Raw genomic sequence first — 56,510 nt, forward strand, 5'->3', positions numbered from 1 at the left:
CCTCGACGTCGGCAAAGTCGACAATCCGCTGCGCTTCCAAGGCCAGTACTACGACCAGGAAAGCGGCCTGCACTACAACCGCCATCGCTACTACCACCCGAATATCGGTCGTTACCTGACGCCGGACCCGGTGAAGCTGGCGGGTGGGATGAATGGGTACCAGTACGTGCCCAATCCTACTGGGTGGGTGGATCCGCTAGGTTTAAGTACATGTCCAGGCGCGGTCGGATGTAAACCACAGCTTAATACAGAAAAATCTCACGGGCAGGTAAAGGTAGATGAGGGAGCTCCCCCGCTACCCAGCTCAGAAAAAAAACGAGAATATCTGTATCGCGGTGACTTAAGAGAACCAGACGAAATCTTTAATAATGGATTTGAAAGTCGAGGAGACAGCACAGACCTTTTCCTGCACGTGTTGAATAATGCCAGTCCTCCTAGCAATTTCGTCCCCACTTCATCCTCAAGGAAACAAGCGTTGGTATTTGCTTCAAGCTTTGGATTCGAAGAAGGTTTCCTTTACACACTGAGGAAAATTCCTGGAATAGACGTAAACAAAGAGCTCGGGAAGCTCTCAAAACATAAAAACGAATTAGAAATCGCAATTCCCGGTCGAATAGATACCAAGGATATTTTAGGTGCATCGCCAGTTAATGAAGACGGAACCTTTAAGGGATATACAATTTTGAACCCGCATAGGAAATACCCATGAAATCACGTGAAATCACCATTATCAAAGACGGGATACGTGACAGTGCAGTGATCGAATATGAAGGCGGTAAATCTACCCTTTATCTATTGCTAAGCAACGGGATCCAAAAAACCTATACAGCAATGGACTTATACGATTGCTTCGGCTTATTAAGAGCTGATATGAAAGACACGTTGTTTCTTTGCAAAGGCGCCAAAATCAACGTCCACACGTCAGGTATGTCTTCACATATGTCAAACGGTCTTATTGCTTACGAACTGACAATGGGGCAGCCAGAAGGGGAACTTGTGCATATATTTTCTTATGAAGAAAACGATCTCACCAATGATATACAAGAGCAGCATGATTTCTGCCAGCGCTGGGCTGAATCGGTGCAAACTTAGCAAATGCATCTGTGACGAGCACGCTCGCCACAGAATGAGCGTCTACCTAAATCCCCGCCAACGCCAAATCCATCGCAAAATACGTAAATATCAAATCCGCCCCCGCGCGCTTGATCGAGCCCAGGGTCTCGCGCACTACGCGATCCTCGTCAATCGCCCCGGCCTGTGCGCCGAATTTGATCATCGCGTACTCGCCGCTCACCTGATACGCCGCCACCGGCAGGCGTGAGGCTTCGCGGATGTCGCGGATGATGTCGAGGTAGGCGCCGGCCGGTTTGACCATCAGCGCATCGGCGCCTTCCTGCTCGTCGAGCAGCGATTCGCGTACGGCCTCGCGGCGGTTCATCGGGTTCATCTGGTAGCTTTTGCGGTCGCCCTTGAGGGCGCTGCCGCCGGCTTCGCGGAACGGGCCGTAGAGGGCCGAGGCGAATTTGGTGGAGTAGGCCATGATCGGGATGTGGGTGAAACCGGCATCGTCCAGGGCGCGGCGGATGGCCTGGACCTGGCCGTCCATCGCCGCCGAGGGCGCGATGACGTCGGCACCGGCGCGGGCGGCGGCCACGGCTTGTTTGCCGAGGTTGACCAGGGTCGCGTCATTATCGACGTGGGCGCCGTGCATCACGCCGCAGTGGCCATGGTCGGTGTATTCGCAGAAGCAGGTGTCGGACATCACGATCATTTCCGGCACGGCGTCCTTGATGATCGACGACATGCGCGAGACCAGGCCGCGCTCTTTCCACGTATCGCTGCCGCTGGCGTCCAGGTGGTGGGAAACGCCAAAGGTCATCACAGACTTGATGCCGGCACGGGCATAGCGCTCGATCTCGCCGGCCAGCTTTTTCTCAGGAATACGCAACACGCCCGGCATGCTGGTGATCGGCACGAAATCGTCGATTTCTTCTTCGACGAAAATCGGCAGCACCAGGTCGTTGAGCGTGAATTCGCTTTCCTGGAACAGGCCACGCAGCTCCGGAGAGCGGCGCAGGCGACGGGGGCGGGCTTGGGGGAACTGGCTGGTCATGGCTTTCCTGAAAAGTGGCTGAAATCTTTGGGGCCAAAGCTTATGCCCCAAGCCCCGGCGGCACAAATGCCGAGGGGCCAACAGTGTATTGCGCAGCACGTAACAATTGCATTGATCTAGAGCTGTAAATGCCCTTCGATGCAGACGGCAACGGCGCCGCCAACCCAGATTTCACTGCCCTGGCGCTCGATGCGAATACGCCCCGCTCGCCCGATGGCGGTGCCTTGGCTGACCACGTAGCGCTCCGGCGCCAGGCCCTCGCCGAGCAGCCATTGGGCAAGCCCGGCGTTCAAGCTGCCGGTGGCCGGGTCTTCCTGAGCACCGTCGCCGGCGATGAAGGCGCGCACCTCAAACTGTGCGTCGTCCCCTGTGCCGGGCGCGATGACGCCAACCGCCAGTCCGAGCAACTGCGAGTAGTCAGGCCGCAGCGCCAGCACAGCCTGTCGATCAGCCAGCATCACCGCCAGCCAACCCGCGCCGTTATCCACCCACTGGCTGCGCACAATAGCGCCGGGCGCCAGGCCCAGCCCCACGCGCACACGCTCAAGCAGTGATGCCTCGACAACGCCGGAACGCAACAGCGGTGGCGCGATGAACGCCAGCTCGTCGCCTTCGCGTCGAATGCGTACCAGGCCGATTTCGCACTCCTGAATGATCTCTTGCCCACGCGCAACACCGCCTGCCTGCAACCACGCATGGCAACTGCCCAAGGTCGGATGCCCGGCAAACGGCAGTTCCTGCAAAGTTGTGAAAATTCTTACCCGGTAGTCGGCTCGTGGGTCACGGGGCGTCAGCAAAAACGTGGTTTCGCTGAGGTTCGTCCACTTGGCGAAGTCGGCCATCTGCTGGTCCGTCAGGCTGTCGGCCCCGAGCACCACGGCAACTGGGTTGCCTTTGAGCGGCACACGGCTGAAGACATCCAGTTGTTTGAAATCGAAAATCGGCATGCTCAGCTCGGAATATTCAGGCCACGAATCACCGCTGGGCGTGCGACAAAACCGTCCAGCGCGCGCAGTACATTAGGGAAATCGGCGATGCCCACCAGGTCGCCCGATTCGTAGAAACCGATCAGGTTGCGAATCCAGGGGAAGGTGGCGATGTCGGCAATGCTGTAATCGTCACCCATGATCCAGGTGCGGCCCAGCAGGCGTTTTTCCAGTACCTGAAGCAAGCGTCGCGATTCGGCGGCATAACGGTCGCGCGGGCGCTTGTCTTCATAGGCCTTGCCGGCGAACTTGTTGAAGAACCCCAACTGGCCGAACATCGGGCCGATCCCGCCCATCTGGAACATCAGCCACTGGAGGGTTTCGTAGCGAGTGGCCGGGTCTTCGGCGAGCAACTGGCTGGTCTTTTCCGCCAGGTAAATCAGGATCGCGCCGGACTCGAACAACGCCAGCGGCTGCCCGCTGGGGCCATTGGGGTCGATGATTGCGGGGATCTTGTTATTGGGGTTCAGCGACAGGAACTCGGGGGATAATTGGTCCTGGGTGTCGAAGCTGACCTTGTGCGCCTCATAAGGCAGGCCCAGCTCTTCGAGCATGATCGAGACTTTTACACCGTTGGGCGTAGGCAGCGAGTACAGTTGCAGGCGCTCCGGGTGCTGCGCGGGCCATTTGCTGTTGATCGGGAAAGCGGCGAGTGCGTTCATCGAGGAAGTTCCTGAGCTCAAAATCCCCATGATAGTCATCTGCTCGGCGTCGTGCATGCGTCATCATTGAGCAACATTGCCTGACTAGAATCCCCGTGGGCGAACCAAAATGCCCGAATGCACTCATAAGTGCGCTTGTTCGGTGAATGGAGGCACCTGGCTATACCGACATGGAACACCCTCAGACGCGCACCGCGCCACTGGGCCGGGCCTGTCAGCCTTAACCCGACGCAAGAAGACTCGAACCTAATGAAGATCAAGCCTCTGCGCCTTGTGCAACACATCAAACGTTATTCATACATCATGTTACCGCTGCTGCTGGTCACGGCGGGTATTGTCACGGCACTGGATGCCCGTGAAAGCCGCGCGCAACCGGTAGACGGCGTGCAAACCCTGGTATTTCTGCGCCACGGCGAAAAACCTGCCGGGGGCCTGGGCCAACTCAATTGCCAGGGCCTGAACCGTGCGATGAACCTGGCCAGTGTCTTGCCGGAAAAATTCGGCAAGGCCGATTTCGTGTTCGCCGCCAACCCGACGCGCAATGTCGAGGAAGGTGAGCACGACAACTCCTACAGCTACATTCGCCCGCTGATGACCATCAGTCCCAGCGCAATCAAGCTGGGCCTGCCGGTCAACATCAAGTTCTCGGCAAACGACACCAGTGCCCTGGCCGATGAACTGGTCGAAGACAAGTACCACAACGCCACGATCTACACCGCCTGGTCCCACGGTTACCTGCCGGAGTTGATCAACAAAGTCGCCAGTGAAGCGGCAGGCGAAAAGCACACCATCACCGAAGACTGGTCCGGTAACGACTATGACTCGCTGTATGTGCTGACACTCACCTGGCACAACGGCAAGGCCTCGCTGCTCAGTCGCAACTACAAGCAGGGACTCGATAATGGTGTGCAAACCTGCCCGGATCCGACCCAAGTCAGCGCAGATATCTGAAGGTTGAGCGTCAGGCGCGTATGATGCTGCGCTATTGACTCATCGGCGGAACATCTTCATGTCCAACCTCCCTTCTGCCCAGCCCAACCGGGGCTGGTCGTTCTGGTGCAAACCTGCGCTGTTTCTCCTGGTGGCCTGCGTCGGCCTCTACTACGTGAAATGGTCGCCCTACTACCTCAAGGCCTTTGTCGCGGCCGACAACCACAGCATCGGTGCCTCGATTCTCAATGACCAGCAAAGCTCGCCCCTCGCGGCGGCGCTGGCCTATGCCCAGGTGTATTTCCTGGCGATCTGGAAAGCCGCCGTGCTGGCGGTGATCCTCGGTTCGCTGCTGCAAGTGCTGATCCCGCGCGACTGGCTGCTGCGCCTGTTTGGCCGGGCCGGACTGGGCTCGACCCTGCGTGGCGGGCTGTTCGCCTTGCCGGGGATGATGTGCAGTTGCTGCGCGGCGCCGGTGGCGGCAGGCATGCGCCGTCAGCAGGTGTCGGTGGGCGCGGCGCTGGCGTTCTGGATTGCCAACCCGGTATTGAACCCGGCCACGCTGGTGTTCATGGGCTTTGTGCTGGGTTGGGGCTTTACCGCGTTGCGGCTGGTGGCGGGGATTGTGCTGGTGGTGGGTGTGTCATTGATCGCGCAGCGTATTGCGCGCCCGGACCAAGTGCCGGAAGCGGCGCTGGAGGCCGTGGCCGAGGTCAGCACTGCTGAGTCCGAACCCTTCCTGACGCGCTGGTTACGGACGTTGTGGCAGCTGTTCTGGAGCACCATCCCGGTGTATATCCTCGCGGTGCTGATCCTCGGCGCGGCACGGGTCTGGCTGTTCCCCCATGTGGACGGGGCGATGGCCGACAGCCTTGTGTGGCTGGTTCCGCTGGCGATAGTCGGCACGTTATTCGTGATTCCTACGGCGGCCGAGATTCCCATCGTACAAACCATGATGACCCTGGGCATGGGCACCGGCCCGGCCGTCGCCTTGCTGATGACCCTGCCGAGCATAAGCTTGCCGTCGCTGCTGATGCTGCGCAAGGATTTCGATGCGCGGGTGCTGGTGACGGTGGCCGGGCTGACCATGCTGATGGGAGTGGTGTGCGGGTTGATCGGGGCGGTGATTCTTTAGATTTCAAGTGGGCTGACGACCCTTTCGCGGCCGTCGCCGTACCGCCATCTACTGTGGGAGGGGGCTTGCCCCCGATAGCGGTACATCAGTCGCAACATCAGTGGCTGACACTCCGCCATCGGGGGCAAGCCCCCTCCCACATTTTGATTTGCATGCATCCAGCGCAGTGCTTTACAACCAATGCCAGAACCGGCTCCAGAACCCTCGACCCAACTCATCCTTGCACCCGGCATATTGCCGCGCATACAGCTGCGAACGCGCCTGCACCTTGCTCGCCACCGGCAGTAGCCAGGCTTTGCTGGCGTAGGTGCGCTGTCGGTAGCCGCCCCTACAAAAAACCCTTAAGGCTTGCCCGCGAAGGCGTCTTTGAAACCTGCCAATCAACTGCGCCGAACACCACGCTCACGCAAGTATTCCACCACCGCCCCCTGCTCCCCGGCGAACTCGATCCGCGCGCCTTTCTTTTCACGCTGAAACGCGTACATCGGGTCGTAATACTCGCGCAACAAGCCTTCGATCCACACGCGGTGCAGGTCCACTGCCCCGCTGCGTGCCTGTTCCGCCAGGGCGTCCTGCAAAATCGCCTGCAGCCGCTGAAAGCGTTCGCCGCCCAGGCGCTTATGGATATTGGCAAGGCTTTGAGTCAGACGTTCGGCAAACAGTGCCTGGCCATTTTCACCCAATACCTCAATGAACTCGGCGCACAGGTCGACCACATAATCGCGCAGGATGCGCTCGACGCGACCTTCAACGCTGTCTTCGAGCCACACCATCGGGAATGCCTGCATACCTTTGTGTAACGGCAGCGGCAGCGCGCAGCTGCCGATCATGCGGCTCTCGTCCTCGACCACGAACTGTTCGATGCCCGCCGCGCGTTTTTTCAGCACGTCCACCGCGAGGCGGTTTTCGAAGTCGATAGTGGAAGGCTGCGCCGTGGCGCGCTTGCCGAAGCTGGAGCCGCGATGGTTGGCATGGCCTTCCAGGTCCAGGGCGTTGCGTAACTGACCGAGCACTTCGGTCTTGCCGGTGCCGGTCATGCCGCCGAGCAGCACAAAATCACATTGAGCAGTCGCCTGGTCCAGCGTATCCAGTAGGAAAGTACGCATCGCCTTGTAGCCACCACCGACACGCGGATACTCGATACCCGCTTCGGTTTTCAGCCATTGCTGCACAATCTGCGAGCGCAACCCGCCGCGAAAGCAGTACAGGTAGCCCTGTGGATTGGCCTGGGCGAACTGTGCCCATTGCTCGATACGCACGGCCTTGACCGCCCCCGACACCAGCTCATGGCCCAGCACGATTGCAGCTTGCTGGCCTTGCTGCTTGTAGCAGGTGCCGACCCGCTGGCGCTCTTCGTCGGTCATCAGCGGCAGGTTGACCACGCCGGGGAACGCGCCCTTGGTGAACTCGACCGGCGCGCGGGTATCCATCATCGGCCGGTCGTTGAGGAAAATGTCGCGGTAATCGGTGATATCAGTCGCCATCAAATCACCTCTACCGCGTTGGTCTGTCGCTCAAGCAGTTCGCCAATGGACTCCAGGACCAGGCCCAGTTCAGCGGCCACCGCGTGGAACTCGGCGTCGCCTTCGGGCGTGACGGCGATCAGCAAGCCACCGCTGGTTTGCGGATCGCACAGCACGCGCTTGTGCAGTTCCTGCACGCGCCCGACCTTGCTGGCGTAGCTGTCGAAGTTGCGCAAGGTGCCACCGGGTACGCAGCCCTGGTCCAGGTAGTATTCGACGCCTGGCAAGCGTGGGACTTTTGCATATTCGATGCGGGCCGTGAGGCCGCTGCCGTCGGCCATTTCCACCAGATGGCCCAACAGGCCGAAACCGGTGACATCGGTCATCGCAGTCACCCCGGCCAGCTTGCCGAAGCGGCTACCGGGTTTGTTGAGGGTGCACATCCAGTCGCGGGCCAGGCCGATGTCGGCCTCGCGCAATTTGCCCTTCTTTTCGGCGGTGGTGAGGATGCCGATGCCCAAGGGTTTGGTCAGGTACAGCTTGCACCCTGCGGTGGCGGTGTCGTTGCGCTTCATATGGCGTTTTTGCACGATGCCGGTCACGGCCAGGCCGAAGATCGGTTCCGGCGCGTCAATGGAATGCCCACCCGCCAGCGGAATGCCCGCAGCGTCGCACACCGCACGGCCACCGCGGATCACTTCGCGGGCGATCTCCGGCGCCAGCACATTCACCGGCCAGCCAAGAATGGCAATAGCCATCAACGGGTCGCCGCCCATGGCGTAGATGTCGCTGATGGCGTTGGTGGCGGCAATGCGCCCGAAGTCGAAGGGATCGTCGACAATCGGCATGAAAAAGTCCGTGGTGGATACCACGCCGCGTTCGTCGTCGATGGCGTACACCGCCGCATCATCGCGTGAAGCGTTGCCCACCCAGAGGTTGGGATCGAGGTTTTGTGCGCCACTGCCGGCCAGAATCACCTCCAGCACCTGAGGCGAGATCTTGCAACCGCAACCCGCACCATGGCTGTACTGCGTAAGTCGAATCTGCTCGCTCATGGGAAACCTCTAGCTATCGTGTAGGAAAATTCTACCAGATAGCCAAAAGCCAACCGCGCTCTAATGAACGCGGCCGGCTTTTCAGGTCAAGCGTTACTGCCGGGCTGCCAACAAACGCGCGTGCCGGTTACGTCGTGCAATGTTCAGGCATTCGATCGCCGCCGAGAACGCCATGGCCGCATACACGTAGCCTTTTGGCACATGGGCGCCGAAGCCTTCGGCGATCAGCGTCATGCCGATCATGATCAGGAAACCCAGGGCCAGCATCACCACGGTCGGGTTGTCGTTGATGAACTTGGCCAAGGGTTCGGCCGCCACCAGCATCACGATGACCGAGGTCACCACGGCAATGATCATGATCGGCAAGTGTTCGGTCATGCCCACTGCCGTGATGATGCTGTCGATGGAGAACACCAGGTCGAGCAGCAGGATCTGTCCGATGGCGGCAGCAAAGCCGATGGCCACCGTATTGCCAACGCTGGCTTTCTCTTCGGGCGCCGGGTCCATGCTGTGGTGGATCTCGGTGGTTGCCTTCCACACCAGGAACAGGCCACCGGCGATCAGGATCATGTCCTTCCACGAAAAGGCCTGGCCGAACACTTCGAACACCGGCGCCGTCAGCTGCACGATAAAGGCAATGGTGCTCAGCAAGCCCAGGCGCAATATCAGCGCCATGCTGATGCCAATGCGCCGCGCCTTGGCCCGATGCTGCTCGGGCAGTTTGTTGGTGAGGATCGAGATGAAGATCAGGTTATCGATGCCCAGCACGATTTCCATGACGATCAAGGTGGCCAGCGCGATCCACGCGGTGGGGCTGGCGGCCAGTTGTAAAAGATAATCCATAGGTCAGTCCTGACGTTGTGCTGGGAAATTAGGTTTCTTGGGTGTTCGATTCAGCGTCTTTTTCTGCCGGGTCGTCCTTTTTCTGCGGACTGATCAAGCCTTGGGTCGCTTCACTCAATGCCTGTTCGGCGGCCTTCTGGGTGTCATCGATGGCTTGCTTGGCCGACTCGGTGGCCTTGCCCAGCACCTGCTGCGCGCTTTTCTCGACCTGATCACAACCGCTGATCATCACCAATGAAAGCGCAAGCAGCGACGCCGCGCCCAGGGAATTGAGTTTCATGATGTATTCCTCGTTAGAACCCCTGGGGCCAAATAGTGGCCCCGCGATAGCGAGGCATTCTATGCAGATGAACAGTTCAGAAAAATTCGTATTTTTCTCATGTATACTTCGGTTTTTACGAAGTGTAGACGGTGATGCTCAATTATCGACAGTTGCATTACTTTTGGGTGGTGGCGAAGACGGGCAGCATTGTGCGCGCCTGCGAACAACTGAACCTTACGCCCCAAACCATCAGCGGGCAGATCAGCCTGTTGGAACAGACCTTTGGCATCGCCCTGTTTCAGCGCGTAGGGCGCCAGCTGGAGCTGACCGAAACCGGGCGCCAGGCCCTGCCCTACGCCGAGCAGATGTTCCAGACCGGCAATGAATTGGAGGCGATGCTGCGCGCGCAGCCCAATGAGCAGCAGATCGTGTTTCGCGTCGGGGTGGCGGACGTGGTGCCCAAGTCCATCGTGTACCGCCTGATCGCGCCCACCATGGAGCTGAGCGAACCGATCCGCATCACGTGCCGTGAAGACAAACTCGAACGGTTATTGGCCGACCTGGCGATCCAGCGCCTGGACCTGGTGATTTCCGACAGCCCGATGCCTACTCACCTGGACATCAAGGGCTACAGCCAGAAGCTGGGGGAATGCGGCATCAGCTTTTTTGCCACCCACGCGTTGGCCGAGCAACATGGCGGCGCGTTCCCGGCGTGTTTGCACGGCGCACCGTTGTTGATCCCCGGCGCGGAGACCGTGGTGCGCAGCCGTTTGCAGCGCTGGTTCGCCGATCAGCAGATTCAGCCCAGGATCATCGGCGAGTTCGACGACAGCGCCTTGATGCAGGCATTCGGGCAATCCGGCAGCGGCATTTTTATCGCCCCCAGCGTGATCGCCGATGAGGTGGTGCGCCAGTACGGCGTGGCACTGATCGGCCAGACCGACGCGGTGACCGAATCGTTTTACGCCATCTCGGTGGAGCGCAAGGTCAAGCACCCGGGCATCGTGGCGATTACCGAAGGCGCCCGACGCGAACTGTTTACCGCCCTGCCCTGAGCACACTGTGGGCGCGATTTGGCAAATCCGACGGTGGCGGTGACGCAATGACGCAGCAAACGGGACTCGTCCTACAGCATGCTAGACTTTGCGCCTGCTTCCTACAGTACTTTCTCCCTGCAATGCTGTGCCCACTAAAAAAACTAGAGACAACCGTTTATGACTGCTGCCCCTTCTCTGCTGCAACGTTTAATGCGCGTCAGCCTGGTCACCCAAATCATCATCGGCCTGATCGCCGGCATTCTGCTGGCCCTGTTGCTGCCAGAGGCCGCCAAGGCCACCGGCTTTATCGGCAAAGTGTTCGTCGCGGCCCTGAAGGCCGTCGCGCCGATCCTGGTGTTCGTGCTGGTGATGGCGTCCATCGCCAATCATAAACACGGCCAGCAAACCCATATCCGACCGATCCTGTTCCTGTATTTGCTGGGTACCTTTGCCGCTGCGGTGGTCGCGGTGGTTGCCAGCATGATGTTCCCGTCTTCCCTGGTCCTGGCTACCCATGACGCCACCGTCAGCGCCCCCGGCGGTATCGGCGAGGTGCTGCAAAGCCTGCTGCTCAGCGTGGTGGATAACCCGGTCAGCGCGCTGATGAATGCCAACTTCATTGGCATCCTGGCCTGGGCCATCGGCATGGGCATTGCCATTCGCCATGCAGGCGACACCACCCGCACCGTGCTCGACGACCTGTCCAATGGCGTAACGCTGATCGTACGGATGGTGATCCGCTTCGCCCCGCTGGGGATCTTCGGCCTGGTCGCCTCGACCCTGGCCACCTCCGGCTTCGGCGCCCTGCTCGGCTATGCCCATCTGCTGGTGGTATTGATCGGCTGCATGCTGTTTGTGGCGCTGGTGATCAACCCGGCCATCGTATTCTGGAAACTGCGTCGCAACCCTTACCCCCTGGTGCTGCTGTGCCTGCGCGAAAGCGGTATCACCGCGTTCTTTACCCGCAGCTCGGCGGCGAATATTCCGGTGAACCTGGCGTTGAGCAAACGCCTGGGCCTGCATGAAGACACGTATTCGGTGTCGATCCCCCTGGGTGCCACGATCAACATGGCCGGTGCGGCAATCACCATCACTGTACTGACGCTGGCAGCCGTGCATACGCTGGGCATCGCCGTGGACCTGCCCACCGCCGTACTGCTCAGCGTGGTCGCGGCCATCTGTGCCTGCGGGGCTTCGGGCGTGGCCGGCGGCTCGCTGCTGCTGATTCCGCTGGCGTGCAGTCTGTTCGGCATTCCGAGTGAGATTGCCATGCAGGTGGTGGCTGTCGGCTTCATCATCGGCGTATTGCAGGATTCGGCGGAAACCGCGCTCAACTCGTCCACCGATGTGTTGTTCACCGCAGCGGCGTGTTTGGACAAGGATGCACAGCCGGCTTGAACACCAGCCATTGCGCAACGAGCCGGACGCGGAGCGTCCAGGGCGGCATTCCCACGCAGAGCGTGGGAACGATCATGTCACAGGCTTAGAAAGCGCCCATGTAGTCACGCTTGCCCACTTCCACGCCGTTGTGACGCAACAAGGCGTAAGCGGTGGTGACGTGGAAGAAGAACTGCGGCAGGCCGTAGGTCAGCAGGTAGGACTGGCCGCTGAAGCGCTTCTCTTTCGGGGTGCCCGGGCGAGTGACGATCTCGATGCCTTCCTTGCCGTCGATTTGCTCAGGCTTGATGGTGTCGACAAAGGCCAGCACTTTGGCGATCAACGCTTGCAGGTCGGCGAAGGTGACTTCGCTGTCTTCGTACTTGGGCACTTCAATCTCGGCCAGGCGTGCACTGACACCTTTGGCGAAGTCGACAGCAATCTGTACCTGGCGCACCAGTTGGAACATGTCCGGGAACAGGCGCGCCTGCAGCAAGGCGTTCGGCTCGATGTTTTTGGCGCTGGCGTGGGCTTCGGCCTTGTTCAGCACATCGCTCAGGGCGTTGAGCATTTGCTTGAAGACTGGGATGGAAGCGGCATACAGGGAAATAGTCATGTCAGTCTCACGGTAATGGCAGGGTTGGAACCAGCGACGATTATAGCCATGCCTGCCGCTTGTCTTTTATTTTTTCCGGCTTAGGCTAGTGGATTCACTGCATAGGGAACGCGCGATGACCGCCGAGCACGACACCGACACTTCTGAGCCGCGCCTGAACAGCACGGAAATCCGCGTCCTGGGCTGCCTGATCGAGAAGCAGGCAACCAACCCGGAAACCTACCCCCTGACCCTTAACGCCCTGGTGCTGGCCTGTAACCAGAAGACCAGCCGCGAACCGGTGACCAACCTCAGCCAGGGCCAGGTTGGCCAAAGCTTGCGCGTACTGGAAGGCCAGGGTTTTACCCGGCTGGTCATGGGCAGCCGCGCCGACCGCTGGGAACACCGCGTCGACAAGGCGCTGGAACTGGTACCGGCGCAGGTCATCCTGATCGGGCTGTTGTTCCTGCGCGGGCCGCAGACCGTCAACGAGTTGCTGACGCGCAGCGGGCGCATGCATGACTTTGAAGACGCCGAGCAAGTGGTGCATCAGTTGGAACGCCTGATTGCCCGCGGCTTGGCTGTGTTGGTGCCGCGCCAGGCGGGGCAGCGCGAGGATCGGTATACCCATGCGCTGGGCGACCCGGCGGATATCGAAGCGATTATTGCCGCACGCGGGAACCCGGTGGAGCGTGGCGGCGGGGCCGTCGGCGCCGAGCGCATTGAAGAGCTGGAGGCGCGAATTGCCGCCCTGGAAGAACGCCTGACACAGTTGGAACAGGCCTGACGAGATTCAATCTTGCGCTAATGCCAGTCAGTTAAGCGCACACCACCGTCTGTAGGAGCGATGGGGACGCCTAGCTCTTGCTCGCGAAAAACTCACTGGCATCGCGTTCATTCAGAAAACACGCGTTATCGTTGACGTTTTTCGCGAGCAAGCTCGCTCCTACAAGGCGTCAGCTCCGGGCGAAGGCCACCGCCGCCTGGAACTGCTCCTGCGTAGGGCGCACGCCGGTATACAGCACAAACTGCTCCAGCGCCTGGATCGCAATCACTTCAAGCCCGGTAATCACCCGCTTGCCCTTGGCACGCGCACGCACGATCAACGGTGTTTCAGCAGGGATCGCGACGACATCGAACACCGTCTCGGCGTTGTCCACGGCCTCGGCCGCAAATGCCAGCTGATCCGCTTCCGCCCCGCCGCTCATGCCGATCGGTGTCACATTCACCAGCAGTTGCGGGCGTAACTCGCCCAACTCAGCCTGCCATGCGTACCCCAGGTTCTGCGACAGGGCCCTGCCCGCCGCTTCGTTGCGCGCCACGATCACACCCTTGGCGTAACCGCCATCGCGTAAGGCACTGGCTACGGCCTTGGCCATGCCGCCGCTGCCGCGCAGGGCGAAGCTCGAATCTTTCGGCACCTGGTGCTTTTTCAGCAGCTGCTCGACGGCCATGTAATCGGTGTTGTAGGCCTTGAGACGGCCATCGGTGTTGACGATGGTGTTCAGCGAATCGATGGCTTGAACCGAATCGTCAAGTTCGTCCACTAAAGCGATGGCAGCTTCCTTGAACGGCATGGACACGCCACAGCCACGAATGCCCAGGGCCCGTATGCCGCCGATCGCGCCAGGCAAGTCCTGGCTGCTGAAGGCTTTATAGTAGAAATTCAGGCCCAACTGCTCATACAGATGGTTATGGAAACGCAGGCCAAAATTTCCGGGACGTGCCGACAGTGACATGCACAGCCGGGTGTCCTTGTTGGGGTGCATCTGCATGGGTAACTCCTTGAGGTAAGCAAATCGGTACAGACCTTACACAACCTTTACCTATTGGCTGTGCTGTTTTTTAGAAATACGTTGTCTTAAAAGTATCCCCGCGACAATCCTTGAGTCTATTGATTGCAGACCACAAGCGCAGGGGCTAACCGAGGAAAGATCATGATGCGTAAAGTCCCCAGGATTGCTTTGCTTATTGGCGCACTCGCTATGGCAGGCCAAGCTTCCGCTCACGGTGGTGGGTGGGGCGGCCCGGCCGTGTTGGGTGCGATTGTCGGTGCGGCTGTCGTTGGTTCCGTGGTTGCCAGCCAGCCTCGTGAGGTCTATGTACAGCAACAACCGGTGTACGTGCAGCCGCAGCCGGTGTATGCCGCTCCGCCGCCGGTCTACTACGCGCCGCCACCACCGGTGTACGTGCAGCAACAGGTCTATTACCGCCCGGCGCCCGTCTATTACGGCCCGCCACGGGGTTATGGCTACTATGGCCCGCCCCACGGCTACTATCGCCACGGCTGGTAACCGCCGATCGGTGCACACGCCACAGGCCTCGCCCACACGCGGGGCCTTTTTTTGCGGCAAAGTCTGGATTTATGCTGCCAAGGTCGTTGTGAGGACAATGCTTGAGCGCCGATCCCACATCATCAGGTTGGGATCGCCTCTTGATCGACTCATACAAACGCTGTCATGTTTGTGTCACCAAGCCGTCTCAGTATTGATTCTGTCCACTCAATAACAATTAAGGACGATGGACCATGCCCACGCAAAATCCGCACCGCACCGCTGGCCTCTGCACGTCCAGCAAGGTCTACAGCGCCTTGACCGAACTCAAGCACCTGGAAGGCCACCGCAGCGCAAAGTTCCTGGCATTGCTGGCCGAAAGCCTGGTGCGCAAAGGCTTGCTCAGCGAACAGGAAGTGGTGCACATGCTCGATCAGGTGGTGGACTGACGCCTGGCATTGATGTCGACTATCGAGCCAGGTGATTTTTCCTCGGCGCCGGCGCACCGTAAGGTGACCTCCATAACGTTTGGAGGTACTTATGCCCACTGTTCAGATCATGTCCGTCATCGGCAGCGCCGTTCCCGCCCCTCTTCGCAAGCGCGGCCTGCTCGCCTGCTGGTACGTGGTAAGCGATGGCGAGCCCATCAGCGGCCCGCTCACCTCATTATCCGACGCCCAGATGCAACGCCAGCTGGCAGCCGGCTACAGGCTTGAAGCCTAGGGCAGCGGCAGCTTGACGCGTGGCTTGGTTTCGACAAACAACGCCCAGCAGGATATGAACAGCGCCGCGACCAGCGGCCCGATCACGAAACCATTGAGGCCAAACACCGACAGCCCGCCCAGGGTCGAGATCAGGATCAGGTAATCCGGCATCTTGGTGTCCTTGCCCACCAGGATCGGGCGCAGCACATTGTCCACCAGGCCGATCACGAACACGCCGAACAAGGCCAGCACAACGCCCTGCCAGATCGAACCGCTCAACAGGAAGTACGCGGCCACCGGTCCCCAGACAATCCCGGCGCCCACCGCAGGCAGCAGGGACAGAAACGCCATCAATACCGCCCAGAGCAACGCGCTGGGAATATCCAGAAACCAGAAGATCAAGCCCCCCAGCGCACCCTGGGTGACAGCCACCAGCACGTTGCCCTTGACCGTAGCCCGCACCACCCGGTTGAACTTGAGTTGCAGGCGACGCTTTTGCGGCTCGGCCAGCGGCACCGCCGTGCGCACCTTGCGTACCAGCTCCGGGCCGTCGCGCAGCAGGAAAAACAGCAGGTACAGCATGATGAAGAAGCTCACCAGGAAATCGAACGTGCCCTGGCCGAAGCTGAATGCCTGGGAGGCGAAGAACTGGCTGCCCTGCATCGCGCCCTTGACCACCTTCTCGCGCAGACCTTCCAGGTTGCCCATGCCGAAACGGTCCAGCAGGTGCTGGAAATACGGCGGCAGGAAATGCTTGAACTGCTCGATATAACCGGCCACATCCAACTTGCCGCTTTCGACGTTTTTATAGAGCGTGGCGCCCTCTTGCACCAGCAAGGCGCTGGTAATGATCACCGGCAAAATCGCGATCACCAGGCACACCAGCAAGGTGGTCAGGGACGTCAGGTTGCGGTTCCAGCCAAAGCGCTGCTGCAGGCGGCGCTGCATGGGCGCAAAGATGATGCCGAGGATCACCGCCCAGAACACCGCGCCGTAGAACGGCAGCAATATCCAGATAAAGGCGACCGTGACCAGGGCCAGCAGTAACAACAAGGTTTTGAATTGCAGATTGGTTTGATTCATGTCCGATCCATGTCAGAAAAGCAGAGCGCGCATGTGCGCCCTGCTGCTTAGTCCGCTGCCAGCGCTGCGAGTGCCATCTTTGTTGCAAGGGTAGACGCAGATCAATCGTGCTGATGCGCGTCCTCTGACGTCGCACCGGGTAAATAAATCCAGGCCTCCACCCTCTCTCCACACAACCTCCCACAAACATCCATGCGCGTTGTACACACTCAGCCCTTCCCCGCCTTGAACAGCAACGGCACCCCAAGGAGTTGATATGTCTTTCAATACTGGCCTTAGCGGTCTGCACGCCGCCAACAAGCAGATGGACGTGACGGGCAATAACATCGCCAACGTCGCGACCACAGGCTTCAAGTCCTCCCGTGCGGAATTCGCCGACATCTATGCCGCCTCCAAACTGGGTACCGGCCAGAACAGCATCGGCAACGGGGTGAACCTGGCGACCGTGTCTCAGCAGTTCACTCAAGGCGACGTCAACGGCAGCGGCGGCATCCTCGACATGGCGATTCAGGGCAGTGGTTTCTTCGTCCAGAAAGGCAGCGACGGTTCGCTGGCCTACACCCGCAGCGGTGCCTTCCGTGCCGACAAAGACGGCTACATCACCAACAACACGGGCACCTCGCGCCTGCAAGGCTACGCGGCGGATGCCGATGGCAAGATTATCAAGCGTGGCCTGACCGACCTGCAACTGAACCTGTCGAACCTGCCGCCGAAGGCCTCCACCAAGGTGGACTCCACCAGTAACCTGAACGCCTCGGAACGGGTGATCGACCAGGCGGCCAAGCCATTCAACCCGACCGACACCAGCACCTTTACCACTCAATACAGCACGACGTTGTACGACGCCCAGGGCAACGCGCACCCGATGGTGCAGTACCTGGTGAAAACCGACGGCAACAAGTGGAACGCCTACACCTTGATTGACGGTCGCAACCCTGATGGTTCGGCGCCAACCGGCACGCCATCGACCCCACCGGTGCCGTCGACATTGACCTTTGACGGTGCAGGCAGGCTCACCAGCGTGGTAACCGCAGGCGTATCCGATAAAATCCTGACCATTACCGGCTGGGTCCCTGGCACTGTGACGGGAGGTGTGTGGAAAGCAAACGGCGCGACTGCCAATCCGACCGGGATCGCCATCAACATCGCCAACACCACCCAATACAATTCGGCCACTTATCGCAACCCGCCGTTCACCGACGGCTATGCCACCGGCCAGATCACCGGCCTTAAAATCGACGGCAACGGGGTACTGTTCGCCACGTTCAGTAACCAGCAGAGCAAGGCTGTGGGCCAGATATCGCTGGCGAGCTTCAACAACGAACAAGGCCTGCAGCCTGGCGGCAGCACGACCTGGCGAGAGACCTTCGCTTCGGGCCAACCCGGTTACGACGCCCCGCAAACCGGTACGCTGGGTTCGATCAAGGCCAACGCCCTGGAAAACTCCAACGTCAACCTGACCAACGAGTTGGTCGACCTGATCAAGGCCCAGAGCAACTATCAGGCGAACGCAAAAACCATCTCGACCGAAAGCACCATCCTCAAGACATTGATTCAGATGAGCTGATGCCGTACAGCCTGTGAACCTCTCACGCATTGCCGCGTAAAAAAGCGGTGGAGCCAAGCCTGGAGTGATCAGATCCTGAACTGACCGACCAACTGCCCCAGGCGTTGACCCAAATCCGCCAGGCTGCGGGACGTCTGGGCGCCGAGTCGGGTTTCATCGGCCACGCTGTCCACCGCCCCCGCAATCTGGTGCACGCTGCGGTTGATTTCCTCGGCCACGGCGGTTTGCTCTTCGGCGGCGCTGGCGATCTGCGCGTTCATGGCGTTGATGGTGCCGATCAACTGCGCCATGGTGTCCAGCGATGCTCCGGCCTGGTTGGCCTGGGCCGAGGTGCCGTCACCGGCATCGCTGGAGCGGCGCATGGCGTCCACGGCGGCTTCGGTGCCTTTTTGCAGGCGGTCGATCATGCCCTGGATTTCCTGGGTGCTGGTCTGGGTGCGGCTGGCCAGGGCGCGCACTTCATCAGCGACCACGGCAAAGCCGCGCCCGGCCTCCCCGGCACGCGCAGCTTCAATCGCCGCGTTCAGCGCGAGCAGGTTGGTTTGTTCGGCAATCGAGCGGATCACACTGAGTACGCTGACAATCGACGACACATCCTGCTGCAGGCTGTCGAGGGACACCCCGCTGCTGCGGATATCGCTCACCAGCGCATGAATCTGCGCGATGCTGCCGTCCACGACGCGCTTGGCGGCCTGGCCCTCGGCATCGGTCTGCTGCGCGGCAACGGCGGCGCCCTGGGCACTGCGCGCCACTTCATGGGCGGCGGACGACATCTGATTGATCGCGGTGGCGACCTGGTCGGTTTCGTGACGCTGACGCTCCATGGCGGTTTCCGAGCGCTGGGCTTGCTCGGACACCTGGCTCACCAGGCCGGTGAGTTGCGCGGTCATTTCGGTGATCTGGCGGACCAGGCCGTGAATCTTGTCGACAAAGCGGTTGAACGCGCCGGCCAGGTCGCCGAGTTCGTCCTGGCTGGTAATGGCCAGGCGGCGTGTCAAGTCACCTTCGCCGGCGGCGATATCGTCGAGGTTGGCCTTCATCAGGCTCAGTGGGCGCAGAATGGTGTTGGCCACCAGCAGGCCGACAGCGGCGATCACCAGCAACACCACGGCGGCCAAACCGAGAATGCTCAACAGCACGCCCTCCATGCGCGCGTGGACCTTGGCCTCGACCACTGCGACCTGGGCTTCGATGCCATCCAGGTTGACCGAGGTGCCGATGACCATGTCCCACTTGGGCAGGTATTCGGTGTAACCGAGCTTGGGCACCAACTCGGTCTGGCCGGGCTGGGTCGAGCTGTATTGCAGGTAGTGGGTGCCATCCTTGCCGACTTTGACCAGGTCGCGGTTGACGTAGACGCCGTTGGGGTCGCGGTTATCCTTGAAGCTCTTGCCCACGCCGTCCGGGCTGTTGCCCTTGAACAGGCGGATGGTCTCGGAATCGTAGCCGAAGAAGTAGCCGTCCTTGCCATAGCCGGTGTTGGACAGCAACTTGACCACCTGCGCCCGCGCCGCCGTATCGCCGGGGGCAGCGGCGTCGTAGAGCGGTTTGATGGTGGTCATGGCCACTTCGACATAACCCTGCAGGGTAGCCTTGGCATCGTTGAGCAGGCGCTGGCGGGTTTCATCCACCTCGTTGCGCGCCTGGCCCTGCAGCATCCACACGGTGGTCAGGCTGATGACCAGGGCGAACAGCAACACCGGCACGACGGCAAGGGACAGGACTTTGGCCTTGAGGCTCAGACGCATGGCTTTTCTCTCTTATTAGGGGCGACTTGAGAGGTTAGCGGCCAAATGCGTCATTTCTGTAGGAGCGAGCTTACTCGCGAAGGTCGTCAACGATAACGCGTGCATTCTGGATGAACGCGTTATCTGGGCGTTTTTCGCGAGCAAGCTCGCTCCTACAGTGAGGTGAGGGAGCTGATGTCAGAGCGTCATCGCCGCCAGCCAGCCAAACGCCAGCAGCGGCAGGTTGTAGTGCAGGAAAGTCGGCACCACGGTGTCCCAGATATGATGGTGCTGGCCGTCGATATTCAGGCCGGAGGTCGGGCCGAGTGTGGAATCGGAGGCCGGTGAACCGGCGTCGCCCAACGCGCCGGCGGTGCCGACGATACACACGATCGCCACCGGGCTGAAGCCCAGTTGCACACACAACGGTACGAAAATCGCGGCCAGGATCGGCACCGTGGAAAACGACGAACCGATGCCCATGGTCACCAACAGCCCCACCAGCAGCATCAACAACGCCCCGACTCCACGGCTATGGCCGATGAACGCCGCCGAGGTTTCCACCAGGGAGCGCACATCACCGGTGGCCTTGAGCACTTCGGCAAAGCCCGACGAGGCGATCATGATGAAGCCGATCATCGCCATCATCTTCATGCCTTCGGTGAACAGGTCATCGGTCTCGCGCCAGCGCACGATGCCCGACACCGAGAAAATCAGGAACCCGGCCAACGCGCCGATGATCATCGAGTCCAGCCACAGTTGAATGATGAACGCCGAGGCAATCGCCAGGCCGGCCACCAGCAGGGTCAATGGGTTGTACTGCACCGCCACCTGCTCGACACGCTCGATTTTTTCCAGGTCGTACACGCGTTTTCGGCGATAGCTGATAAACACCGCCACCAGCAGCCCGACCACCATGCCCAGCGCAGGCAGGCTCATGGCATGGGTCACGTTGACCTGGCTGATGTCCACACCGCTCTTGGCCACGTTGGCCAGCAGGATCTGGTTGAGGAAGATATTGCCGAAGCCCACCGGCAGGAACATGTACGGCGTGATCAAGCCGAACGTCATGACGCAAGCGATCAGGCGGCGATCCAGTTGCAGCTTGGTCAGCACATATAACAACGGCGGCACCAGCAGCGGGATGAACGCGATGTGGATGGGCAGGATGTTCTGTGAAGCGATCGCCACCGCCCCGAGCAGGCCGATCAGCAGCCATTTGACGTGGTTGCCGCCGCTGGCTTCCTGGCGATCGACCAGCAGCAGCGCTTTGTCCGCCAAGGCATGTGCCAGGCCGGACTTGGCAATCGCCACCGCGAAAGCGCCGAGCAAGGCGTAGGACAAAGCCACCGTCGCACCGCCGCCCAAACCGCTGTTAAACGCCTTGAGCGTGGCGTCGATCCCCAGCCCTCCGGTCAAGCCGCCCACCAGGGCGCCCACAATAATGGCGATGACCACATGCACACGGGACAGGCTGAGCACCAGCATGGTGCCGACCGCGGCGATAACAGCGTTAATCATGGTTACCTCAAGACAGAAACATAAAAGACAGGCATGCCCGCGCCGCAGCGGCCATTGAAGGCGCTGCCGGCGTACGGGCTCAAAGAGGTCTTATTAGAGGGCCCGCACTTTGCAGCAGCCGGCCGGCCATGTCAAAAAGCTGTGACCCTGGGCAGGTTTAAATTGACTGTTTGAATAAAGAAAAAACGCGCGCAGCCGATAACGGTGTCTCTATGTGTATTCATGTAAGGATGTCCCGATGTCGCTCAGGCAGCTCTCCATTCAATGGAAAATTACCCTGCTCGCGGGCCTGTGCCTGCTGGGGATCGTGACCCTGCTGGTGGGTCTGTCGCTGTACCGAATGGCGCAGAGTTCCGAGCAGGTCAAGGCGTCCAGCATGCAGATGCTCGATGAAGCCGCCCAGGCGCGTATCGAGGCGCAAGGTGAAGTGCAGGCGCTGGGCATTCGCCAGCAGTTCATGGATGCCTACCAGTACGGCCATGGGTTTTCCCGCCAGGTGCTGTTTTTGCGCGAACAGGCGGAAAAACGCTTCCTGGATGCCTTCGACACCCGCGAAGACCTGACTCGTCAGGTCCGCGCCGCGCTGCAGGCCAACCCCGACCTGCTGGGTTTGTCCCTGGTATTTGAAGCCAATGCGCTGGATGGCAAGGATGAGCTGTTCGCCAACCAGGCGGAGCTGGGCAGTAACGACAAAGGCCGCTTCGCCCTGTACTGGTCGCAGCCGACGCCCGGCAAAATCACCTCCATGGCGCTGCCCGAAAGCGACATGACCGACACGTCCATCGGCCCCAGCGGCGAAAAAGCCAACGCCTGGTTCACCTGCCCGCGCACCACCCTCAAGCCCTGCGTGATCGAACCTTACTTTTATGTGATCGACGGGCAGAACGTGCTGATGACCAGCATCGTCTTCCCGCTGATGGTCAACGGCAAAGTCATTGCCTCGTTGTCGGTGGACATCAATCTCAACAGCTTGCAGGCCGTGAGCCAACAGGCCAGCCAGAAGCTCTACGACGGCCAGGCCCACGTCAGCATTCTGAGCCCCACCGGCTTGCTCGCCGGCTACAGCCCGGACGCCAGCAAACTCAGTCAACGCCTGGACCAGGTCGACCCCGACAGCGGCGCACAGTTGATCAGTGCCCTGGCGAGCGGCACACAGATCCGCAGCCTGCGCACCGACCACCAACTCAAAGTGCTGGCGCCCTTTGCCCCGATCCCGGACGGCAAGCCATGGGGCGTGCTGCTGGACGTACCGAAAAAAGTCCTGGTGGCCCCGGCCGAGGCGCTCAAGGCCCAGTTGGATGCCGACAATACCCAAGGCACCCTGCTCGAACTTGGCCTGGGCCTGCTGGCCGCCGTGGTCGGTTTGATCCTGGTGTGGCTGATGGCGCGCAGCGTGACTCGGCCGATCCTCGGCGTAGCACATATGCTCGAGGACATCGCCAGCGGCGAAGGCGACCTGACCCGCCGCCTGGCCTACGACAAACAGGACGAACTGGGCCAACTGGCCGGCTGGTTCAACCGTTTCCTCGACAAGCTGCAGCCGATCATCGCCGAGGTCAAACAATCGGTGCAGGACGCCCGTGGCACCGCCGACCGATCCGCCGCGATCGCCAGCGAAACCAGCGCCGGCATGGAGCAGCAGTATCGTCAGGTTGACCAGGTGGCCACGGCCTCCCACGAAATGAGCGCCACCGCCCAGGACGTCGCCCGCAGCGCAGCCCAGGCAGCGCAAGCGGCCCGCGATGCCGACCAGTCCACCCGCGACGGCCTGACCGTGATCGATCAGACCACCAACAACATCGGCCTGCTGGCGGCTGACATGAGCACTGCCATGACCCAGGTTGAAGGCCTGGCGAGCAACAGCGAAAAAATCGGCTCGGTGCTGGAAGTGATTCGCGGCATCGCCGAGCAGACCAACCTGCTGGCGCTCAATGCCGCCATCGAGGCCGCCCGCGCCGGTGAGGCCGGCCGGGGTTTTGCCGTGGTGGCCGACGAAGTGCGCAACCTGGCACGACGCACCCAGGAATCGGTGGAAGAAACCCGCGTGGTGATCGAGCAATTGCAAAGCGGCACCCAGGAAGTCGTCGGAGCCATGGGCAACAGCTATCGTCAGGCTCAAGGCAGTGTCGAGCAAGTCGGCCAGGCGGTCACCGCACTGCGCCAGATCGGTGACGCCGTCACCGTGATCAGCGACATGAACCTGCAAATCGCCAGCGCCGCCGAAGAGCAAAGCGCCGTGGCCGAGGAGATCAACAACAACGTAGCGACAATTCGCGACGTGACCGAGTCGCTGTCGGAACAAGCCAATGAATCGGCGCGCGTGAGCCGGGCGTTGAACAACCTGGCGAATCAGCAGCAGGGGTTGATGGATCAGTTCCGGGTGTAACGACGCTGGTCCAATGTAGGAGCGAGCTTGCTCGCGAAAAACGTCAACGATAACGCGTGCTTTCTGAATGAACGCGGTGCCTGTAAGTTTTTCGCGAGCAAGCTCGCTCCTACAGACGGCGATGCCCCCACCCTAACCACGATGCGAAGCGAGCCGCTTTTGATCTTGATCTCAGGCGCCCCGTTAAACCACGCTGGCCGAACGCAGGCTTGAATCCGTGGGTAACCCGGCAGGACGCCGGGTTAGCCGCCCCGCGCCATGGATGGCGCGTGGCGGCGGCCCACGGATTCAAGCCTGCGTTCGGGCACACCGAGCCTAAGCGAGGTGCCGAGTGGTGGGGCAAGAGCGTTTTGCTTACTTTTGCGCTTTTCAAAAGTGAGCCGCCGTCAGGGCGGAACCCTAAGTAGCCGTGACCGCAGAAACGGATATGTACTCGGTCTGATCCAACACCCTGGTCGGCCCAGAGGCCGCCATCGGGGGCAAGCCCCCTCCCACATTGGATTGTGGAGCATCAGTAAGATAGTCATAGGCTGACAAGTAGCAACGGGGGGGCAAGTCGAATCGTCGCACCACCCCCCCACAGTTTTAGATTGGCACTACCGCCTGGGCAATTCGATCAGCACCTTGAGCCCGCCCAATTCACTTTCCTGCAACTGCAGCACCCCGCCCCACACGTCAACAATATCGCGCACAATGCCCAGCCCCAGGCCGTGGCCATCAATCTGTTCATCCAGGCGTGCGCCACGGCTGAACACCTGCTCACGCTGGATCTCCGGAATGCCCGGGCCATCGTCTTCGACCGCCAGCCGATAGCCGTGCGGCGCCTCACTCACGCTCAGTCGAACTTCGGCATCCGCCCATTTGCACGCGTTGTCCAGCAGGTTGCCGAGCAGCTCCAGCAAATCTTCCCGGTCCCAGGGCAGTTGCAGGCCCGGGGCGACGTGGTAGCTGAGGTCCAGGTGTTCGCCGTGGATCATGCGCAGGGTGGCCAATAGCCCCGGCAGTTCCTTTTCACAGTCAAACAACGCCCCCGGCAAGGTTTCACCGGCCAGGCGCGCGCGATTGAGCTCGCGGTTGAGGCGCTGCTGCACCTGTTCAAGCTGATCGCGCAATAACTTGCTCAACTGCGGCTGATCCCTGAGCGCCTCGCTTGACGCGGCACTCAGCATCACCGCCAACGGGGTCTTCAGCGCGTGCCCCAGGTTGCCCAGGGCATTGCGCGAGCGTTTGAGGCTGTCTTCGGTGTGCGCCAGCAAATGGTTGATCTGCGCCACCAGCGGCTCCAGCTCCGCCGGCACCTGGGTGTCCAGTTGCGAACGCTGGCCCTGTTGCAACTGAGCAATCTGATTGCGCGCGGTTTCCAGCGGGCGCAAGGCGCGGCGTACGGTGATGCGCTGCAATACCAACACCACCAGCAAGGCCGCCAGCCCCAGTACCAGGCCGATCTGGCGCATCAGGCGGAAACTTTCCCGCACCGGCGTGTAGTCCTGCGCCACACTGATGGAGATCGACTGGCCGAAGCGTTTGTAGTCCGAGCGCAATACCAACAGTTTCTGGCCTTCAGGCCCCAGTTGCAGGTTGCCCTTGAGACCGGCCTCGGGAAGCGTCGGCAGCTCCTGGTCCCACAATGAGCGGGAGCGCCAGTGCGTGTCGGCAAAATCAATGCGGAAATAGTGCCCCGAGAATGGCCGTTGATAGGCCGGTGACAGGCGCTGCTCATCCAGCTGCACACCGTTGGGTCCACGCACCAGCGCTACCAGCAGGTTCTCGCTGTCGTTGCGCAGCCCGGCCTCCAGATAGCGCTGCAATCCGGCCTCGAACAGCCACAGGCTGGTTTGCGCCAGCACCACGCCGACGATCACCATCACGCTGATCAACCCCAGGCTCAAGCGCCGCTGGATCGACTTCATGCAGGGCTGGCGCCAAACCGGTAACCCTGGCCGCGCCGGGTTTCGATCACACTGCGTCCCAGTTTGCGCCGCAGATGGTTGACGTGGACTTCCAGCACGTTGGAATCGCGCTCGGTCTCGCCATCATAGAGATGCTCGGCCAGATGGCTTTTGGACAGGATCTGTTCGGGGTGCAGCATGAAATAGCGCAACAGGCGGAACTCGGCGGCCGTGAGCTGGATCTCGTCACCGTCGCGCAGCACGCACTGGCGGCCTTCGTCCAGGTGCAGACCGGCTGCCTGCAGGGTCGGTTGGTTGGCATGCCCGTGGGCCCGGCGCAACAACGCCTGGATGCGCAGGTGCAGCTCTTCGGGGTGAAAAGGCTTGCTCAGGTAATCATCGGCACCGGCCTTGAGCCCCTCGATGCGTTCCGCCCAGGAATCACGCGCCGTCAGCACCAGCACCGGCGTGGCCAGGCCTGCGGCGCGCCATTGCCCCAGCACCTCGAGCCCCGGCAAGCCCGGCAGGCCAAGGTCGAGGATGATCAGGTCATAGGGCTCGCTGCGGCCCTGGTACGCCGCGTCGCGTCCATCGGCCAGCCAATCGACCGCATAGCCTTGACGCTGCAGGCCGGCCAGCAGCTCATCGGCCAGCGGGACGTTGTCTTCCACCAAAAGCAGGCGCATCAGTCTTCCTTATCCTTGATCAAGGTACCGTTGGTGGCGTCGAGCTTGATTTCGCGCACGACGCCTTCGGTGGTCACCAGTTCCACTTCATAGGCGTATTGGCCATGCTTGAGCTCCAACTCCGCCTCCAGCAGCCGGCCTCCCGGGTAGCGGGACATCGCCTTATGCAACAGGAGCTCCAGCGGCAGGATCACGCCCTGCTGCCGCAGCGCCAAGGCTTCATCCTGATTGAGGTCGCGAGCGGCCAGGCTTGAGCAAAAGGCCAGGAGCGCCAGCAGCACCAGACTACCGGCGCGTCGATATAGCGTCATTACGTGTCCTGATGATTCTTGAGAACGTGCCCGGTGAGCGCGTCCAATTCAACGTCCCATTCAAGGCCGTGGGCATCTTCCAGTTCGATCTGGTAGATGTACTTGCCGTATTCCTCGTTCAGGTCGGTGCCCAGCAAGGTCGACCCCGGATGCAAGCCCAGGGCGGTGGCTTCAAGCTGATCGAAGGCGACAATTGTAACAGTGCCAGGCAATTTCAGTGGTTTGTCGGGGTCCATTGCCCAGGCCGGCGTGACCGAGAACGCAATGATACCGGCGGCGACCAGCGCTGTGAGGCGCTTCATGATAAGTCTCCGTTTCAGGATGTTTTTCCTACGAATGATCACGGTACGCGCGGCAACTTAATTGAAACTGAATTGCCACCATGGCAATTTCCCGCAGAAGTGAGCTTGCTCCTGCAATCGCTCTGACAGAGAACGGTATGACCGCTATTCACATCAAGTTCCCCGCCCTGACGCTCAGGGCCGGCAAACGCGCCTTTGCGCGCATTCGCGAGCAAGGTCTTGCACCTGCCGACGTTGGCATTCTCCCGGGTGCGGCCGGCGGCCCCAAGGCGCTGGGCATCCAGGGCCTGGACCTGGCGCTGTTCGGCGACTGGCTGGCGCGCATGCCTCGGGAGCGCGCGCTGATCGGTGCGTCCATCGGTTCCTGGCGGTTTGCCAGCGCTTGCCTGCCCGACCCGGTGCAAGGCTTGCTCGACCTGGGCCGCCTGTACAACGAACAGCGTTTCGCCAAAGGCGTGACCATGGCCGAAGTCAGCCAGAGCTGCCGGCGCATGCTCGACGACCTGCTGGCCGGCCGTGATGCACAGGTGCTGAACCACCCCGACTACCGCCTGAACATCATGGTGGTGAAAAGCCATGGCCTGCTCGCCGATGACCATCGAGGCCGGCTGGGCCTGGGCCTGTCATCGGTGATTGCCGACAACCTGCGCGGCCGCGCACGACTGTCGCGGCATTTCGAACGCCTGATCATCCACGATCCCCGCCAGGCGCCTCCGGTGCACGCGCTGGAGGATTTCCCGTCGCGCTTCCTTGAACTGCAAATGGGCAACCTGCGCCAGGCGCTGCTGGCATCCGGCTCGATTCCCATGGTGATGCAAGGCGTGCGCGACCTGCCCGGCGCAGGCGTTGGCACCTACCGCGACGGCGGCCTGCTGGACTACCACCTCGACCTGCCCTACTGCGGCGACGATATCGTGCTGTACCCGCATTTCACCGACCGCGTCATTCCGGGCTGGTTCGACAAAGGCCTGCCGTGGCGGCGCAGCAACCCACAGGGGTTGCAGGATGTCCTGCTGCTGGCACCGTCAAGGGACTACCTGGCCCGCCTGCCCCACGGTAAATTGCCGGACCGCAGCGACTTCAAGCGCTTCATGGGCGACGACGCGAGCCGCAACGCCTACTGGCAGACGGCAATGAGCGAGAGTCGACGGCTGGGCGATGAGTTCCTGCAGTTGGCGGACAACGGTGGCCTGGGCGAGCGTTTGCAAGCACTTTGACCCGGCGGTATGCGCGGCGGCGGGTCAAGCTGTTAAACTCGCCGCCTGCCAGATACCTGACCGAGCTGAAAATACCGTGGAAATCTTCAAAGAGTTTACGTTCGAATCCGCCCACCGCCTGCCCCACGTCCCGGACGGCCATAAATGCGGGCGCCTGCATGGGCATTCGTTCAAGGTGGCGATCCACTTGAGCGGCGACCTGGATCCCCATACCGGCTGGATTCGCGACTTCTCGGAAATCAAGGCGATCTTCAAGCCGCTCTACGAGCGTCTGGACCACAACTACCTCAATGACATCCCCGGCCTGGAAAACCCCACCAGCGAAGTGCTGGCCAAGTGGATCTGGGTTGAATTGAAACCCTTGCTGCCGGAACTCAGCGCGATTCGCATCCATGAGACGTGCACCAGCGGCTGCATTTATCGCGGCGAATAAGCGATCCAGCGTTGAAGAACCACCTGCGGGTGGTTTTTTTACGCCTCGCCGCAGCTGATCCAAATTGTTTCACGACTGCACTGCTTTCGCGCTTGATAGGCCACCTGGAACCCTCGCGCCGACGCCCTCCCTGCGCTTGGCTGTCGATACACCGCTGCCGAAAGCTTGGCACGCTCGGTGCAACAGGCCTGCGTCATCATTCAGGGAGCAAGGCACATGACCCAGCAAGAATCCGGCAACGATTACCCGCTCAGTGAAGTGCCGCTGCATGCGCGCAAGGGCCTGGCATCCACCGCCATGGTGCTGCTGGGGTTCACGTTTTTTACGGCAACGATGTTTGCCGGCGGCAAGCTGGGCGTGGCCTTCAGCTTTACCGGCATGCTCGGCGTCGTGGCCCTGGGTAACCTGCTGCTGGGTATATACGCCGCAGGGCTGGGGTACATCGCCTTCAAGAGCGGTCTGAACTCGGTATTGATGGGGCGGTTCTGCTTTGGTGAAATCGGCAGCAAGCTCAGCGATCTGATCCTCGGTTTCACCCAGATTGGCTGGTACGCCTGGGGCACCGCCACCGCCGCCGTGGTGCTGGGCAAGTATTTCGCGTTGAGCCAGGGCAGCGTGCTGGCCTTGATGGTGGTATTTGGCCTGGTGTTCTGTGCGACCGCGTACGTGGGGTATCGCGGGCTGGAAATCCTATCTTATATCGCGGTGCCCGCCATGGGCCTTTTGCTGTTGCTGTCGATGTGGGTCGCCACCGTCAAGGTCGGCGGGCTGGACGGCCTGCTGGCCGTGGTGCCGACCGCCGAGCTGGACCTGTCCACGGCGATCACCCTGGTATTCGGCACCTTTGTCAGCGGCGCGACCCAGGCCACCAACTGGACGCGGTTCTCCCGCTCGGCCAGGGTTGCGGTGCTGGCCAGCCTGATCGGTTTTTTTATCGGCAACGGCCTGATGGTGCTGATCGGCGCCTACGGCGCCATCGTCTATCAGCAACCGGATGTGGTGGAAGTCCTGCTTTTGCAGGGTTTCGCCATGGCGGCGATGGCCATGTTGCTGCTCAATATCTGGAGCACCCAGGACAACACCATCTACAACTTCGCCGTCGCCGGTTGCAACCTGCTGCGCACCCGCCGGCGCAAAACCGTGACCCTGGCCGGTGCGGTAATCGGCACCCTGCTCGCCTTGCTGGGCATGTACGACATGCTCGTGCCGTACCTGATTCTGTTGGGCACGGTGATCCCGCCGATTGGCGGGGTGATCATGGCGGACTTCTTCTACCGCTATCGCGGCCAGTACCCACGCCTGGCAGATGCCCGCCTGCCCGCGTTCAACTGGCCCGGGTTGATGGCGTACGCGGTGGGTACGCTGCTGGCGTTCAACTCGCCCTGGGTTGCACCGCTGGTGGGGATCGCGGCCGCGTCGCTCACCTACATACTGATCAACGCCGTACTGCGCGTGCGCGCACCGCTGGCTGACGCCCAGGCATGAGCCTGGGCACCGCCAATGGTAATCTGACGGTCGCCTGATTGAATTTAGCCAAGAGGAACTTGACCATGCACATCATCAATGCCCGCCTGCGCGACCGTGAAGGCCTGCATGATCTGCACCTGGAACACGGCCGGATCGCCAGCATCACTGCGCAAACAGGCGTACCGATGTTAATGGCCAGCGACCTGGATGCCGCCGGCAACCTGGTGATCCCGCCCTTCGTTGAACCGCACATCCACCTGGATGCCACGCTCACCGCCGGCGAACCCCGCTGGAACATGAGCGGCACCCTGTTCGAAGGCATCGAATGCTGGGGCGAACGCAAAGCCACCATCACCGAGGAAGACACCAGGACTCGCGCGAAGAAAACCATCCAGGCCCTCGCCGCCCACGGTATCCAGCATGTGCGCACCCACGTCGACGTGACCGACCCGGACCTCACTGCGCTCAAGGCTATGCTGCAAGTGCGTGAAGAAAGCGCGCACCTGATCGACCTGCAAATCGTGGCCTTTCCCCAGGAAGGCATCGAGTCGTTCCGCAATGGCCGTGAACTGATGGAAGAAGCCATTCGCCTGGGCGCCGACGTCATCGGCGGCATCCCCCACTTCGAGTACACCCGCGATCAAGGGGTGAGTTCGGTGAAGTTCCTCATGGACCTGGCCGAACGCACCGGCTGCCTGGTAGACGTGCATTGCGACGAAACCGATGACCCGCATTCACGCTTTCTTGAGGTGCTGGCCGAAGAGGCGCGCAGCCGCGACATGGGCGCCCGCGTCACCGCCAGCCACACCACCGCCATGGGCTCCTACGACAACGCCTACTGCGCCAAACTGTTTCGTCTGCTGGGCCATTCCGGCATCAGCTTCGTCTCCTGTCCCACCGAAAGTATCCACCTGCAAGGCCGCTTTGACAGTTTCCCGAAACGCCGAGGGGTCACCCGCGTCAACGAACTGCTCGAAGCCGGCATGAACGTGTGTTTCGGCCAGGACTCCATCGTCGACCCCTGGTATCCCTTGGGCAACGGCAACATCCTGCGGGTATTGGAAGCCGGTTTGCACATCTGCCATATGCTCGGCTACCGCAACCTGCAGAGCGCCCTGGACCTGGTCACCGACAACAGCGCCAAGGCCATGGCGCTCGGCGACCGCTACGGCCTGGCACCCGGCCGACCGGCCAACCTGTTGGTGCTGTCGGCAGACAGTGACTATGAGGTGATTCGCAGCCAGGGCCTGCCGTTGTATTCGATCCGCAACGGCAAGGTGCTGATGAAGCGTCAGCCGGCCCAAGTGGAGTTTATGTAACGCTGCGCTAGACGATCGAGTCGATGTCCAGCACTTGCGCTTTGCCCAGGTCGCTGTGGATGGGTGAAGGGATACTGGCAACCTGGGACAAGATTCGGTTTTCCCGGTGAGTGAACCAGCGCTTGAGGCCCTGTTGCAGGTGGGCACCCTGGGCGTGGCTGCCATACACATCGCGCCCATCGAGACGGCGCCAGCGCAGGCTGGCCAGGCGCTCGCGACTGGTATGCAAACGGTCGATCTCTGCATTCAGGGCGTCGTTATGCTCATGGCTGCGGTCGTTGGCCGGGCGCATGCGGGCCAGTTCGCGGCGTTTGGCCCTCAGTTGTTCCCGCATGTCTTCGAGCGCGCGATCAAGCCACTCCAGCTCCCTCGCAGTGACCAGGGAACCCTGGCTATCCAGGGTTTGCTGCCAGCGGCGCAATGTCGCCCAGGCCGCAGGAATATAGCTGGCGGTCATGAAGTGCTGGTTGGCCTGGAAGAGCTGCCTCAACAGGTTGTCGCGGTCGGGCATGTCGCCGTGCAACCGCAACGCCCGATTGCAGCCCAGCTCCTGGATCGATTCACAGCCAGGTTTCCATAGCACCGAAGAATGCGTGCCATCCGGGAGCGTGATCGGCATGAAGTGCTGTTGTTCGCCATGGTGCTGGTAGGCATTCCCACCGACGCGCACCAGGCCGGCGGCGAACAGCAAACCGCCGGCGGTGGGCGCACTGAACAAGGTGACCGCCCCCGGCACCCACAGTTTGGCAGTGGTGTTCATCCACGGCGCCGGGACGCTGGGAACAGGATCGTTATGGTTGACGATTCGATGGTGAACCAGGGCAGATGCGCCAGAGATAAATTCGGAATCGGCGGCGCGGGGGGCGCCGTAGGTGTAGAGGAGTGGGTTGTAATGGGCGTCCGGGATTCGGCGCAGTCCTTCAGCCAGCAGCAGGGCAATCGCGCCGCCCAGGCTGTGGCCGCAGATGACAACACGTTGACCGATGTGATATCGCGAAAGGTAATCCAGAACAAAGTGAAACGTGGCTTGGAAAGCTTGGTAAAAACCTCGGTGAGCTTTACCTGCGCCTTCGAGGAAAGGGACTTGATGAGCATCTGCGTCGCGTAAAGCGTCCGCGCCACTGGCAGTGCCACGGACAGCTATGAGTACAACCTCATCGTGATGGCAGATAAAAGCTTGCGTGTCAGTTCCGGATTCAACGTCGTTAAAAAAATGTATACGCTCCGGATGCTCACCAGGCGGGTGATTGCGCTCATATAATTCAGGATCGAAAGGCAGAATCTCAAAGCGACGAGAGTAGGCTACGTCTTCATACAGTGGATAAAACCGCTGTACTTGTTTTGAGTCGAACTTCCAAGCCTCCCGGTAGCATGACAACTGTTCTACAAACACGTTTCCTATGCTCGGGTTCAGCGGAAAAGTGACCGTATCCGCAGCTCCGGTTGGGGGATCCTGACCAAATTCGCAATAACTCAATGTGGCCATGAGCGCCAACTGGTAAAGGTTCAGTGCACAAAACTGATCATCAGTGGAAATAATTGGCCGTAGCGCTCGTAAAGGACGCACCTCCAAAACCGTAAATTGGTTTGGGAATAGCACCACCCCTTTGAATAAGGACTCAGGAGGACCAAACCCCAGGTCCGCCATCATCTTGAGCGCATTGCGCGTGGGCCGGTGAGCCCTAGACGACGTTGGAGGTAAGTGGGCTTTGTATCGAACCAAATCACTTACCTCCACCTGATAAAAACAGTCTGCTTTTTGCCGTGCCGGGTTACCGTCGACACATTGACCATCGCTGCTTAGAAAAAAAGTTTGCTCCGCGCGTACTTGAAGCTCCGTAATGGGCAAAGGGTAGTCAAGCCGTTTCATAAGCGTGATATAGGGTATTTCTGTTCCCGAATAAGGCTCATCCATCATGAGAACTACCGGGCCACAATAGATACCCTCCAGCCTGGTAAAACCATCCCCATCCAGCCGCCCCCTGTATTGTTTCCCAACACTGTCCTGGAGAGTATAAAGCAGACCACCGTAGGCCTTGCCGCTCCCGGTTTCATCAACGAGCCCCAAAGACAACCAATCTCCGCGTAATGGGCAAGCGGGCATCCTGTCGTTAAAAAACTGCTGCTTCCATGCATCCTGTTTCATCAACCTTTTCCCTATCAATCACACGTTGGATAAACGCTGCATAAGCGCCCATCTGGCATTTTGAAAGTCTTGAAATCGGAAACATTGCCGCGACAAAACCCGAACAAATCCTCCTCACTTTCGCCCCTGCAGCGTTTCCAGCCACGGGCAACTTTTACCCAGTTATCACCAAAAGCGGGTTGCTCCTCTTCCGTGAACGCCAACACCATCCTCAACGTTTTCCCGGACAGTCCGTCACGGTGCACATGCCCCCCAGGCCGCGCCCTCGTAAGCTTTCCCGCCGCATCCTGTGATTTGCACCAAAGGCTTTTAATTAGGGCATGTCTGGGGCCATCGGTACGAAATAACCATTGGCATTGCCCAGGAAGCTCTTGAACTCCCGTCTCAGGCATCAAAGGCATTCCAGGCTCCCAGCTATCGTGAAAATAGATAAGGGCATAGTCCCTTCCGATATCCGACCAACGCTGCCCCCAACTGGCATTAATTACGAAAACGAGGCTGCGCAATACGAGAGGGCAGCCATTTACCTGTTCCGTTAATGGCACCTCAAAGCTGACCCTATTGGCGACGGGTTTTCTGACAGCCTTGAATATTTTGAGCTCAGGTCGCCTACCCTTTCTTGCAGGCAGTTTGCAGCGTTCACCTGATGCTGGTGCGTATGAAGCGTCACCTAACGCGTCAAACCCCGCCGGCAAATCCACCTCCAACGTAAAGCTATCCGGCGCCCTCCCCGCACATCCCGTTAGCCACACCATCCCAACGCCAAGCAACACTTTTCCCATCCACCTACGCATTCCCAAGCCCTTCAGTGCACCACTGTTCCCGCACCCGCTCAAAATGCTGTGCAGGTGTCTCGCCCTCCAGCGGCTGCCAGCGAATGACACTGCTCCGGGTCGCCTCCTCCAGCCGGCGCACCACCAGAAATTCAAGTTGCTCAGGCGACCGCCATCGCCAGGTACGGGCCTGGTCCAGTACACCGGCCAACCAGATCCTGGGATCGTGAAATTCCACCAGGGCCGCCAGGTCTTCACTGTGTTCAGCCAGCAGGTAGCGCAGGATATTGGCCTGGAGAATGGCCGACGCCCGGGGATTGGGCACCTGCAACCAGGGCGCAGGATCGGGCACCGGGTAAGCACCCGGCGCGGGGTTGTCGTGGCTGCACCAACGTCCCTCATGCCAATAACACACGCTGGTCAGCGGGCCCAGGTAGACCGGCCATTGCTCTGCCGGAAGATACGCCAGGGCACGGGCCAGGGTGCGGTTGTCGTGAAAACGGTACAGGGCCTTTTCGCCTTCTGGCCCGACCAGCAGGCGCTCACGCCAATGTCGGACCACAATGGCCAGGTCATCGTTGGGCAAACTGCCCAACCACCCTCGATTGGTCTCGGGGCTTTGCAGAAGATCGATCAGCGCAGGCTCGCCTATCTGCTCCACCAGCAGGATAACCGGGCCCTTGCTCGCCAGTTCCGCTGCCGCGGTTTCAGCATAGAGCGGGCAATAGTGCGAGAGGTCGCGAGCCGCCATGAGCGACTGGCAGTGCTCGTTGCTGGCTTCGAGTATCAGGCACAGGTGACGCCCCGCCTGTTGCTGCTGCGCCATCCATTGATAAGACTCGTGCTGCATCACGCGGCCCTCCCGGTGCTGGCGCATTGACCTTCGCGACAGCGCTCGCACAGGGGGCAAAAATCCGCATCCAGTTGGCCGGCCATGTCCGAGATGAGGCCCTGTACCAGCGAAATCTCAGGAGTGCCCGCAGCAGACAAAGGGCTGGCCGACCTTGCAACGGCTGGCGAACCACCGACAGTGATGGGCCGGCTGCTGAAAATCCCGCCGGCCTGAATCTGCAAATGCTCGCCGCCCGCCTTGAAACTCAACTGGGCGCCCGCATCGATGACAAGGCTGGCCCCCGCCTTCAGGTGAATCTGTTGACCAGCTTCGATCACCATGACCTGGGCCACCTGGGTGTGGCTGTCGCCTTGCACGGCGAGGTGGTCGCTTGCCTTGATCACAACGCTGCGCTCGCCTGTGATGTGGCGCTGCTCTCCCCCCTCAAGACGAACCGTGCTCAAGCCTCGGATGACTTCACTGCGCTCACCGAGCACCTGCAAACGGCTGTCATGGCCCACGTGCTGCTCCAGGTCACGCTGGGCGCGCAGGTAGATCAGTTCCTCACCACGGCGGTCTTCCAGGTGCAGCTCGTTACTGCCCGCGCCACCCGGAACACTGCAACTGCGCAACACGCTGCGGGTCTTGTGCTGCGGCAGGGAAAAGGCCGGCATGTGCAGTGCATTGGGCAGGCAACCATTAATCACCGGCTGGTCCGGGTCTCCCTCAAGGAAGGTCACCAGCACCTCCATGCCCACCCGTGGAATCAGCATGGCGCCAAACCCGGAACCGGCCCAACCGGTTGCGACCCTCACCCAGCCGCTGCTTTTATCATCCGACCTGTCCAGCCGATCCCAATGAAACCGCACCTTCACGCGACCATACGCGTCGCAGTGCACCTCCTCGCCCGCAGGCCCCGTAACCGTCGCCGTCTGGCTGCCATTAATGGAGGCCTTGGGATGTTTGAGGGCTGGCCGATGCACCGCACGCCAAGGGGTCGCAGTGAAATGGTTGCTATACCTCACGAAGGTGTCCGTATCCCCTGCCGCTTGCTCCAGGACCTGGGGCTGATAGCCTTCGTGGCGCACCGAGGTGAGCAACCACAGGTCATTGCAGGTCGGGTCCGGATGATCTTGCAACTCAAGGAAATGACCACTGCGCAGCAGGGGCTGGTCACTGCTGCCCGACGCGCGCTGGCGGTCGGACTGATGCCGCTCCAGACTGCGACGCGTCAATTGCGCCCCCCGTGCACGACGGGTAAAACCTGCCGGGTAATGGTAGTCCTCAAGGGCTGTGCCCGGTGCATCGCCGGAGGCGTCCTGCAGCTGCAGCGACGGGTGTTCGAAGTCGTGATCACGGCGCACCGTTCGCCGACTGCGGGTTTCCAGGCGTGTATCGAAGCGCTGGACCCCGTTGGTTGCGGCCATCGGATCAAGCGTCGAGCAGTACCGCTGCATCGGCAGGCGCTGAAACACAGTCTGATCATCACCAAACACCAGGAAATGACCGTCGGCACGATGACGGAAGTGGTAATGGATACCCTCTTCCTCACACAGTCGCTGAATGAAGTGCAGATCAGTCTCCCCATACTGCACGCAAAAGGGCCGCGGCGGATAAATCACCGGGCCGAGCTCGAAGGCATAGGCATCTGCGAGGATGCCGTGTTGTTCAAGCACGCTGGCGATAATCTGCGGCACGCTACGCTGCTGGAAAACCCGCTGGTCAAGGCGATGGGCCAGGCACGCCAGGCGCGGCGCGAGCGTGAGGTGGTAACGGGTGAGCCGGGCCCCCGGGCCATTACGGCCGATGGCGTAGACCAACCCGTGCAGGCCTTGATCCGTTGTGCCCAGATCCAGATAGGCCGGCTGATGCAGCAACGCCTCCAGATCCAGGTCAGGGTTTTCGCTGGTGACTTGCACATCTATGAAATACGGCTGATCAAGACACTCACTGCCTTCGAAAGCGAGTACCTGCAAATTGGCAATAACGCCTGGAATTATTAATTTGAAACGTGACGAAACAAACGCGTCAACCATCCGTTGTTACCCGCCCTCAATAACCCGCTGATTAAAAGCTCTCCTCGTTGATTGCCGGAAAGCTGGCCGAGAAAAAGCGCCTGAACGCTCTGAAGCTTAGCGATTTCAGGAAAAAAACGGCCCTTTGAAAATAAAACAGAAGATTCGTACGGCGAGAATGGAAGTGTCCTTTACAAAATAAAAGACACATGCAAATAAACACATAATCAACAACAGAACTTTCTTACATCGGTACTTCTCAAGATAGATATCCGACAGGGAAAAAGCCGACACTTATTGCCGTGTAAGTTGCCTATGCCTGTGGGTATGCAGTTCCGAAAAGACTGACGCTCGACAGTGTTTCATCCTCAACCTGCAAACGCACTGGCGCCGTGCCCCCCGGCATCACCACAGCCACTTCGCCGGCGCCAACCCAACCCGCCCGCCAAGCCGCGCAGGCCACTGCACTGGCGCTGGTACCAGAGGAAGCAGTGGGTCCCTCGCCGCGCTCGAATACCCGCGCGAGTACCTGATTGCCCGACGCACGGGCGGCCCATTGCAAATTGACCCCAGCACCGCAGGGACGTCCACTGCCCGCAGGCGGCGCAAATGCAATTTGTTGCAAGCGCTCAAACAATGCCGGTTGATCCATGGCGTCATTGCCTGGCAATGCCGCTGCCTGCTCGATGAGCGTCACGCAATGGGGATTGCCTATTCGCACAAACTGGCTGCGTGTCCATTGCGGATCTATTGCCGACAGCGCGACAACATGACTGAACCCGCCCTGCTGCGCGACAACGCTCTGAACCTCCTCGGCGCTGACGGCCGACGGGCCGAAAGCCGGCTGTCCCAAGGCCAGCCAGAATCCACTGACCTGCTTGTAAACCGCAGGCTCCACCTGAGTGACCACCGGTGACGCGGCATCCGCCTTATCGTGATGCACCCTCAACTGGCAACCCTCGGACATAAGGCCCTGATCGGTCAATGCCTGGGCAAAGATGGTTAACCCGTTGCCGCTGCGCTCGGCGAGGCTGCCGTCGGTATTGACGATCAGCACATCAAAGGGCGGCGCTGCCTGAAAGGGTCCCACCAGCAACCCATCGCAGCGATGGGCCTTGGCATCGGCTGCCGGTGAAACCGCACCCCACCCACATTCGGCAGCGATGGCCGACACGGTCCAGGCCTGTCGCGCCTTCGCGGCGAGGTCGGCGCTGTCTGGCAGTTCCACACCCCGGCGACGCAAGTACTCCGGGCTGACAACCCCATAGATATTGCCGCGCGCATCATAGAAACGCGTCACGCTGAAAACGGCCTGAGAAATCTCATCGATCTGCTCGTCGGTTAACTGAAAAGAAGGCAACAGCGTATTACAGAACACTCACCTGCATACAGTCGACAGCCTTTGCGTGGACGTATCTCCACTCAGCGCGCCGATCCCCAGGGAACCCGGCTCGCCCGACGAGGCCTGATGTGCAAGGATGTCACGCCGGACATCGTTCGTTAAACGCAACGCCAAGGATTATTCATGACTGCCATCCCCACTTCCGCCCCCGTGGTTCCCGGGCGGCTGGAGCAAATGTCCACCCGTATCGCTTTTTTCATCGCCGGCTTCGGCATCGCGGCCTGGGCGCCGCTGGTGCCGTACGCCAAGGCACGCGCGCAACTCAACGAGGGCACGCTTGGCCTGTTGTTGTTGTGCCTGGGGGTGGGGTCGATTCTCGCGATGCCCGTGGCAGGGGTGCTGGCGTCGCGCTTTGGCTGCCGGCGCGTGTTGACCGCCGGCACGATCATGATCTGCCTGGCGCTGCCGATGCTGGCCACCGTGAGTTCGATTCCGCTGTTGATGGCGGGGTTGTTCCTGTTTGGCGCAGGCCTGGGTACCGTGGATTCGACCGTCAACCTGCAAGCGGTGATTGTTGAACGCGCCAGCGGGAAAACCATGATGTCGGGCTTCCACGGCTTGTTCAGCCTGGGCGGCATCGTGGGCGCGGCGGGGGTCTCCGGCCTGCTGGGGCTGGGCTTGTCGCCGCTGCAGGCAACCCTGGTAGTGATCGTCATCATGGTAGTGGCGCTGCTCAAGGCCGCGCCGCATTTACTGCCCTACGGCAGTGAAAGCTCGGGGCCGGCGTTTGCCATTCCCCATGGCGTGGTGCTGTTTATCGGCTGCTTGTGTTTCATCGTCTTCCTGGCCGAAGGCGCGGTACTGGACTGGAGCGCGGTGTTCCTGAGTGACGAGCGCGGGCTGGACCCAGCGTATGCCGGCCTGGGCTACGCGGCATTCGCCCTGACCATGACCGCCGGGCGCCTGACCGGTGACATTATTGTGCGGCGCCTGGGCGCTACCCGAGTGATCGTGGGCGGTGGCACGCTGGCAGCGGCCGGTGTGTTCCTGGCAACGCTCTCCCCTGCCTGGGAAATGGCGCTGCTCGGGTACGCGCTGGTGGGCGCCGGCTGCTCCAATATCGTCCCGGTGCTGTACACCGCTGTCGGCAAGCAGAGCGTGATGCCGGAACACATTGCCGTGCCCGCCATTACCACACTGGGCTACGCAGGCATTCTGGCGGGGCCGGCAGTGATCGGGTTCATTGCCCATGGCAGCAGCGTGGCAACCGCCTTCCTGCTGATCGGTGGGTTGCTGGTGGCGGTGGCAGTCAGTGGGAGGATACTGCGCGTATAAACTCACCGTATGAGCGGCTTGCTTCATACAACCCGCTCATGCCTCTGCGGCGACTTCAGTTGCCCTTTTCTTTCTTGTCGTTTTCCAACCATCGATCGATGCTGTAGTTCTTCAGCCAGCCATCATTGTTACGGCTTCCCGTGAGTTCGTAGCCATTGGCCTTATAGCTGTCCAGCGAGTCCAGCAAGCCGGGTCTTTCAACGATATTTTTGGCGAGATACACCAACTGTTCGCTGTATTTCTTCTTCGGGAAACCGTTGGCGGGGTCTCGCACAACGTTACCTTTACTGTCCAGTTCGTCAGGGTCTTTGCTCATTTCAACAAGCGTGTCTGTTTTTACAAATCTGTGTTTATCGAAGGGCCAGACGAAATCTTCCGATTTATCCCGCAACTGGTCGAACATCCCCCTGAATGCGGTAACGACCTGGGCATTGGACTTACTATGGAAAGGATCCGCACTTTGAGTATTGGGGCTGGTGTTACCGGTGAGCCGTTCGGAAGCGTTGGCCAAGCTTTCAGGCGTGATTTTACCGCCATCCACCAGAATCGCTTCGTTGAGCCTGGGGCGATTGAGTATCTCCCTGGCCAACATGATGGTGCGTTCGGAGACGCTGCTTTTATGCACATCCTCACCGGCAATTTTTTGCAGCCCACTCTGGGTCAGATGGCCATCTGTCTTGAACTTATCGAGCATGGGAAAGTTACTATTGAGGTCTGTCGCCAGCAGGTGGTCATCCGAGCTGGTATAGGGGTTTCCCACATTCGACATACCTCCATACAAGCCTTGACCGTCGAAATGCCGACTGGCGCCATTGACCATCAAGCTGTTCGAGAAAAAACCTGAGTCCGTTGCCAGCGGCTGCTGAGTACCGATCGCCTTGTCGACGACGCTGAGTCGCGTGTAACCACCGCTGGCCGACGCAGGCTCCTGATTCGGTATGAAAGGTATTCCAGAGCCTGGATTAATCCCGTTCGTCATGTTCATTCCCACCCTATTAGATTCCATCAACTGAACCTGGAGTGCTCAGTCTTCGAACGCGCGTCGACTGTCAGCACCAGACAAGCATCGGATGTGTGGCAACCTAAAAATAATGGTTCCTATCAGCCCTGGGCATGCGCCGGGTAAAACTTGAGCGTTTGTAACCGACCAGGCTGGCCCGTCACGGCCGACGTGAAAATTTGCTCCACAGCGTTTCAAGCAATGACCACGCGGACCGGGGCGCCGGCCCGTCCTCCGCGGCGCGCGAGCCCCTGTCGAAGTCTTCGGTCGTAGGCGCCTTGAAACTGAACTTCGGCGAAGACGTGAGGTTGAGCCCCTTTGCCTGAGATTTGCCTGGGCTTGGTGCCGAAGTTGCCGGAGCAGGCAGGCTTGCAACAGCGTACTGGGAGTGAGACTGGCGAGGTTCAAATGATGTCGAATTCATAGGCCATTACCTGTTCCAGTAGACGAAGGCATCCAAGGGCAGGACCCATGGATGCTCTGTTCGTGGTAAATCCTTGCAAATGGTTCCCGCATCGCCGACAGGCGATAGCGCGGCCGGGCATCCACCAGCCGATGCAATGCAGTGGGGCCAGGTCTCAGCGCAGCAGCCGATACAGATCGTCTCGGGTGATCTTGCCGTCGCGCAGGAACCCGAAAACGTTGTCCATCGAGCCCTTGAGTTCCGAACGATTCATGATTTCCCTCGACAGTTGGGTGATGCTGTCGGTTGGCCCATGACCATAAAGCGGGCGCGAGGCGTACTTTGCAAACGTATTGACATCGATGGCGTTTCTGTCGGCGCTCCACCACGGCCCTTTCAACGCGTTGAAGTTATTCAAGACATTCTGGGCAAGTTGCTTGTCGTCCTGAAGCTTCAGTGGATTGGACGAAAGAATGAATTTACTGATGTCGTCCTTGGACAGGGACTGATCCAAAGCACCGGTTCCGCTATTTCGATCCAGGGCTTGCGTCAGGCCCGGGCGCTTGAGCACCTCCCTGGCCAGCCTGATATTCGAATCGCGCTCCGGGTTACCGGTCAGGGGCCGACCTGCCAGGTTATTGAGATGCTCAGGCGTAACGGTCGGTGCGTACCAGGGTTTGAAGGCGTTGTATTTATTCAACAGCCCCTGAGCCAGTACCTCGTTGCTCTGCTTGCCGTAGTAAGGGTCCGGCAGCGTAGGATTGGGCCGTGGAGGTGGGCCTGGATTGAAGGCGGATTTCGAAGACTGCGTTGCGCTATCGAAAACCGGGCCGGACTGACTCGCCGATGGCTCGAAACTCGGGCCGGCCGCGCCTGCTGCCTTGGCCGCCGGGCTGGCCTGCTCGCCTGCAGAGGGCTGCGCGAAGTTGTCCGTTGATGGGGTGTACGCTTGATTGGATGCGGATACCGACATGTGGTGCTCCAGTTCTGATTTAGGGCGGTGCCTTGCTGCTGCAGCCGTGCCAGCGATCAATAAACCGTGGCGCAGGTCTGCACCAGCAGGCATTTGCTGTGTGGCAAAGCCATGGCATTGGGTTCCTAGACGTGTTGAAAACTTCTGAATGCGGGTAGGAAGGAGGTCGTGACAGATGAAGAGCGAACCGCGAAATGTTCCCCATCTGAATGGGCGACGCATACGCGGCGCTGTGAGGGAATGCCTGGGAAATCAGGGGCGATTCAACGTTCGATCGCTTTACTCACCCAAGACAAAACGCTGTTCAATCACATTTCTGGAGTCCAGCCCTACCTGTACGATAAATTCACCAGACTCGGCAACGTGACGCAACTGAGCGTCATAGAACTTCAACGCTTCTTCGTTCAGCCAAAAATCAACGACTTTTCGCTCATCCGCCTTGAGCATGACTTTTTCAAACCCCTTCAGCTCTTTGACCGGTCGACTGACCGAAGCCACCACATCGCGCACGTATAACTGCACCACCGTTTCACCCGATCGTGTACCGGTATTGGTCAGCGCAACGCTGACTTTCAGTGGCTGACCGCGCGGCAATACGGTGCGCGACACCTGCAGATTCGACAGGTTGAAATCGGTGTAGCTCAAACCGTAACCAAAGGGAAAGAGCGGCCCCGCCTCTTCGTCGATATATTGCGTGGTGTACTTGTAGGGCGCAGCAGGGTTGTAGGGCCGCCCGGTGCTCAAGTGGTTGTAATACACCGGGACCTGGCCGACGGAGCGAGGAAAGCTCATCGGCAGCTTGCCCGCAGGGTTGTAGTCACCGAATAACACATCAGCCACGGCATTGCCGCCCTCGGTGCCGCTGTACCAGGTTTCCAGCAGCGCATCGGCTTGCTGGTGTTCGGTTGTGAGGTCCAACGGGCGACCATTCACCAGGACAATCACCAGGGGCTTGCCCAAGGCTTTCAGCTCCAGGAGCAGTTGTTTCTGGCTGTCGGGCAAGTCGATTCGCGCGCGACTGCTTCCCTCGTCATTGAAGCTCCAGGGCTCGCCCACCACCGCCACCGTGACGTCAGCCCGACGGGCAATCGCCACGGCTTCCTCCAGCAGCGCATCCGGTGCCCGCGCATCCCTGTTCAACGGCGTATGGTAGCGCTGCATGCGGGCGATCAACCCGCTATCGTCGCTGACATTGGCGCCCCTGGCATAGAGCAGGGTTGCCTTGCCTGCCACGGCGCGGGCTATGCCGTCATGGATACTGACCACTCGTTGCGCGCCGCAATCACCGCAATAGCTGCCCAACAGGTCCCGCTGGCTTTTCGCCAGGGGCCCCACCACGGCGAGGGTGCCGTGCTTGCTCAGCGGCAGGGTGTGTCGAGCGTTTTTCAATAGCACGAAGGTTTTGCGCGCAATGTCGCGGGCGGCCTCACGTTGCAGTCGCGATTCGATCGGTGCCGGCGGCGCGCGCCGCAACTTGCGATACGGATCGTCGAATAAGCCCAGTGCATATTTCATCTCCAGGACTCGGCGTACCGAAGCGTCCAGGTCCTCCACCTTCACGGCACCCGACCTGACGGCTGCCGGCAGTTCGTCGACGTAGGCACTGTCGCATAACGCCATGTCAACACCGGAGCGCAAAGCCAGCCCTGCAGCCTCCGCCGGCCGGGCCGCCACTCCGTGGTCGACCAATTGGCCAATCGCGGCGCAGTCGCCCAGCGTCACGCCTTCAAACCCCCACTCTTGACGCAGTACCTGCTTGATCAGCCAGGGGTTGGCCATCGCCGGGACGCCCCCTACGGCATTGAAAGCAATCATCACCCCGCCCGCGCCCGCTTCCACGGCGGCGCGATAGGGCGCGAAATAATACTGGTACATGCTGGCCGTGCTCATCTCGACACTGTTGTAATCCCGACCGCCCTCCACCGCACCATAGAGGGCGAAATGCTTGACGACCGACATCACGCTGTCGGCGCCGCGAAGGTCCGGGCCCTGATAGGTTTTCACCAGGGTTTCGGCGATGCGCGAGGCCAGGAAAGGGTCTTCGCCATAGCCCTCTGAAACCCTGCCCCACCGAGGGTCACGGGCGATGTCCACCGCAGGGCTGAACGTCAGATTGATGCCTGCTGCGCTGGCCTCCCGGGCACTGACTTTCCCCACGGTAGCGATCGCCGACATATCCCAACTCGCGGCAAGCGCCAGGCTTACCGGAAAGATCGTGTGCAGGCCATGCACGACGTCCTGCACGACGAACAACGGTATCTTCAGGCGGCTGCGCTCCACCGCCTGGCGCTGCAACGCCACGCCCACCTGCCAGGATGGCATGCCACCCAGCCCGCTGGCCGAGCCATTGGCGATCAGTTCAAGTGTCTCGGGCGCCGCTTTATCCGCATCGACACCGACGATATTCAGTTGGCCAGCTTTCTCTTCCAGCGTCATTTGCGCCAGCAGTTGATCGATGAAAACCTCTTTTCCAGCGCTGGCCTGCGCGGTCGCCAGCAGGCAACAAGAGCCTGCCAGCACCCCTACCCACCACCTTGTGTCCATGGTATCCGTCCCAGGGCAATCCAACACTCGTAGTGTTCAGCTGAGGATGGAGAGGCGTCTACTGTCAGAAATCACAGTTCCATTGGTTGTTCCCCGTCGTCCCGCGCAGTGGCATGCTGAACTTCCATTGCCCCGCATCAGTCAGCACAAAGGACTCTCATTAAACAGCGGGTGGGTGATGCAGATTTCCTTGCAGCAACAAGTGGCGCTGGTCACCGGCGCCAGTTCCGGTATCGGTGAAGGCGCCGCCAAGGCGCTGGCCGAAGCCGGAGCAGCCGTGGTGCTTAACTACAATTCCCAGGCGGCACCGGCCGAGGCGCTGGCGGCGCAGATCAATGCCAACGGCGGCCGAGCCATTGCTCTTGCTGGCGATGTGTCGAAAGAAGCCGACGTCGAACGCCTGTTCGCCCAGACCCTCGACGCCTTCGGCCATCTGGATATTCTCGTCGCCAACTCAGGCCTGCAAAAAGACGCCAACCTGGTCGACATGAGCCTTGAGGACTGGAACACCGTGATCGGCGTCAACCTCACCGGCCAATTTCTCTGCGCGCGCGCCGCCGTGCGGATTTTCAACCGCCAGGGCGTGCGTGAGGGCGTGTCCCGCGCCGCCGGCAAGATCATCCACATGAGCTCGGTGCACCAGGTGATTCCCTGGGCCGGGCACGTGAATTACGCAGCGTCCAAGGGCGGTGTGGAGATGCTGATGCGCACCCTCGCCCAGGAAGTCAGCGAGCAGCGCATTCGCATCAACGGGATTGCGCCGGGGGCGATTCGCACGGCGATCAACCGTGCAGCCACTGAAGGCGCTGCCGAACAGGAGCTGCTCAAGTTGATTCCCTATGGCCGCGTCGGCGATGTGCAAGATGTGGCGAATGCGGTGGTGTGGCTGGCCAGCGACGCGTCCGATTACGTGGTCGGCAGCACGCTGTTCATCGATGGCGGCATGAGCCTTTATCCGGAGTTTCGTGGCAATGGTTGATTTGAAGAACGAACCACAAAGTGCCATCGATGCCCACGGCATCATCGGCGACATGCGCAGCGCAGCCTTGGTGAATGACCGGGGCAGTATCGATTTTTTCTGCTGGCCGGAATTCGACAGCCCGTCGATCTTCTGCGCGTTGCTCGACAGCCCTGAAGCCGGCACCTTCCAGCTCACCCCTGACCTGCCCAATGCACGCCGCGAGCAGATCTACCTGCCCGACACCAATGTGCTGCAAACTCGTTGGCTGAGCGATGCGGCGGTGGTGGAAATCACCGATTTGCTGGCGGTCACCGAAGAGGTCGATGATCTGCCATTATTGATCCGCCGCGTGCGGGTGGTCAGCGGCACGGCGAACTTCCATCTGCGCTGCGCCGTGCGCCATGACTATGCCCGCGCCAAGACCCACGCCAAGGCGGTCGATCAAGGCGTGTTGTTCAACGCAGACGGTCAGCCCGGACTGCGGCTGGCGGGCAGTCACCCATTGACCCTCGACGAACATGTGGCCACGGCCAGCTTCACCCTGGCCCAGGACGAGAGCGCTGAATTCGTCCTCGGCGGCCAGGACGATCCCCGCGTGACGAACGCCTGCACCGACCTCTACCTGGAACGCACTTTGAAGTTCTGGCGCAGTTGGATCAGTCAATCGAACTACCGCGGACGCTGGCGGGAAATGGTCAACCGCTCGGCCCTCGCGCTGAAGTTGCTGACCTCGCGCAAACACGGCGCAATCATCGCCGCCGCGACCTTCGGCCTGCCCGAGACGCCCGGCGGCGAGCGCAATTGGGACTACCGCTATACCTGGATCCGCGACGCTTCGTTTACCGTCTACGCGTTCATGCGCCTGGGTTTTGTCGAGGAAGCCAACGCCTACATGCGTTGGCTCAAGGGGCGGGTCAGCGACTGCTGCGGCCAGCCGACCAAGATCAACATCCTGTACGGCATCGATGGCCGCCAGGAGTTGCCGGAAACCACCCTGGATCACCTCAGCGGCCATGGTGGCGCGCAGCCGGTGCGCGTGGGCAATGAAGCGTTCGACCAGGTGCAGCTGGATATCTACGGCGAACTGATGGACGCGGTGTACCTGGTCAATAAATACGGCGAGGCCATCTCCCACGAAGGCTGGAAGCACACCGTTGAAGTGGTCGATCAAGTCTGCGAAATCTGGAATCAGCAAGACGTCGGCATCTGGGAAATGCGTGGCGAGCAGCATCACTTCCTGCACTCGCGCCTGATGTGCTGGGTGGCCGTGGACCGCGCGATCCGCCTGGCCTCCAAGCGCTCGTTACCGGCACCCTTCGCGCGTTGGGACCAGACCCGCCAGGCGATCTATGCCGATATCTGGAGCAACTTCTGGAACGAAGAACGTGGGCATTTCGTGCAACACATCGGCGGTACCGCCCTCGACGGCTCGATGCTGTTGATGCCGCTGGTGCGCTTTGTTGCCGCCACCGATCCACGCTGGCTGTCGACCCTGGAGGCGATCCAGAAAAGCCTGGTGCGCGATGGCATGGTCTATCGTTACCGCAACGACGACAGCCAGATCGATGGGTTGCAAGGCACAGAAGGCGCGTTTGCCGCGTGTTCGTTCTGGTACGTCGAATGCCTGGCCCGCGCCGGCCAGGTGGAAAAGGCCCATCTGGAGTTCGAGCAACTGCTGCGCTACGCCAACCCGCTCGGGCTTTACGCTGAAGAGTTCGACAGCCAGGCCCGGCACCTGGGGAACACGCCCCAGGCATTGAGCCATTTGGCGCTGATCAGTGCGGCGACGTTTCTGGACCGTAAACTCAGTGGTGCGAAAACGGTATGGCAACCCTGATTCTCCCCCTGCTTAGGAGCCGATCATGACCACCCTCGCCCCGTTGCTCTACGTGCGCACGTCCATGCTCGATGTTGCCTATGAAACCCACGGCCCGCTCGACGGTGAGCCGGTGATCCTGCTGCACGGTTTCCCCTACGACCCTCGCGGCTACGACGAGATCGCGCCGGGCCTGGCCGAACAGGGTTACCGCGTGTTGGTGCCCTACCTGCGCGGTTATGGCCCGACGCGGTTTATCAACGAACAGGTCATGCGTTCCGGTCAGCAGGCGGCGCTGGGCAAGGACTTGCTGGACTTCATGGATGCGCTGTCCATCCCCTGCGCCACCCTGGCCGGTTATGACTGGGGCGGGCGTGCCGCGTGTATCGTCGCGGCGCTGTGGCCGATTCGGGTTCGCGGGTTGGTGACCGGCGATGGCTACAACATCCAGGACATCGCCCAGTCACTCAAGCCGCGAGCACCAGAGACAGAACATCGCTTGTGGTACCAGTATTACTTTCACACCCAGCGCGGCGTGGATGGCCTGACCGCCAACCGGCGGGAACTGTGCGAGCTGTTGTGGTCGTTGTGGTCGCCGTCCTGGACACGCGGGCCGAGCCTGTACGGGCAGACCGCGCCATCGTTCGACAACCCGGACTTTGTCGAGGTGGTGATCCATTCCTACCGCCATCGCTTCCAGTACGCGCCGGGCGACCCGGCGCTGGCGTTCATCGAGCAGGCGTTGGCGCAACAACCGCCGATTTCGGTGCCGAGCATTTCCCTGTGCGGTGCCGATGACGGCGTGGGGCCGCCACCTGCGGAAGACGACGATATCGAGCATTTCAGCGGTTTTTATCGACGGCACGTGTTGCCCGGCGTGGGCCACAATATTCCCCAGGAAGCGCCACAGGCCACCCTGGCAGCGCTGCTGGAATTGCTACAGCGGTGAAAATCGCTCGCGGTAGGCCTGGGGCGTCACCGACAGGGCCCGCAGGAAACTGCGCCGCAGGGTCTCCTCACAGCCGAACCCGCACTGCACGGCGATGCGCTTGATCGAGGTGCTGCTGTCGGCCAATTGCCGACGCGCACTTTCAACACGCAGCAGCTCCACCGCCCGCGCCGGGGTCTGGCCGGTTTCGGCGCGGTAGTGGCGCACAAAGCTGCGCTCGCTCATGCCGGCCTGGGCGGCCAGTGTGGAAATACTCAAATCCAGCGTGAGATTTTCGCCGATCCAGGCGTGCAACTCGGCAAAGCGGCTGTCGCGCTGTTGCAGGGATAACGTCACGCTGAATTGCGACTGCCCGCCGGGACGTTTGAGAAACACCACCAGGTGCCGCGCCACTTCCAGGGCGACCGCGCGCCCCAGGTCCTCCTCCACCAGGGCCAGGCACAGATCGATACCGGCGGTCACGCCGGCCGAGGTCCACAGCGCGCCTTGCCGGATAAAAATCGGATTGGACTCCACCGTCAGCGCGGGAAACTTGCGCGCCAGTTCTTCACAGCGCGTCCAGTGAGTGGCCACGCGGCAACCGTCGAGCAAGCCACTGGCGGCCAGCAGAAAAGCGCCGGTGCAGACCGAGGCCATGCGCCGGGTGTGCCGCGACTTTTCCCGCACCCAGTGCACCAGTGCCGGGTCTTCGGCGGCGCCGTACACGCCCCAGCCGCCGGCGATCACCAGCGTGTCGCACGCCTGATCGACGGCGGGCAGGGGATCGGCCAACAGCGCCAGGCCCGCAGACGTCACCACCGGTTTCGCCTGGTCAGCGATCACATTCACCGCATAGGGCAACGGCAAACCACGCTGGCGGGCCAGGTCATTGGCCGACGCAAACACCTGCAAAGGCCCGGTGACGTCGAGTACCTGGGCATTATCGAAAGCGAGGACATGAATGAGTCTGGGCATAGTTTGGCGAGATCTGTGGGCTTAATGGCGTATGCGCCAAAGCCTAGGCCTCTACAGTGAAGTCGTCCACCCTCTTTATCGGAGCCTCATCCATGACCTTGCACATCGGCTTTCTGCTATTTCCCGGCATCCAGCAACTGGACCTGACCGGCCCCTACGACGTGCTCGGCTCACTGCCGGACGTGAAGCTGCATTTGGTGTGGCAGGACCTGGCACCGGTCACCTCCAGCACCGGCCTGGTGTTTACGCCGACCATGACCTACGCCGACTGCCCGAAACTCGACGTACTGTGCGTGCCCGGCGGCTCGGGTGTGGGCGCACTGATGGAAGACCCCGGCACCCTGGACTTCCTCAAGGCCCAGGCACAAACCGTGCGCTACATAACCTCGGTGTGCACCGGCTCGCTGGTACTGGGCGCGGCGGGTTTGCTGCGCGGCCGCAAGGCCACCACCCACTGGGCCTACCACGACCTGCTTGCGCCACTGGGCGCCATCCCCGTGCAAGCGCGCGTGGTGCGTGACGGCAACCTGTTTACCGGGGGCGGAATCACCGCCGGCATCGACTTTGCGCTGACCCTGGCGGCGGAGTTGTACAGCGAAGCGGCGGCGCAACTGGTGCAATTGCAAATCGAGTATGCACCGGCCCCACCGTTCGACTCGGGCCGCTCGGATACAGCGCCCACGCACGTACTCGAAGAAGCCAACAAGCGCACGGCAGAATCGCGCAGAGTGCGTGCAGAGATTGTCGCGCGGGCGGCCGCGCGCCTGGGTTGAGCTGGCAGCTGAGTTCCCACTGGCCCATGAAGGACCCAATGTGAGAGAGGGCTTGCCCCCGGGCGGTGGGTCAGCTGAGACATCCGCTGCTGACACCCCGTCATCGGGGGCAAGCCCCCTCCCACAGTGTCCGCGTTTCAGTGCCTGGATTCGGCGGCGGTGGTTGAGATGCATGGCTGACGGCGCTCAATGGTGGTGACGGCAGCGCCGTTAAATGTGGGAGGGGGCTTGCCCCCGATGGCGGTGGGTCAGTTGATACATCCGGTGCTGACACTCAGTCATCGGGGGCAAGCCCCCTCCCACAGTGTCCGCATTCCAATGCCTGGATTCGGCGGCGGTGGTTGAGATGCATGGCTGACGGCGCTCAATGGTGGCGACGGCAGCGCCGTGAAATGTGGGAGGGGGCTTGCCCCCAATGGCGGTGGGTCAGCTGAGACATCCGGTGCTGACACTCCGTCATCGGGGGCAAGCCCCCTCCCACAGTGTCCGCGTTCCAATGCCTGGATTCGGCGGCGGTGGCTGAGATGCATGGCTGACGGCGTTCGATAGTGGGGCAGGCAACACCGTTAAATGTGGGAGGGGGCTTGCCCCCGATGGCGGTGGGTCAGTTGATACATCCGGTGCTGACACTCCGTCATCGGGGGCAAGCCCCCTCCCACAGTGTCCGCGTTTCAGTGCCTGGATTCGGCGACGGGTGAGACGCTCACTGCATTCAAGGCACCTTCTGACTCCTCCCCTTCTCCGAGGGTGACTGCCTGATGCAGCCGCCCCTCGGCGTCCCCATTTCCCCCTCCCGTCAAAAAAAAGCTTTCCTGACGGACAGGAAAATTCTGACATTTGTTCCTACACTCAAAATCACAGTGCTATCCCGAGTACTAAGCACAAGGAACGTCAAAGTAATGTCATACAAAGGACCAATCAGGATGCATAAAATACCATCCTCGCCTTATGGTCAATTTATTGACTGCGCCAGAATAGAAACTCTTTCAGCCACTTCCTCCGCCAAATTACATTCATTTGGATGCCTCCACGTGAATGAACGGTTGTGTTTTAACCAGATGTAGCTCGCGGGCGACTGGGTCCATCAGTCGCGCAAAGAACCTGGTATGCAATGAGGGATGTTGGTATGCGCGAGAAGTCATCTGTCGTCAGCTTGTTCCTGACCCGGGCCGGGTTCGTTGAGTTTTTTATTGTTTTTGTCAAGTTGGGCCACGGACTGAGCGCCATTTTTCCACCGTTGTTCCTGGCGTTTGTCCTCGACCCGATGGACCCCGAGATGCGCTCGCACTTCCTCGGGCTGTTGCTGTTTTTCGCGGTGTTGACGATCATTCTGTTCCAGGCCTTGGGGATCTATTCCGAAGAGCTGTTCAGCAACCGCTTGCGCCTGCGCGCGAAAATCGTGGCATGGTCGGCGGCGTTCTGCATCCTGCTGTTCATGTACCAGATCCTGCAATTCTTCCCACAGTTGACCCCACGCAACCTGGTGGCCTGGTATTTCGCCAGCCTCGCGCTGTTCTGCCTGGAGCGTCTGCTGATGCTGCGCCTGTACCGCAGCCTGATGCGCAAGGGCAAATTCCTGCAGCGCACGGTGATTCTGGGCTTCACCGATACCGCCATACATGTCGCCGACCACCTGCAACGCAATGGCGATATCCGCTCCGGCCTGATCGGCTTTATCGACGACCGCACCGAACGCATTCCCAAGGAACTCAGCAGTCTGCCTTTGCTGGGCAATACCCGCGATCTGGAAAAGCTGATCCGCGCCGAGCAAGTCAACCAAGTGATGATCTGCCTGCCGTGGGCCGCCGAGCAGCGTATTCACGGGTTGGTCAACCGCCTGCGGCAGATGTCGGTGAACGTCATGCTGGTGCCGGACATGGCCGCCCTGCGCTACGGCCACAGCCGCATTACCGATGTGGGCGGCATCCTGATGTTCAATACTTCGCAGTTACCGCTGCGCGGCTGGTCGCCCGTTATCAAGCGCTGCGAAGACTTGCTGCTGGCCAGCGTCGCCCTGGTGGTGCTGTCGCCGGTGATGCTGCTGACGGCGATCGCCATCAAGCTCGATTCCAAGGGTCCGATTCTTTTTCGCCAGAACCGCTACGGCTACAACGATAATGAAATCCGTGTGTTCAAGTTCCGCTCGATGTTCACCGACCAAAGCGACTTTACCGCCGAACGCCAGACCACCCGCCAGGACCCGCGCATCACCCGGGTCGGGCGCATCATCCGCAAAACCAGCATCGACGAGCTGCCGCAATTGTTCAACGTACTGCTGGGCAACATGTCCATGGTCGGCCCGCGCCCCCACGCCGCCGCAACCAAGGCGGCAGGCGTTGCCTTTGAGGTGGCGGTCAGCGAATACAGCTCGCGGCACCGGGTCAAGCCGGGCATTACCGGCTGGGCGCAGATCAACGGCTACCGGGGCGAAACCGATACCCTGTTCAAAATCCAGAAACGCGTCGAGTACGACCTGGAGTACATCTCCAAATGGTCGGTGTGGTTTGACTTGTACATCGTTTTCATGACGGTCCCGGCCGTCCTTTCCACCAAGGAAGTCTATTGATGAATACACTCAACGGATTGATTCCCTGCATCATTTCCGGTGGTTCGGGCACCCGCTTGTGGCCGGTGTCCCGGCAGAACATGCCCAAGCCGTTCATGCGCATGCGCGACGGCCAGAGCCTGCTGCAGAAAACCTTCCAGCGCGCCGCCCGCCTGCCCGGTGTGGAAAGCGTGCTCACGGTGACCAACCGCGACCTGCTGTTTCGCACCCTGGACGACTACCGCAGCGTCAACAAGGCCCACCTGCCCCTGGACCTGCTGCTCGAACCGTTCGGGCGCAATACCGCTGCGGCCATCGCCGTGGCGGCGTTGCATGTGCAGGAACATTTCGGTGGCGAGGCGCAACTGCTGGTGATGCCCGCCGACCACCTGGTGCTGGATGAAAGCGCGTTCGCCGAGGCGGTGACCCAGGCCCGCGAACTGGCCGAAGCCGGCTATCTGGTGACCTTCGGCATCCAGCCCGACCACCCGGAAACCGGCTTCGGCTATATCGAACAAGGCGAAGCGCTGAGCCTGGGCAACCGGGTCAAGCGCTTTGTCGAAAAACCCGACCTGGCCACCGCCCAAGCCTACCTCGACGGCGGCAAGCACCTGTGGAATGCAGGCATGTTCTGCTTCAAGGCCAGCACCCTGGTGGATGAACTGAACACCCACGCGCCCGACGTGCTGAGCGCCGCACGTGCCGCCCTCGAGCACAGTCAGCACCTGCAAAACAAAACCTCGCGCCAGCGCGAACTGGACAGCGACGCCTTCGCCAGTGCACCGGACATCTCCATCGATGTGGCGCTGATGGAGAAGTCACAGCAAGTGGCCGTGGTGCCGTGCGACATCGGCTGGAGCGATATCGGTTCCTGGGAAGCCCTGCGCCAGCTCACCCCCAGCGATGCCCAGGGCAACCAGGTCAATGGCGAAGCGATCCTGCATGACGTGCACAACTGCTACATCGACTCGCCCAAGCGCGTACTCGGTGCGGTTGGCGTGCGTGACCTGATCATCGTCGACACCCCCGACGCCCTGCTGATCGCCGACGCCAACCGCAGCCAGGACGTGCGCTACATCGTGGCCGAGCTCAAGCGCCAGAATCATCCGGCCTTCAGCCTGCACCGCACCGTCACCCGGCCGTGGGGCACCTACACGGTGCTGGAGGAAAGCAGCCGCTTCAAGATCAAGCGCATCGTAGTCAAGCCCCAGGCGTCGTTGTCGCTGCAAATGCACCACCACCGCAGCGAGCACTGGGTGGTGGTCAGCGGCGCGGCGCAGATCACCAATGGCGAGCGCGAGTTCCTGATCAACGCCAACGAATCCACCTACATACCGGCCGGGCACAAACACCGCCTGACCAACCCCGGCATCATCGACCTGGTGATGATCGAGGTGCAGAGCGGCGAGTACCTGGGCGAAGACGACATCGTGCGGTTCGATGACATCTACGGGCGTGCGCCTGCCGACGTGAAGAAATGACATGCGCACTTCGTTGATCATCCCGACCCGTAACGCCTCCAGCCACCTGGCGCGGCTGCTGCCTGCACTGAAGATGCAAACCCTGCAGCCGGACGACATGCTGGTGGTCGACAGCGCCTCCAGCGATGACACCGTGGCGCGCTTTCGCGACTATGGTGCGCGGGTCGAGGTGATCGACGCGCGCACCTTCAATCACGGCGGCACGCGGCGCTGGGCCAGCGAGCAAGTCAGCGGTGACGCCCTGATCGTGATGACCCAGGACGCCATCCCCGCCACCCCGGAAACCTTCGCCAACCTGCTCGCGGAATTGCAGCAGGACCCGCTCAACGGCGTGGCCTACGGGCGCCAGTTGCCGCATCCGGATGCCGGAGTGCTGGGCGCGCAGTCGCGTCACTTCAATTACCCGGCCCAAAGCCGCAGCAAGCGCCTGGCCGATGCGCCGGAACTGGGAATCAAGACCTGTTTCAGCTCCGATTCGTTTTCCGTCTACCGGCGCAGCGCCCTGCAGGCCGTGGGCGGCTTCCCCGCCGATGTGATCGGCAGCGAAGACGCCTACGTCGCGGCACGCCTGCTGATCGAAGGTTACACCGTGCGCTACGCGGCCTCCGCGCAGGTGTACCACTCCCACGATTACCGACTCATGGACGAGTTTCACCGCTACTTCGACATTGGCGTGTTCTACGGTCGCGAACCGTGGATACGCCAGGCCTTTGGCGATGCCGGCGGTGAAGGTAAACGCTATGTACTGGCTGAACTCGCGGCATTGCGCGCAGCCGGTGCCTGGCACCGCGTACCCGAAGTGCTGGTGCGCAGCGCGTTCAAGTTGCTCGGCTATCGGCTGGGCCAGCAGGAGCGCCGGCTACCCCTCGCCCTCAAGCGGCGCATCAGCATGTTCCCCGGTTATTGGAGGTGAGCATCATGACCTACAGGAAGTCCTATTTGATGAAACGAACCCTGCTCGTCCTGGCCATGATGGCCCTGGCCGCCTGCAATACGCCCGCGCGCATCGTTGCGCCCGACGACAAGACGGTCGAGGACGGCAAGCGCGCGCTCGACCAGCTTGCCCAACTGCCGCCGGCGGTGGAACGCATCCGCATCGGCGATCAGTTGCGTATCGTGCGCGATGCCGGGGAAATGCCGACGCTGTCGGCGTTCAACGTCAGTACGATCTACGAGCTGACGCTGTACACGGTGCAAAGCGACGGCAAGATCAACTACCCGTTCCTGGGCCCGATCCAGGTAGCCCGACGCACGCCGACGGAAGTAGCGAACGAGCTGACCAACAAGCTAACGCCGGTGTATCGCGAGCCGCGGGTGACGGTGAACATCAACCAGGCGCCGGCCAATTCGATCATTGTCGGCGGCGCGGTGAACAACCCGACCTCAGTGTCGATCGCAGTGGCCAACACCCTGGAGCAAGCCATTATCGGCGCGGGCGGGGTGAACCCGGCGGGCAATGCGAGCATGGTCGCGCTGCTGCGCGAAGATACCCAGGGCGTCTATCGCGCCTACTTCCTGGACTTCAGCCAATACCTCAAGACCGGCCCCAACGGACGCAAACAAGTGCCCCTGCAACGCGGTGACGTGGTGTTCGTGCCCAAATCCAATGTGGGCGAGCGCATCCAGGGCGTGGATACCTACCTGAACCAACTGATCCCATTCACCAAGTCGATCGGGGTTGGCTACAACTACACCCGAACCAGCGGCGGCAGCAACTAAAGGAGCGACATCCCATGATCGAGATCCGTTCTTTTCGCGATCTTCTGCGCCTGTTCTTCATCTTCCGGCATGAGTTCAAGCTGGCGGCCATCGCGGCGCTGGTGATCATCCTGCTGGGGGCGTTCCTGCTGCCGGCCAAGTTCGAATCCACCGCGCGCCTGCTGGTCAAGCCGGGGCGTGATTCGACGCTGCCGATCGAGATCAGCAATCGCCAGGCGCTGGTGATGCCCAGCACCCAGCGCGACCCGATCGTCGATGAGGAACGCCTGCTCACCGGGCGCCCGATCGTACGCGCGGTGGCCGAGCATTACCTGGAAGTCATCGACAAAATGCCGCCGCCCGAAGGCGTCTGGCAACGCACCAAGTACTACGTCAAAAACGGCATCGGCGCAGTGTTCGATGGGGTGCGCGTGGTGTTGGAAACCGTGGGCGTGATTGAACGGACCACGCCGGTGGAGCGCCTCGCCGCGGGCCTGGAGAAGAACTTCGAAGTCAGCCACGCGGCCGGCTCCACGGTGATGGACATCAGCTTCAAGTGGAGCGACCCGCAAATCGCCCAGGCGGTGGTCAAGAGTTGGGTCGAGATCTACATCAACGAACGCACCC

The 56,510-nt window shown here is 60.9% G+C and carries 51 protein-coding genes and 3 pseudogenes (1 of these 54 running past the window's edge); 27 read left to right on the forward strand and 27 right to left on the reverse strand.

The annotated features are described in order from the left end of the window. Together BFP96_RS31525 and BFP96_RS27620 are read left to right on the forward strand one after the other, a co-directional pair. Window positions 1–709 (forward strand): RHS repeat-associated core domain-containing protein (locus BFP96_RS31525; RefSeq protein ID WP_305885267.1); only part of this gene is annotated, 709 nt, incomplete at its 5' end. Then, on the forward strand, window positions 706–1,092 hold the full coding sequence (locus BFP96_RS27620) for a hypothetical protein (protein WP_065891835.1): 387 nt from the start codon (window positions 706–708) through the stop codon (window positions 1,090–1,092). The genes BFP96_RS31525 and BFP96_RS27620, both read left to right, overlap by 4 nt. A 46-nt stretch (window positions 1,093–1,138) precedes the next feature. Here the strand turns inward: BFP96_RS27620 and hemB are convergent, their stop codons facing one another. The 3 genes from hemB to BFP96_RS27635 form a co-directional block, all read right to left on the reverse strand. Next, window positions 1,139–2,113 carry a porphobilinogen synthase gene (gene hemB / locus BFP96_RS27625; protein WP_016977356.1) on the reverse strand — a complete coding sequence of 325 codons (975 nt, stop codon included), beginning with the start codon at window positions 2,111–2,113 and terminating at the stop codon, window positions 1,139–1,141. Between the two features lie 116 nt (window positions 2,114–2,229). After that, a complete protein-coding gene (locus tag BFP96_RS27630) occupies window positions 2,230–3,060 on the reverse strand; it encodes a PhzF family phenazine biosynthesis protein (RefSeq protein WP_065891834.1) in 831 nt (276 codons plus the stop codon). Window positions 3,061–3,062: 2 nt separating this feature from the next. Beyond that, entirely contained in the window at window positions 3,063–3,761 is a 699-nt protein-coding gene (locus BFP96_RS27635; protein ID WP_065891833.1) for a glutathione S-transferase N-terminal domain-containing protein, read from the reverse strand. 249 nt (window positions 3,762–4,010) lie between these two features. Here BFP96_RS27635 and BFP96_RS27640 point away from each other — a divergent pair, with 249 nt between their 5' ends. Next, on the forward strand, window positions 4,011–4,712 hold the full coding sequence (locus BFP96_RS27640; protein ID WP_065884075.1) for a histidine phosphatase family protein: 702 nt from the start codon (window positions 4,011–4,013) through the stop codon (window positions 4,710–4,712). Window positions 4,713–4,770: 58 nt separating this feature from the next. Beyond that, entirely contained in the window at window positions 4,771–5,826 is a 1,056-nt protein-coding gene (locus BFP96_RS27645; protein ID WP_065884073.1) for a permease, read from the forward strand. A gap of 171 nt (window positions 5,827–5,997) precedes the next feature. Here BFP96_RS27645 and BFP96_RS31530 read toward each other — a convergent pair. The 5 genes and pseudogenes from BFP96_RS31530 to BFP96_RS27665 form a co-directional block, all read right to left on the reverse strand. After that, a pseudogene (locus BFP96_RS31530) lies at window positions 5,998–6,153 on the reverse strand (hypothetical protein); the annotation flags it as partial. 53 nt (window positions 6,154–6,206) lie between these two features. Beyond that, window positions 6,207–7,310 (reverse strand): tRNA 2-selenouridine(34) synthase MnmH, encoded by a 1,104-nt coding sequence (mnmH, locus tag BFP96_RS27650; RefSeq protein WP_065896552.1) that lies wholly within the window; start codon window positions 7,308–7,310, stop codon window positions 6,207–6,209. Further along, window positions 7,310–8,344 carry a selenide, water dikinase SelD gene (selD, locus tag BFP96_RS27655; protein WP_065891831.1) on the reverse strand — a complete coding sequence of 345 codons (1,035 nt, stop codon included), beginning with the start codon at window positions 8,342–8,344 and terminating at the stop codon, window positions 7,310–7,312. The genes mnmH and selD overlap by 1 nt, the downstream gene beginning before the upstream one ends. A gap of 93 nt (window positions 8,345–8,437) precedes the next feature. Continuing rightward, complete coding sequence (locus tag BFP96_RS27660; protein WP_065884069.1) at window positions 8,438–9,187, reverse strand: TerC family protein; 750 nt, start codon at window positions 9,185–9,187, stop codon at window positions 8,438–8,440. A 28-nt stretch (window positions 9,188–9,215) separates the two neighbouring features. After that, window positions 9,216–9,467, reverse strand: coding sequence for a hypothetical protein (locus BFP96_RS27665; protein WP_065891830.1), 252 nt, complete (start codon window positions 9,465–9,467; stop codon window positions 9,216–9,218). Window positions 9,468–9,601: 134 nt separating this feature from the next. Between BFP96_RS27665 and nhaR the strand changes: the two genes are divergently transcribed. Then, on the forward strand, window positions 9,602–10,504 hold the full coding sequence (gene nhaR / locus BFP96_RS27670) for a transcriptional activator NhaR (RefSeq protein WP_065937400.1): 903 nt from the start codon (window positions 9,602–9,604) through the stop codon (window positions 10,502–10,504). Window positions 10,505–10,663: 159 nt separating this feature from the next. After that, window positions 10,664–11,884, forward strand: a complete 1,221-nt coding sequence (gene sstT / locus BFP96_RS27675; protein WP_065932879.1) for a serine/threonine transporter SstT — start codon at window positions 10,664–10,666, stop codon at window positions 11,882–11,884. A gap of 85 nt (window positions 11,885–11,969) precedes the next feature. Here the strand turns inward: sstT and BFP96_RS27680 are convergent, their stop codons facing one another. Next, window positions 11,970–12,479, reverse strand: a complete 510-nt coding sequence (locus BFP96_RS27680) for a DUF1993 domain-containing protein (RefSeq protein WP_057726249.1) — start codon at window positions 12,477–12,479, stop codon at window positions 11,970–11,972. A gap of 115 nt (window positions 12,480–12,594) precedes the next feature. Between BFP96_RS27680 and BFP96_RS27685 the strand changes: the two genes are divergently transcribed. Further along, entirely contained in the window at window positions 12,595–13,245 is a 651-nt protein-coding gene (locus BFP96_RS27685) for a YceH family protein (RefSeq protein WP_065937401.1), read from the forward strand. 169 nt (window positions 13,246–13,414) lie between these two features. On the opposite strand, the gene BFP96_RS27690 is transcribed toward BFP96_RS27685, so the two are convergent. Continuing rightward, on the reverse strand, window positions 13,415–14,233 hold the full coding sequence (locus BFP96_RS27690) for a shikimate 5-dehydrogenase (protein WP_065937402.1): 819 nt from the start codon (window positions 14,231–14,233) through the stop codon (window positions 13,415–13,417). Between the two features lie 165 nt (window positions 14,234–14,398). Here BFP96_RS27690 and BFP96_RS27695 point away from each other — a divergent pair, with 165 nt between their 5' ends. The 3 genes from BFP96_RS27695 (at window position 14,399) to BFP96_RS27705 (ending at window position 15,454) form a co-directional block, all read left to right on the forward strand. Then, on the forward strand, window positions 14,399–14,752 hold the full coding sequence (locus tag BFP96_RS27695) for a hypothetical protein (protein ID WP_065884089.1): 354 nt from the start codon (window positions 14,399–14,401) through the stop codon (window positions 14,750–14,752). Window positions 14,753–14,985: 233 nt separating this feature from the next. Continuing rightward, window positions 14,986–15,180: a hypothetical protein gene (locus tag BFP96_RS27700; protein ID WP_057726255.1), complete on the forward strand. Its 195-nt coding sequence runs from the start codon at window positions 14,986–14,988 to the stop codon at window positions 15,178–15,180. A gap of 91 nt (window positions 15,181–15,271) precedes the next feature. Beyond that, window positions 15,272–15,454, forward strand: coding sequence for a hypothetical protein (locus BFP96_RS27705; RefSeq protein ID WP_065884060.1), 183 nt, complete (start codon window positions 15,272–15,274; stop codon window positions 15,452–15,454). On the opposite strand, the gene BFP96_RS27710 is transcribed toward BFP96_RS27705, so the two are convergent. Further along, on the reverse strand, window positions 15,451–16,518 hold the full coding sequence (locus BFP96_RS27710) for an AI-2E family transporter (RefSeq protein ID WP_065891825.1): 1,068 nt from the start codon (window positions 16,516–16,518) through the stop codon (window positions 15,451–15,453). The two genes, BFP96_RS27705 and BFP96_RS27710, sit on opposite strands and share 4 nt — an antisense overlap. A 256-nt stretch (window positions 16,519–16,774) precedes the next feature. Between BFP96_RS27710 and flgE the strand changes: the two genes are divergently transcribed. Next, complete coding sequence (gene flgE / locus BFP96_RS27715) at window positions 16,775–18,085, forward strand: flagellar hook protein FlgE (RefSeq protein ID WP_065937403.1); 1,311 nt, start codon at window positions 16,775–16,777, stop codon at window positions 18,083–18,085. Window positions 18,086–18,153: 68 nt separating this feature from the next. Here flgE and BFP96_RS31910 read toward each other — a convergent pair whose 3' ends face one another. The 3 genes and pseudogenes from BFP96_RS31910 to BFP96_RS27725 all read right to left on the reverse strand — a co-directional run bounded on the left by BFP96_RS31910 (window position 18,154) and on the right by BFP96_RS27725 (window position 21,330). Further along, a complete protein-coding gene (locus tag BFP96_RS31910) occupies window positions 18,154–18,975 on the reverse strand; it encodes a methyl-accepting chemotaxis protein (RefSeq protein WP_370671692.1) in 822 nt (273 codons plus the stop codon). A gap of 36 nt (window positions 18,976–19,011) precedes the next feature. Then, a pseudogene (locus BFP96_RS31915) lies at window positions 19,012–19,833 on the reverse strand (cache domain-containing protein); the annotation flags it as partial. Window positions 19,834–20,010: 177 nt separating this feature from the next. Beyond that, window positions 20,011–21,330 carry a Na+/H+ antiporter family protein gene (locus tag BFP96_RS27725; RefSeq protein ID WP_163001645.1) on the reverse strand — a complete coding sequence of 440 codons (1,320 nt, stop codon included), beginning with the start codon at window positions 21,328–21,330 and terminating at the stop codon, window positions 20,011–20,013. 1,384 nt (window positions 21,331–22,714) lie between these two features. Between BFP96_RS27725 and BFP96_RS31920 the strand changes: the two are divergent. Both BFP96_RS31920 and BFP96_RS31925 read left to right on the forward strand, forming a co-directional pair. Then, window positions 22,715–22,861: pseudogene (locus tag BFP96_RS31920) on the forward strand (HAMP domain-containing protein); the annotation flags it as partial. 102 nt (window positions 22,862–22,963) lie between these two features. After that, complete coding sequence (locus tag BFP96_RS31925) at window positions 22,964–23,719, forward strand: methyl-accepting chemotaxis protein (protein ID WP_370737767.1); 756 nt, start codon at window positions 22,964–22,966, stop codon at window positions 23,717–23,719. A 596-nt stretch (window positions 23,720–24,315) separates the two neighbouring features. On the opposite strand, the gene BFP96_RS27735 is transcribed toward BFP96_RS31925, so the two are convergent. Genes BFP96_RS27735 through BFP96_RS27750 form a run of 4 tightly spaced genes read right to left on the reverse strand, consistent with a single transcriptional unit; the run spans window position 24,316 to window position 26,907 of the window. After that, complete coding sequence (locus BFP96_RS27735) at window positions 24,316–25,629, reverse strand: sensor histidine kinase (RefSeq protein ID WP_065937404.1); 1,314 nt, start codon at window positions 25,627–25,629, stop codon at window positions 24,316–24,318. Beyond that, complete coding sequence (locus tag BFP96_RS27740) at window positions 25,626–26,294, reverse strand: response regulator transcription factor (protein ID WP_065884046.1); 669 nt, start codon at window positions 26,292–26,294, stop codon at window positions 25,626–25,628. The genes BFP96_RS27735 and BFP96_RS27740 overlap by 4 nt, the downstream gene beginning before the upstream one ends. After that, a complete protein-coding gene (locus tag BFP96_RS27745) occupies window positions 26,294–26,605 on the reverse strand; it encodes a PepSY domain-containing protein (protein ID WP_057726271.1) in 312 nt (103 codons plus the stop codon). Before BFP96_RS27745 ends, BFP96_RS27740 begins: the two co-directional genes overlap by 1 nt. Beyond that, window positions 26,605–26,907, reverse strand: coding sequence for a PepSY domain-containing protein (locus tag BFP96_RS27750; protein ID WP_065937405.1), 303 nt, complete (start codon window positions 26,905–26,907; stop codon window positions 26,605–26,607). Before BFP96_RS27750 ends, BFP96_RS27745 begins: the two co-directional genes overlap by 1 nt. Window positions 26,908–27,044: 137 nt before the next feature. On the opposite strand from BFP96_RS27750, the gene BFP96_RS27755 reads away from it, so the two are divergent. The 4 genes from BFP96_RS27755 (at window position 27,045) to codA (ending at window position 31,343) form a co-directional block, all read left to right on the forward strand. Continuing rightward, on the forward strand, window positions 27,045–28,124 hold the full coding sequence (locus BFP96_RS27755; RefSeq protein ID WP_065891817.1) for a patatin-like phospholipase family protein: 1,080 nt from the start codon (window positions 27,045–27,047) through the stop codon (window positions 28,122–28,124). Between the two features lie 76 nt (window positions 28,125–28,200). Next, window positions 28,201–28,557, forward strand: coding sequence for a 6-carboxytetrahydropterin synthase QueD (gene queD, locus BFP96_RS27760; RefSeq protein ID WP_065884039.1), 357 nt, complete (start codon window positions 28,201–28,203; stop codon window positions 28,555–28,557). Between the two features lie 216 nt (window positions 28,558–28,773). Then, the gene (codB, locus tag BFP96_RS27765; RefSeq protein WP_065891816.1) at window positions 28,774–30,042 is read left to right on the forward strand and encodes a cytosine permease; all 1,269 of its coding nucleotides are present in this window, start codon (window positions 28,774–28,776) and stop codon (window positions 30,040–30,042) included. A gap of 65 nt (window positions 30,043–30,107) precedes the next feature. Continuing rightward, complete coding sequence (gene codA / locus BFP96_RS27770; protein WP_065891815.1) at window positions 30,108–31,343, forward strand: cytosine deaminase; 1,236 nt, start codon at window positions 30,108–30,110, stop codon at window positions 31,341–31,343. A 7-nt stretch (window positions 31,344–31,350) separates the two neighbouring features. Here the strand turns inward: codA and BFP96_RS27775 are convergent, their stop codons facing one another. The 5 genes from BFP96_RS27775 to BFP96_RS27795 form a co-directional block, all read right to left on the reverse strand. Next, window positions 31,351–33,489 (reverse strand): lipase family protein, encoded by a 2,139-nt coding sequence (locus BFP96_RS27775; protein WP_065937406.1) that lies wholly within the window; start codon window positions 33,487–33,489, stop codon window positions 31,351–31,353. Between the two features lie 14 nt (window positions 33,490–33,503). Further along, complete coding sequence (locus BFP96_RS31535; RefSeq protein ID WP_065937407.1) at window positions 33,504–34,283, reverse strand: hypothetical protein; 780 nt, start codon at window positions 34,281–34,283, stop codon at window positions 33,504–33,506. Beyond that, on the reverse strand, window positions 34,276–35,112 hold the full coding sequence (locus tag BFP96_RS27785; RefSeq protein WP_065891812.1) for a DUF4123 domain-containing protein: 837 nt from the start codon (window positions 35,110–35,112) through the stop codon (window positions 34,276–34,278). The genes BFP96_RS31535 and BFP96_RS27785 overlap by 8 nt, the downstream gene beginning before the upstream one ends. Further along, window positions 35,112–37,130, reverse strand: a complete 2,019-nt coding sequence (gene tssI, locus BFP96_RS27790) for a type VI secretion system tip protein TssI/VgrG (protein WP_065937408.1) — start codon at window positions 37,128–37,130, stop codon at window positions 35,112–35,114. Before tssI ends, BFP96_RS27785 begins: the two co-directional genes overlap by 1 nt. A gap of 292 nt (window positions 37,131–37,422) precedes the next feature. Continuing rightward, on the reverse strand, window positions 37,423–38,409 hold the full coding sequence (locus BFP96_RS27795; protein ID WP_065937418.1) for a diaminopimelate epimerase: 987 nt from the start codon (window positions 38,407–38,409) through the stop codon (window positions 37,423–37,425). A 225-nt stretch (window positions 38,410–38,634) separates the two neighbouring features. Between BFP96_RS27795 and BFP96_RS27800 the strand changes: the two genes are divergently transcribed. Further along, window positions 38,635–39,786 (forward strand): MFS transporter, encoded by a 1,152-nt coding sequence (locus BFP96_RS27800; RefSeq protein ID WP_065937409.1) that lies wholly within the window; start codon window positions 38,635–38,637, stop codon window positions 39,784–39,786. Window positions 39,787–39,841: 55 nt separating this feature from the next. On the opposite strand, the gene BFP96_RS27805 is transcribed toward BFP96_RS27800, so the two are convergent. The 3 genes from BFP96_RS27805 to bglX all read right to left on the reverse strand — a co-directional run bounded on the left by BFP96_RS27805 (window position 39,842) and on the right by bglX (window position 44,706). Next, on the reverse strand, window positions 39,842–40,765 hold the full coding sequence (locus BFP96_RS27805; RefSeq protein ID WP_240997043.1) for a hypothetical protein: 924 nt from the start codon (window positions 40,763–40,765) through the stop codon (window positions 39,842–39,844). A 599-nt stretch (window positions 40,766–41,364) separates the two neighbouring features. Next, window positions 41,365–42,162: a hypothetical protein gene (locus BFP96_RS31540; protein WP_240998993.1), complete on the reverse strand. Its 798-nt coding sequence runs from the start codon at window positions 42,160–42,162 to the stop codon at window positions 41,365–41,367. 279 nt (window positions 42,163–42,441) lie between these two features. Continuing rightward, a complete protein-coding gene (gene bglX, locus BFP96_RS27815) occupies window positions 42,442–44,706 on the reverse strand; it encodes a beta-glucosidase BglX (RefSeq protein WP_065937410.1) in 2,265 nt (754 codons plus the stop codon). Window positions 44,707–44,884: 178 nt separating this feature from the next. Between bglX and BFP96_RS27820 the strand changes: the two genes are divergently transcribed. From BFP96_RS27820 to BFP96_RS27830, 3 genes are read left to right on the forward strand one after another with little or no spacing between them, the layout of a single operon-like run. Continuing rightward, on the forward strand, window positions 44,885–45,685 hold the full coding sequence (locus tag BFP96_RS27820) for a glucose 1-dehydrogenase (protein ID WP_065896564.1): 801 nt from the start codon (window positions 44,885–44,887) through the stop codon (window positions 45,683–45,685). After that, window positions 45,678–47,504, forward strand: coding sequence for a glycoside hydrolase family 15 protein (locus BFP96_RS27825; RefSeq protein WP_065937411.1), 1,827 nt, complete (start codon window positions 45,678–45,680; stop codon window positions 47,502–47,504). The genes BFP96_RS27820 and BFP96_RS27825 overlap by 8 nt, the downstream gene beginning before the upstream one ends. A gap of 25 nt (window positions 47,505–47,529) precedes the next feature. Beyond that, complete coding sequence (locus BFP96_RS27830) at window positions 47,530–48,432, forward strand: alpha/beta fold hydrolase (RefSeq protein WP_065891806.1); 903 nt, start codon at window positions 47,530–47,532, stop codon at window positions 48,430–48,432. Here BFP96_RS27830 and BFP96_RS27835 read toward each other — a convergent pair. Then, window positions 48,421–49,386, reverse strand: coding sequence for a GlxA family transcriptional regulator (locus BFP96_RS27835; RefSeq protein WP_065937412.1), 966 nt, complete (start codon window positions 49,384–49,386; stop codon window positions 48,421–48,423). The genes BFP96_RS27830 and BFP96_RS27835 overlap by 12 nt on opposite strands. A gap of 92 nt (window positions 49,387–49,478) precedes the next feature. Between BFP96_RS27835 and BFP96_RS27840 the strand changes: the two genes are divergently transcribed. The 6 genes from BFP96_RS27840 to BFP96_RS27865 form a co-directional block, all read left to right on the forward strand. Further along, the gene (locus tag BFP96_RS27840; protein WP_065937413.1) at window positions 49,479–50,159 is read left to right on the forward strand and encodes a DJ-1/PfpI family protein; all 681 of its coding nucleotides are present in this window, start codon (window positions 49,479–49,481) and stop codon (window positions 50,157–50,159) included. Between the two features lie 1,126 nt (window positions 50,160–51,285). Then, window positions 51,286–52,725 (forward strand): undecaprenyl-phosphate glucose phosphotransferase, encoded by a 1,440-nt coding sequence (locus BFP96_RS27845; protein WP_065937414.1) that lies wholly within the window; start codon window positions 51,286–51,288, stop codon window positions 52,723–52,725. Next, a complete protein-coding gene (locus tag BFP96_RS27850) occupies window positions 52,725–54,185 on the forward strand; it encodes a mannose-1-phosphate guanylyltransferase/mannose-6-phosphate isomerase (RefSeq protein ID WP_065896565.1) in 1,461 nt (486 codons plus the stop codon). Before BFP96_RS27845 ends, BFP96_RS27850 begins: the two co-directional genes overlap by 1 nt. 1 nt (window position 54,186) lies before the next feature. After that, the gene (locus tag BFP96_RS27855) at window positions 54,187–55,098 is read left to right on the forward strand and encodes a glycosyltransferase family 2 protein (RefSeq protein ID WP_065891800.1); all 912 of its coding nucleotides are present in this window, start codon (window positions 54,187–54,189) and stop codon (window positions 55,096–55,098) included. 29 nt (window positions 55,099–55,127) lie between these two features. Then, window positions 55,128–55,904: a polysaccharide biosynthesis/export family protein gene (locus tag BFP96_RS27860; RefSeq protein ID WP_065883162.1), complete on the forward strand. Its 777-nt coding sequence runs from the start codon at window positions 55,128–55,130 to the stop codon at window positions 55,902–55,904. 14 nt (window positions 55,905–55,918) lie between these two features. Then, window positions 55,919–56,510 carry the 5' portion of a GumC family protein gene (locus tag BFP96_RS27865; protein WP_065937415.1) on the forward strand. It continues 1,400 nt past the right edge of the window, so the window shows 592 of its 1,992 coding nt (coding positions 1–592); it begins with the start codon at window positions 55,919–55,921; the stop codon falls past the right edge of the window.

The organism is Pseudomonas sp. 34 E 7 (assembly GCF_900005715.1).
GTDB classification, from domain to species: Bacteria; Pseudomonadota; Gammaproteobacteria; order Pseudomonadales; family Pseudomonadaceae; genus Aquipseudomonas; species Aquipseudomonas orientalis_A.

What these genes read in the sequence shown, in the direction of transcription:
- BFP96_RS27745 (WP_057726271.1), bottom strand. Translation starts at nt 26,605, where the DNA reads ATGACGCTATATCGACGCGCCGGTAGTCTGGTGCTGCTGGCGCTCCTG.
- sstT (WP_065932879.1), top strand. Translation starts at nt 10,664, where the DNA reads ATGACTGCTGCCCCTTCTCTGCTGCAACGTTTAATGCGCGTCAGCCTG.
- BFP96_RS27775 (WP_065937406.1), bottom strand. Translation starts at nt 33,489, where the DNA reads ATGAAACAGGATGCATGGAAGCAGCAGTTTTTTAACGACAGGATGCCC.
- tssI (WP_065937408.1), bottom strand. Translation starts at nt 37,130, where the DNA reads ATGGTTGACGCGTTTGTTTCGTCACGTTTCAAATTAATAATTCCAGGC.
- BFP96_RS27840 (WP_065937413.1), top strand. Translation starts at nt 49,479, where the DNA reads ATGACCTTGCACATCGGCTTTCTGCTATTTCCCGGCATCCAGCAACTG.
- BFP96_RS31910 (WP_370671692.1), bottom strand. Translation starts at nt 18,975, where the DNA reads ATGACCGCGCAACTCACCGGCCTGGTGAGCCAGGTGTCCGAGCAAGCC.
- BFP96_RS31925 (WP_370737767.1), top strand. Translation starts at nt 22,964, where the DNA reads ATGGAGCAGCAGTATCGTCAGGTTGACCAGGTGGCCACGGCCTCCCAC.
- BFP96_RS27825 (WP_065937411.1), top strand. Translation starts at nt 45,678, where the DNA reads ATGGTTGATTTGAAGAACGAACCACAAAGTGCCATCGATGCCCACGGC.
- BFP96_RS31535 (WP_065937407.1), bottom strand. Translation starts at nt 34,283, where the DNA reads ATGCGTAGGTGGATGGGAAAAGTGTTGCTTGGCGTTGGGATGGTGTGG.
- BFP96_RS27690 (WP_065937402.1), bottom strand. Translation starts at nt 14,233, where the DNA reads ATGCAGATGCACCCCAACAAGGACACCCGGCTGTGCATGTCACTGTCG.
- BFP96_RS27805 (WP_240997043.1), bottom strand. Translation starts at nt 40,765, where the DNA reads ATGACGAACGGGATTAATCCAGGCTCTGGAATACCTTTCATACCGAAT.
- BFP96_RS27695 (WP_065884089.1), top strand. Translation starts at nt 14,399, where the DNA reads ATGCGTAAAGTCCCCAGGATTGCTTTGCTTATTGGCGCACTCGCTATG.
- BFP96_RS27620 (WP_065891835.1), top strand. Translation starts at nt 706, where the DNA reads ATGAAATCACGTGAAATCACCATTATCAAAGACGGGATACGTGACAGT.
- flgE (WP_065937403.1), top strand. Translation starts at nt 16,775, where the DNA reads ATGTCTTTCAATACTGGCCTTAGCGGTCTGCACGCCGCCAACAAGCAG.
- BFP96_RS27830 (WP_065891806.1), top strand. Translation starts at nt 47,530, where the DNA reads ATGACCACCCTCGCCCCGTTGCTCTACGTGCGCACGTCCATGCTCGAT.
- BFP96_RS27665 (WP_065891830.1), bottom strand. Translation starts at nt 9,467, where the DNA reads ATGAAACTCAATTCCCTGGGCGCGGCGTCGCTGCTTGCGCTTTCATTG.
- BFP96_RS27820 (WP_065896564.1), top strand. Translation starts at nt 44,885, where the DNA reads ATGCAGATTTCCTTGCAGCAACAAGTGGCGCTGGTCACCGGCGCCAGT.
- BFP96_RS27800 (WP_065937409.1), top strand. Translation starts at nt 38,635, where the DNA reads ATGACTGCCATCCCCACTTCCGCCCCCGTGGTTCCCGGGCGGCTGGAG.
- BFP96_RS27645 (WP_065884073.1), top strand. Translation starts at nt 4,771, where the DNA reads ATGTCCAACCTCCCTTCTGCCCAGCCCAACCGGGGCTGGTCGTTCTGG.
- BFP96_RS31540 (WP_240998993.1), bottom strand. Translation starts at nt 42,162, where the DNA reads ATGTCGGTATCCGCATCCAATCAAGCGTACACCCCATCAACGGACAAC.
- BFP96_RS27850 (WP_065896565.1), top strand. Translation starts at nt 52,725, where the DNA reads ATGAATACACTCAACGGATTGATTCCCTGCATCATTTCCGGTGGTTCG.
- BFP96_RS27680 (WP_057726249.1), bottom strand. Translation starts at nt 12,479, where the DNA reads ATGACTATTTCCCTGTATGCCGCTTCCATCCCAGTCTTCAAGCAAATG.
- BFP96_RS27785 (WP_065891812.1), bottom strand. Translation starts at nt 35,112, where the DNA reads ATGCAGCACGAGTCTTATCAATGGATGGCGCAGCAGCAACAGGCGGGG.
- BFP96_RS27660 (WP_065884069.1), bottom strand. Translation starts at nt 9,187, where the DNA reads ATGGATTATCTTTTACAACTGGCCGCCAGCCCCACCGCGTGGATCGCG.
- BFP96_RS27640 (WP_065884075.1), top strand. Translation starts at nt 4,011, where the DNA reads ATGAAGATCAAGCCTCTGCGCCTTGTGCAACACATCAAACGTTATTCA.
- BFP96_RS27705 (WP_065884060.1), top strand. Translation starts at nt 15,272, where the DNA reads ATGCCCACTGTTCAGATCATGTCCGTCATCGGCAGCGCCGTTCCCGCC.
- BFP96_RS27835 (WP_065937412.1), bottom strand. Translation starts at nt 49,386, where the DNA reads ATGCCCAGACTCATTCATGTCCTCGCTTTCGATAATGCCCAGGTACTC.
- BFP96_RS27685 (WP_065937401.1), top strand. Translation starts at nt 12,595, where the DNA reads ATGACCGCCGAGCACGACACCGACACTTCTGAGCCGCGCCTGAACAGC.
- BFP96_RS27755 (WP_065891817.1), top strand. Translation starts at nt 27,045, where the DNA reads ATGACCGCTATTCACATCAAGTTCCCCGCCCTGACGCTCAGGGCCGGC.
- BFP96_RS27635 (WP_065891833.1), bottom strand. Translation starts at nt 3,761, where the DNA reads ATGAACGCACTCGCCGCTTTCCCGATCAACAGCAAATGGCCCGCGCAG.
- BFP96_RS27855 (WP_065891800.1), top strand. Translation starts at nt 54,187, where the DNA reads ATGCGCACTTCGTTGATCATCCCGACCCGTAACGCCTCCAGCCACCTG.
- BFP96_RS27735 (WP_065937404.1), bottom strand. Translation starts at nt 25,629, where the DNA reads ATGAAGTCGATCCAGCGGCGCTTGAGCCTGGGGTTGATCAGCGTGATG.
- nhaR (WP_065937400.1), top strand. Translation starts at nt 9,602, where the DNA reads ATGCTCAATTATCGACAGTTGCATTACTTTTGGGTGGTGGCGAAGACG.
- BFP96_RS27845 (WP_065937414.1), top strand. Translation starts at nt 51,286, where the DNA reads ATGCGCGAGAAGTCATCTGTCGTCAGCTTGTTCCTGACCCGGGCCGGG.
- codB (WP_065891816.1), top strand. Translation starts at nt 28,774, where the DNA reads ATGACCCAGCAAGAATCCGGCAACGATTACCCGCTCAGTGAAGTGCCG.
- BFP96_RS27860 (WP_065883162.1), top strand. Translation starts at nt 55,128, where the DNA reads ATGAAACGAACCCTGCTCGTCCTGGCCATGATGGCCCTGGCCGCCTGC.
- mnmH (WP_065896552.1), bottom strand. Translation starts at nt 7,310, where the DNA reads ATGGCGACTGATATCACCGATTACCGCGACATTTTCCTCAACGACCGG.
- BFP96_RS27740 (WP_065884046.1), bottom strand. Translation starts at nt 26,294, where the DNA reads ATGCGCCTGCTTTTGGTGGAAGACAACGTCCCGCTGGCCGATGAGCTG.
- codA (WP_065891815.1), top strand. Translation starts at nt 30,108, where the DNA reads ATGCACATCATCAATGCCCGCCTGCGCGACCGTGAAGGCCTGCATGAT.
- BFP96_RS27750 (WP_065937405.1), bottom strand. Translation starts at nt 26,907, where the DNA reads ATGAAGCGCCTCACAGCGCTGGTCGCCGCCGGTATCATTGCGTTCTCG.
- bglX (WP_065937410.1), bottom strand. Translation starts at nt 44,706, where the DNA reads ATGGACACAAGGTGGTGGGTAGGGGTGCTGGCAGGCTCTTGTTGCCTG.
- BFP96_RS27630 (WP_065891834.1), bottom strand. Translation starts at nt 3,060, where the DNA reads ATGCCGATTTTCGATTTCAAACAACTGGATGTCTTCAGCCGTGTGCCG.
- selD (WP_065891831.1), bottom strand. Translation starts at nt 8,344, where the DNA reads ATGAGCGAGCAGATTCGACTTACGCAGTACAGCCATGGTGCGGGTTGC.
- BFP96_RS27710 (WP_065891825.1), bottom strand. Translation starts at nt 16,518, where the DNA reads ATGAATCAAACCAATCTGCAATTCAAAACCTTGTTGTTACTGCTGGCC.
- BFP96_RS27700 (WP_057726255.1), top strand. Translation starts at nt 14,986, where the DNA reads ATGCCCACGCAAAATCCGCACCGCACCGCTGGCCTCTGCACGTCCAGC.
- hemB (WP_016977356.1), bottom strand. Translation starts at nt 2,113, where the DNA reads ATGACCAGCCAGTTCCCCCAAGCCCGCCCCCGTCGCCTGCGCCGCTCT.